Source organism: Gordonia amicalis NBRC 100051 = JCM 11271 (genome assembly GCF_000332995.1).
GTDB lineage: Bacteria > Actinomycetota > Actinomycetes > Mycobacteriales > Mycobacteriaceae > Gordonia > Gordonia amicalis.
Genome location: NZ_BANS01000052.1, coordinates 1 through 43,637 on the forward strand (window position 1 = coordinate 1; position 43,637 = coordinate 43,637).

Sequence of the window (43,637 nt, forward strand, 5' to 3'; positions counted from 1 at the left end):
TTAGCGACGAGCCTCGAAGGGCTGGTGACCGTCCCTCGCCACGCTCGCTTCACACGCGCGGGTATGCGATCGCGAGCATTATCGAGGCGAGGGTGGCTTCGGCGTCGGAGGCGTTGCGCAGGTCGATGACTTGACGCAGCTGCAGGCGTGGCTGATCGCCGGACGCCTCATCGGGTCCGTGGATGTCGGTGCGCACCTGGTGGAGGTGTTCGGCGAACCGGCGAGGGATATCGGGTCGCCGGTTGATGCGTTCGGGATTCGGGGGCGCTCCGGGTTCGGCGTTGAGCCGCCAGACGCAACGACCCTCGTCGGGGCCCTCGCGGACCATGCGGGTGGTGTATTGGCCGGGTTGATCGCCGACCATCCGATTGTGTTTCGGGCACGCGGGGGTCAGGTCGGTGATGTCGGTGAGTCCGCCCAGGCCCCAATCGAGTTGGGCGTGATGCATTTCCACGTGGGTGGCGGATAGGTCGCAGTCGGGGGTGGAGCAGACCTCGCCGTCGGGGCGGGCGAAGGACACCAGTCGTTGTTCGCGGGTGGCCAGGCGTTTGCCGCGCCCGAAGTACAGCGGGATCGCGGTGGCGTCTTTGAACACCGCAAGCCAGGGCTGGGCGTCGGCGGCGAGGGTGATGAGGTCGGTGATGGGGATCAGGGTGCCGGTGGCGGTGGTTGCGAACCCGGCTTCGCGGATCAGATCGTTCACATCGGCCTTGACGATCAGCTGCACAGGTAGCCCGCGGTGACTCTTACCCAGGAGTCCGTCCTCGAACACGGCTTTCAGCAGGGCATTGAAGGCGTCGTGATTCAACTGGGCCGGGCTGCGGGCATCGCGTTCGGCGGCGGCCGCCACCGCGTCGGGGTCGGCGTCTTCGATGGAGCCGCAGGGTGATTCGGGGTCGTCGGGGTTGTTCATGCCGGGTTTTGCCCACACGGCGAGCAACATGGTGATGCGGGCCAGTGCTTCGGGGGTGAGGTTCGCGGTGAGTTTGGCGGTGCCGTCGGCGCGTTGCCGGTTCACGTACAGTTGGCGGCGTCGTTTGCGGTCGGTGTCGTCGGTGAGGGTGCCGTCGGGGTCGAGGTGGGCCAGCAGTCGGGCGCCGAGGTTGGTGATGTCGGCGGGGGTGTGGTCGACGGCGATCTCGGTCATCTGTCGTTCGGCGGCGACCTTGACGTCGTGGTCGACGGCGTGCGGGATCTGGTCGAGCACGTCGATGACCGCACGCACATGGGCGGGGCCGACATGCCCGTCGGCGAAGGCGTCGGCCAGGGTGGGGTGCTGGGGTGGGAGTGGTTCGCCGGTAGGGCTGGGAAAGGTTGCGGTGGCAGACATCTGGTCGCGGCGCCGCATGGGTTCGGCGATCCGGAGGCGGTGGGTCATGAACTGGATGACGCTGCGATGGCCGGTCTTTCGGGGTAGGTCACGTTCGGTGGCTTCGACGACCTGACGGTCCCCGGCGAAACTCAGTCGCGCGATCGCCCGTTCGGTCTCGGCGGCGACATCGACCAGTTCGGCATCCGAGCACTGCGTCAGGTCGACGGTCTGCAGTTCGTCGATGAGGGAGTGGATCTGGTCGACGACCGCGGCGGCGCTTGGTCTTGCGTCTGCCATGACGGTCACCCCCCGGAACCGATAGTGCGAATGTATGTTCGACAGTACTCGCTAATCCGCTGTGCTGCAACACTAATGAGGAAGATTCGGTGACACGCAGTTTGTCGGTGGGATGGTGTAGAAGGCGCCCGATCCGGACGGTGATCCGTGGCTCAGGGGAAGAGGATCGACCGGAAGACCTGCGGGATGCGCGACCAACCGGGCCGTGCCGCGTAGGGGGTGAGGGTGCCGAGACCGGAGCCGGCGCGACCTCCGCCCAGCGTCGACTGACCTTGTCGACGGTCGTTCGCGTGCGTAAGAACAGATCTGCACGTTGCTCGAGTGGCATCGCCGCCCAGTCGGCGGCCCCTTGCGCGAGCTCGTCCAGCATGCCGTCGAGTTCGGCATGCGCCGGCGGAGAAACCCCGGCCGTCATGACGTCCAGTGTCGCACCGCGTGGAGCGTGGCCAGACCCACGAGCGAATCCCTCGGCACGGGTCAGCCGCCAGAGACGATGCGCACGTCTGGTAGGTCTTTATCCAGACTCACCGATCGAAGGAGATCCCCATGGACGTCGCAGGCAAGGTTGCCATCGTCACCGGCGGTGGGGGTGGGATCGGTGGTGCGCTCGCGCACGCCCTGGTCGAAGCGGGCGCGAAGGTCGTGGTCACCGACCTCGACGCGGCGTCGGCGGAAAGTGTCGCCGATGCACTCGGCGACTCCGCCGTCGCGATCGCCGGTGATGCCTCGAGCGACGACCACATCGATGCGGCCGTCCGCCTGGCCGAGTCCACCTTCGGGCCGGTCGACCTGTACTTCGCGAACGCCGGTATCGGACGTGGTGGCGGCCTGGACACCGACGAGGCGATGTGGGATCTGGCGCTCGACGTCAACCTGCGCAGCCACATCCGGGCGGCGCGTCGTCTCGTGCCGGAGTGGATCGAGCGGGGCGGCGGATACTTCGTCAGCACGGCGTCGGCCGCCGGACTGCTCACCCAGATCGGCAATGCGCCGTACTCGGTCACCAAGCACGCCGCCGTCGGTTTCGCCGAGTGGCTCAACATCACCCACGGCGACGACGGTGTGCGGGTCAGCTGTCTGTGCCCGATGGGCGTCGACACCAAGCTGCTGCGGCCCGAGGACGACTCGGCCACACCGGACCAGAAGCTGATGCAGAAGGCCGTCGAAACCGCCGGTGAGGTCCTGACCCCGGATGCGGTCGCCGCGATCGTGCTGGAAGCCGTTGCCGACGAACGATTCCTGATCCTCCCGCACGCCGAGGTGCTGGACATGTATCGGCAGAAGGGCGCCGACTACGACCGCTGGCTGCGCGGTATGCGCCGCTACCAGCGATCCCTGGCCTGAGGCGCTACTCGAAGTACCGACGCGGAACGTCGACGAGCATCGTCGTGATGTCCGCGTCGCTGACGCCGCGTTCACGGAGCGCGGGCAGGACGTCATCGCTGATGTGGCGATAGTTCCACTTGGGCAGCGCCTGCTTCTTCGCCTCGTGGTCGAACCAGTCGATGAAGCACGACGCGTCGTGGGCGAGTGCCATGCGGTCGGCGTAGCCGCGCTTGCACAGTTCGGCGACCGTGTTCACCCGGTCCTCGAACGGCAACAGCAGGTCGAGACCGAATCGGTCCATGCCCAGGATGGAGCCGGCGTCGGCGATCTTCATCAGGTAGTCGAGGTCGACGCTGTCGCCGGAGTGACCGATGACCACCTTCGTGAGATCGGCACCCTCCTCGGCCAGCACTTTCTGTGCCACCAGACCCGATTGGGTGTGCGGGTTGGTGTGCACGGTGATGGGTGCACCGGTCTGCGCGCTGGTCTGCCCGACGGCTCGCATCACGCGTTCGACGCCGGGCGTCAGTCCCTGCTCCTCGATGGCGCACTTGAGGAATGCGGCGCGTACGCCGGTGTCGGCGATGCCCTCGGTCAGATCCTTGGTGAACAGATCCACCAGCGGTTCGGGCACGTCGAAGAGCAGGCCGGGACCGGCGTAGTGGAACTGGAAGGGTATGTCGTTGTAGGTGTAGAGCCCCGTCGCGACGACGATGTTGAGATCGATCTGCTCGGCGATCCGCTGTATACGCGGAATGTACCGGCCGAGACCGAGAACCGTGGGATCGAGGATGGTGTCGATCCCGAGTTCCTTCAGTTCGGCGAGGTCGTGGACGGCCTCGGCGACTTTCGCGTCCTCGTCCCAGTCGTCCTGGTAGTTCTGCCGGAATTCCTCGCCGACGATGAAGACGTGTTCGTGCACAAGCACTTTGCCGAGTTCGGCGGAATCGACCGGCCCTGCGGCGGTGTGGACGGTGGCCACGAGAACCTCCTCGCCGGGTCGCCTCGTTGCGCACCCGCTGGGCCGAACCCTAGTGGACCGGATTCGGCGTGTACGGCGTTTCGGTCGGGTTGGCAGTGCTCGTGGACGTCACCGATGAGTTCCGGATGGACGGCTGGTTCACGATGCCCTACGGGTTCACCGACCGGATGAGCGAGGTGGTGGGCGGTTTCACCGGCGCGTGCGATGGCATCCTGTTGGGCCGCAAGACGTTCGAGATGTTCGGACCGGCCTGGTCGGAACGCACCGTCGACGACGACCCCGGTGCGCCGTTCTTCAACGAGACCACGAAGTACGTCGTGTCCGGCACGCTCGACGAGGCGACGGGCTGGCAGAACTCCGAGGTCATCGGGGCGTATGACCCGGAGAAGATCGAGAAGCTCAAGAACGAGCACGACCTGTACATCAGCGGCAGCGGCACTCTCGTCCGAGCTCTGCTGCACGACAAGCTGATCGACGAACTCCACCTTCTCGTCTACCCGGTGGTGCTCGGCACCGGCGCACGCCTCTTCGACGGCCTCGCCGACCTACCGCTCACGCTGGTGGAGACGGAGTCCTTCGACAACGGCGTGGTGCACCTGTCCTACTCGTCCACCGGCGAAGGCGTCAGGTGAGCTCCATCGCGCTGAGGAGCAGCTGGGCCACCTCGGCGTAGGCGCGGTGCTCCGCCTCGCAGAACGCGATCTCCTCGTCGCCGAGCTCGGCCTTGCGGGCCGAGGCGAGGTTGTCCATCCACTCGCGCATCTCGGCGGCGCAGATGTCGAAGAACTCGTGGACACGTTCGGGATCGCGCCGGCACGCGATGAGCACGGTGGTGGGGGACAGCTTGTTCCCAGGCTTCTGGTTGACGCGCAGCAGCGCCAGCAACGCTCCGGGAAGGCGTTCGCCGCGACACCGGTGTGCGGCTTTCCGGCCTCTCTCCAGGCGGGCGATCATCTCCGCGCGGGCCGAGCCGGCGAACTCGTCCCAGCGGCGCAGCGCGGCGTCGAGATTGGCGGGGCTGAACACGGCGACGTCGAGGCGACGTTGCGCGTACACGAGGCCGTTGCGGACGACCACGGCGATCTCCGGCCAGCGCGGCGAGAACTCGGAGACGAGCATCCCGAGGACCGACGGGGCCGGCACCGCCGAACTCAGAATCGTCACGATCTCCAGCGCGCGTGCGTCGCGCGTGGGCCGGAGGAGCGACGTGCCCGACGACCGCAGGAAGATGGCCTTTCGGGGGCTGATCACCACCGGCCGGCCCGCCGCCGCCATCGCCGCCCGGACCAGCTCGACGAGATGGTCCTTGGACTGCGGCACCACCCCGGACTCGGCCGGTGCGTCGAGCGGATGGGCCAGCGAGGCGAAGCGGATCGTGTCGGCATTGGTGGTCTCCGGGTCGAGCGCGTGCGCACCCAACCCGCGGCCATGACCCTCGGCTCCGGAGGCGTGGTCCGTGGACTCGACGTCGGCCGAACCCGACGTCAGTTGATGCCGGGAGTAGGACGGATCGCCGATGCTGACGAAGGACGGGTGGATGACTCCCCAGACCTCGCGGAGCGCTCGTACCGCCGCCCGTGCGAGGTCACCGAACCGGTGGTCGGCGACCTCGTAACAGAAAGCGCTGCGACCCTCGAGCCGGCACCAGCCCCGGTCGACGATGAAGGTGGCCTGCCGCATCCAGCGGTCCTTGTCGGTCCACGTCAGATCGCCCGCGGAGATGGTGCAGCGCAACCGGTCCTCGTCGGCGACCGCGAACGTCATCCGCCTGCGCCAGCCACCGGCCGCCGCCTCGACCACGGTCAACGACTGACCGGGCGCCAGCTGCGGCACGCGGTCCGCGAGGGTGTCGGTGAAGTCCCGCCATGCCGCCTCGACGACGGCATCGAAATCGGGGGACATTCGCACTCCTCAAGCTGGGGTCTTCGTGAATGACGGCCGCCGGCGAACCCGCGGAACTCGAATATTACGACGCCTTCCTGACACCCGGGTGAGATCTACAGCCGAGAGGAATGCCTCCTCGATTCGTCCCTCGCCGCTTCGGGGCAGTCGGATTCGCGGTAGGTCGAATGCCAGGGGAGTCGACGGTCGAGGTAGTCCGCACAGGTCAGCCGCGAGTGTCGTGGTGCGAGACCGGTCAGCGACTCCCACGTCACCGAGTTGACGATCCGAACGGCGGCCGACCCCATGCGGGTCGGGTGCCACGTGTCGGCGGACTCGAGCGGACCGATCATCCGGGCGACCGCGGTGCGCGGTGGGGTACGGGCCTGCTCTGCCCGCGAGATGTCGCAGAGGACGCAGGTACTCGCCGACGCGTGGTGGCGGCGTCGAGCCCAGGATTCGGCCCGCATCGGAATCACCGTGAGTTGCACGAGCGTTCCGCGCGGATCGGGTCCCCGGCTCGTGTGGGTCGACGGCGCGACCAGTTGCCGGTGACCGCCCGTACCCGTCCGGTACGACGCCAGGGTCTGTTGCGTGGGCACCTCGATGTAGTCGTCGGTGTCGAAGTCGGGCGTGCCGGTGAACACCTTCCCGCTGATCGCGTTGACCCCGTCCACGCCGATCATCACCAGGAACGGGTGCTGATGCGGCGAGGAGAAATCGATCCACGTCGCTTCGGACTGCCACATCGGGATCACGGCGTCGGCGTCACCCGTCGGAGAGCCTTGCGCGAGACGCAGCGTGGTGTCGGCGGTGAGTCCGGCCCGGGCGGCCAGATCGCCGGCGCGCAGTGTCCGGGGAAAGGTGACATGGAGACGGGCGTCGGGTCCCAACTCGGGGAAGGTGAAGGTCAGCGTGCCGTGGTCGGTGGTGAGGGTCATGCAATGCTCCGATGGAATGCCCGGGCGGGGTCGCGCGCAGGAGACCCCCTACCGATATAGCTCACACACCACCGTCGCGCTCGTGTACGGAACCGGAATCCTCCGGGTGGACTACCCGGAAAGCGCTAGGCGAGGAAGCGGTGTCGTGCGCGCGGTCACTTGGCCGTCGGGCGACTGTCGGCCGCGTCGTCGGAGAGGACGACGACACGGAGCGCGGCGCGCAGATTGTGGGTCGTCGCACGCCAGGCGTCGGCTTCGTGACGGCATGCGTCGGCTTCGGCCGCATCGGAGGCCGCAGCCGCGTCGGCGGCCGAGCGTCGCCAGGTGAGGTGCTGCTCCTCACAGGTGTGGATGAACGAGAGGATGTCGGCCTGGTTGTACCGGCAGATCTTCGCGACCTCGCGGGCGCTCAGCGACCGGCCGTCCGGGTCGAGTTCGAGCAGCGTCTGCAACGCATCCGGCAGGCGTTCCTCGGTCTCGGGAAGATCTGGTGTCGCGCTCTGCGTGATCTGCTCGATGACGTTGGGCGCGCAGTCCGCGAGGAAGCTGAACCACTCGGCGAGCGCAGAACTCAGGTTGTGGGGGTGGAAGACCGCGCACTCAAGGGTCAGTGTCGCGAACACCTCGTTCTGGAGGAGGTGGACCCGGACCGCAGAACCCATCGTCGGCTGGGCCGCGACGATGTCGGCCGCACGTCTGCGGTCGGTGATGTCACCGGCCAGGCGCGCGAAGAACTCGAGACGGGGCGCGTCCGAACGGGGGCTCAGCCACGACGAGACGGGCTTGGTCGGAAGGGCGATGTCGCCGTCGGCGTCGGTCTGGATCCGGCAGCCGGTCAGGTCTTCGAGCGAGCCGACGAGCAGCGCACGCAGGTGATCGTCGTCGAAGGGCTGGACGGCCACCTCGATCTGCGGCTCGGCACGTGCCGCGGGAGAGTGGTCCAGGAAAGCCGGATGCACGACCTCCCAGACCTGACGCAACGTGGCCACCGTCGCGTGGGCGAGTTCGTCGACGCGTCGGCGGCCCACCTCGTAGATGTGGGTGCGGTTGCGCAGCCGACGCCAGCCGAGCGCCTCGAGCATCTCGAGATGCTCGAGGAAGTACTCCTCGGTAGGGTGCAGATCGGTGTCGTCGATGGTGCACCGCAGGCGGTTCGAACCGGTGAGGGTGAAGCGCAGTCTGCCGTGAGGACCTTCGGGGATCAGGGGGTCCAGCTGGATGGTGAGCGTCGAACCGGGGGTGAGGTTGGCCAGGCGGTCGCCGACGTGAAGCTGGAATGTGCGCCAGGCGTCATCGATGTTCGAGTCCACGGTGAAGTCGGTTGTCATGTCGACTTCCTTTCTCGTGCGCTGCGATCGAGAGCGCCCAGTGCTGCGGGGAAAACGTGCGTCGGGTTGCGGTCGGTGTCGGTGCGGGACGAGCAGTCCGGATGAGCCGGCTCAGACGATGACCGACCGCGAACCTCTTCGGCACCAGGTTAGGTGACCGGGGAGACATTGTTGGTCGGTTGATCAGACCTGATGCTGGAACCGTACCGCGCTCGGGGTCACCCGGCTGACTCAGCAGGCGGTCATGCCAGGAACGCGGGCATCACAGCAGGTCAGAGCAGGTCGACTTTCATGCGGCCGGCGACGAGTAAGGCACCTCCGCCGGCGGCTCCGGTGCCTGGCCGGACTCCTCGGGTGGCGGGACGTACTCGCTGGTGGTCGGTTCGGTGGTCGTCGGTGTCTCGGTATGGGTTTCCGCCGGTGGCGGAGCCTCGTAGGTCGACGTGTCCGCCGGCGGAGCCGACCTCGGGATCTCCGGCGGTACGGCGGTCTGGGATGCGGGGCTCTCGGATTCGGACTTCGGGGACGCGGGATTCTCGGACGAACCGGACGACGGCGCCTCGGCCGGACCCGATGCACCGGAACCCGGCTGCTCCGACGAGTCGGAGGCGGGTGCGACGGCCGGCAGGCCGTTGTCCTTTGCGGCACGCTCTACGACCGCCGGCGCGGCGGCCGGGTTGCCGGCCTCGAGCAGTCCGTTGCGTTCGGCGTCCTCGTCGGTGCCCGCCGCGAAGGGTGTGTTCAGGTCAGCCGGAGTGGGCAACAGTTCGGAAAGAGGTGGCAGTCCCGACAGATCGAGCAGTCCGCCCATCGTCCGAGGCAGGATCTCGCCGGTGAGGAAGTTCAACAGCTGCAGGACCGACCCGCTCGTCCCCGCGACCGGTGTGGGTGCGCCCGGAACGATCATCGACGTCCGGCTGCCCGCGGTGACGTTCTGGTTGTTGTAGGCGATGCGGGTGACCTCGCGGCTCTGGTAGCCGGGCCACGGCTGACCTTCGAGCCGGTAGCCGCCGAGGGGTGCCGAGACCGGTGGTGCAAGGGGATTGCCGCTCGAGCACATCGTGCGCGGAACGCCCGCTGCGTCGACGTACACCGATGTGCCGCGCTGCAGGACCGATTGGAACGGTTCTGCCCGCCCCGACGTGTAGGTGTGGTTCGTGACCCAGGTGTCGGCGGTCAGGACCACCGGGGTGAGGGTGTTGAGGTAGTGCGGGATCGCGGCGGTGCTGATCCCGAAAACGCTCGTCCAGGCGGCGGCCGTCGCCGGATCGGCCATGAGCCGGTCGCTGAGTGCCGCGGTGTCGCACGCGGAGGTGTCGCCGGTCGCGTACAGACCGGCCTCGGTGCCGTTGACCGCGCGGCCACCCATGTCAGGGGCCCCGACGCTCGCCGAGAGTGCGACGTTCCCCGGCAGGTTCCCCGCACCGGCGACGAGCACCGGGTCGGTGAACGGATCGATGCCGGGATCGTTCGCCGCGGCCAGCGTGAGGCCGGGTACGTAGATGTCACCCTTGCGGGCTTTCACGACGAAGACGATCCCGGCGGCGAGCACCAGGGCCAGGACGACGACGATCGCACCGAGAACGAGTGTGAGGGCCCGCCGGTTCTGGGGCTGTGGAGGGATCGCACCGAACGGCGTCGAGGGATGGATCGGGAAACCGGGCGGATAAGTCATCGGGGCGAACTCCTCTTGCCGACGCGCCGGCGACAACGGACGCGGTCGTGGCGGGCGGAGGCGCTCGCCGACTTCGAGTATCAGCGGCGCGTCGGACGCCAGGCAAGGCCTGACCAGCGAAGATCGGTCATCTGCGGCCAAATCTCGACCGTTCGGACCACTCGGTGTAACACCGCGATCGGCGGACCCGACAAACCGGTCTGGATCCGGGGGACAGGCGTCCCCCTCAGATCCGCCCGAACACCATCGAGTCGTCGATCTTGCTGATGCGGTGGTCGATCGCGTCGCGGTAGTAGTTGTGGCGGACCTTCCAGTGCCCGCTCGTGCCCGACTTCGGCAGCGCGTCGGGCGACCGTTCGACATAGCCGGCCTTGAGGTCCCACAGCGGTTGCGACGCCATCGGTTCCGAGCCCAGATGCGGATAGGCGTGCGTGTAGCCGTTCTCCCGCATGTACTTCACCAGGTTCGCCACCGACCGCGCCGTCATGTCGGCGCGCAGCGTCCACGAGGCGTTCGTGTAACCCACCGACCAGGCGAGATTGGGGACGTCCTCGAGCAGGTGGCTCTTGAAGACGAAGCGGTCATGTGGCTTCACCTCGTCACCGTTGACGCGCAGGCGCGTGCCGCCGAACCCGAGCAGCTGCAGACCGGTGGCCGTGACGATGATGTCGGCGTCGAGATGCCGTCCCGAGGTCAGGCGCACGCCGGTCTCGTCGAAGCGGTCGATGTGGTCGGTGATCATCTCGATCGATCCCTCGGTGATGCCGTTGAACAGGTCGGCGTCGGGAACCAGGCACATGCGTTGGTCCCACGGGTTGTAGGTCGGGTTGAAGTGGACGTCGACCGGATAGTCCTCCGGCAGGTTCGCGGCGACGTTGGCGCGGATCAGTTTCCGGCCGAGCTTCGGGAAGCGGTGGGTGAGATGCACGATCGCCGCGGTCTGCGTCGCATAGCGCAACCGGATCGCCCGGTGGGCGGCGGCGGGCGGCAGCAGTTTCTTGAGGGCCGGTGCGAGGTAGGCCTTCTGCTTCGACGAGAAGATGTACGACGGTGAGCGCTGCAGCATCGTCACGTGTGCGGCCTGGTCGGCGAGGTTCGGGATGAGGCTGACCGCCGTCGCGCCGCTGCCGATGACGACGACGCGTTTGCCGCGGTAGTCGAGATCCTCCGGCCAGTGCTGCGGATGGATGATCTGCCCGGTGAAGTCCTCGGCGCCCGCGAACCGGGGTGTGTAGGGCTGGTCATAGTCGTAGTAGCCCGTCGCGAAGACCAGGAAGCGGCAGCGGTAGGTCTCGGATCGCTTGTCCTCGCCGTCCCCGACCTCGACGCCCAGCGTCCAGGTGTCGGTCGACGAATCCCAGTCGGCGGTCAGCACATGCTGTGAGAACCGGATCTGATCGGCGATGCCGTACTTGTGCGCGGTGTGCTCGATGTACTTCCGGATGTCGGCGCCCTCGGCGAGCGCACCCGGCTTCCGCCACGGCTCGAACGGATAGCTGAGCGAGTAGATGTCGCTGTCGGAGCGGACGCCGGGATAGCGGAACAGATCCCAGGTGCCGCCCACCCGGGCTCGTCGTTCCAGGATCAGATAGTCCGCGTCCGGGTTCTGCTCACGCAGACGATAGGCGCAGTCGATGCCGGACAGTCCGGCCCCGATGATGATGACGTCGCGCACGCGGTTCTCGGTGTCGCTTGCCGATCGGGTGGCTTCGGTGGCGTCGATTTCGGTCACAGGGACCTCCTCCGTGGGATGCCTCGGGTGGTGTCATCATGCAACACTTGTCATCAAATGTGAACGGAATCACACCGACTGCCACGACGATAGGCCTTCGGCCGACAACCCGAGGCCGGGGGGACGGCACATGACGCAGGACAAGCCCACTTACTGCCGGATCTGTGAGCCGCTCTGCGGGATGATCGCCACCGTCGACGGTGATCGGCTGGTCTCGCTGCGGCCCGACAAGGACCACCCGCTGTCGAAGGGGTTCGCCTGTCCCAAGGGCATCGCTTTCGCCGAGATCGTCAACGACTCGGATCGTCTGCGTCATCCGCTGCGCCGACGCCCCGACGGCGACTTCGAACAGATCTCCTGGGACACCGCCCTGGCCGAGATCTCCGACCGTCTCCGCGAGGTCCAGCGCGCCCGGGGCAGCGACGCCGTCGGCTGGTACTTCGGCAATCCCGCGACGTTCTCCACCGGGCACGTCCTGTGGGCGGCGGTCTTCATGAACCTGCTCGGGACACCGCATGTGTACTCGGCAGGATCGCAGGACGTGAACAACCGCTTCGTGGCGAGTCACTTCCTGTACGGCAACCCCGTCGCCGCTCCCATCCCGGACATCAACCGGGTCGACTACCTGATGATCATCGGCGCCAATCCCGTTGTGTCGCACGGCTCGGTGATGAGTTCGCCACGCATCCGCGAGGGGCTCAACGCGATCACCGGGAGGGGCGGCACCGTTCTCGTGGTCGATCCTCGGCACACCGAGACCGCCCGCGAATTCGATTGGCTGCCCATCACCCCCGACACCGATGCACTGTTCCTGCTGTCGCTGCTGCAGGTGATGTTCGACGAGGGATCGGTCGACGAGGAGCGGTTGCGGCGCCGGGCGCGCGGGGTCGACGAACTGAAGGCGATGGTGGCCGGCTATGCGCCCGAGGTGACCGCGGCCCGCACCGACATCCCGCCGGCGAGGGTCCGGGAGATCGCCCGGGCCCTGGTCTCGACCGAACGTGCCGCCGTCTACGGACGCGTAGGGACGTCCCTGGGCCGGACGGGCACGCTGACGACCGCACTGCTCGACATGGTCAACCTCGTGGCCGGCAATCTCGACGTCGTCGGAGGGTCGATGTTCGGCGACCTCGGTGTCCCCGGACAACGACTGGGTGTGGCTGCACTCCAACGAATTTCGAGCTTCGCCTGGGCTGGTCGGCGCAGCCGCGTCGGGAACCTGCCCCAGGTGTTGGGTACTGCGCCGGCGTCGTTGATGGCCAAGGAGATCACCACGCCAGGAAAGGGACAGTTGCGTGCGCTGTTCGTCAGCGCGGGCAACCCGGTGCTCTCGGTACCCAACGGCGACGAACTGCGCGCTGCGCTCGACGAACTCGATCTCCTTGTGTCGCTGGACATCTACCGAAACGAGACCAATGCCCACGCCGACTACATCCTGCCGGCCACCACGATGTACGAACGCGAGGATTTCCTGCTTCCGTTCCAGGCGCTGTTCACGACGCCGTTCAAGCAGGCGACCGAGGCGGTGATCCCGCCTCAGGGCGAGGCGCGTGAGGAGTGGACGGTGATCAACGAGCTGATCGGAGTGCTGTCGAGGCGGAATCCGCTGCTCGGTGCGTTCCATCTCGTCAACGTCGTCACGCGACGTCTCGGACGGCCGGTGACCCCGCGCGTGGTGTCCGACCTGGTGATCCGGATGGGCCTGGGCGGTGATCGATTCGGTCTACGACGTGACGGGGTGACCTATCGCAAGCTCGTCGAGAGGTTCCCGCACGGGATCGTCGTGGCCGACGGTCTCGCTCCCGGGCAGCTGCGCAAAACGGTGACGTTCGCGGATCGGCGGATTCGGCTGGCGGCGCCGGAGTTGATGGACGAGGTCGAGCGGCTGACCGTCGACCCGGACGAGCAGTATCCGTTGCGGCTCATCGGTATGCGGGAGATCCGCTCGGAGAACAGTTGGCAGCACAATGCGCCGATGCTCCTGCGCGGAGGCCGGTCGCACGCGGCCCGGATGCATCCCGATGATGCGACCCCACGCGGTCTCGGAGAGGGTGACCTGGTGACCGTCGCGTCACGTCACGGCCGTATCTCGTTGCCGGTGACGATCACCGAGGACATCAAGCCGGGTGTGGTCGCGATCCCACATGGCTGGGGGCACAACGGTTCCGGCGGTTGGACCCGTGCGAACGCAGCCGCGGCGAACGACCTCGGTGCCGGCGGGGTGAATGTCAACGCCCTGATCTCCTCGGAGCCGGCCGATCTCGAACGTCTCGCGGGTATGGCCAACATGACCGGGGTGCCGATCCAGGTGTCGGCACTGACGGCCGATCGCGCCGCCGACGAGATGGCCGAATACTGAACGCACACACGACGGTTCCCTGGACGAGCGGCGTGCTCATCCAGGGAACCGGCGTGTGCTTCCTCGTACCGAACCGATGGGATCGGTGATCAGCCGGCGGCAGGCGGCGTCAGGACCGTGTCGATCATGTAGACCTGCGCGTTGGCGGTCGCGACGCCACCGCAGACCACGCTGCTCGTGTCGTTGACCTTGAGCATGTCCGGCGACCCGGTCACCGTCAGGGTCTGACCCTCGAGTGTCTTGTGTTCACCGACGACCTTGTCCGGCGTGGCCTGACCCGAAACCACATGGTAAGTAAGGATCTTGGTCAACAGTTCCGAATCGGTCTTGAGCTGCTCGACGGTTTCGGCCGGCAGCTTGGCGAAGGCGTCGTCGGTGGGTGCGAAGACGGTGTACTCACCGTTGTTGAGTGTGTCGACCAGGTTCACCTGCGGATTCAGTTGCCCGGACAAGGCCTGCGTGAGCGTCGTCAGTTCGGGGTTGTTCGATGCGGCAGTGGCGACCGGGTCCATTGCCATCCCGGAAACCGAGCCCGCGCCAGAGGGGTTGGCCGAAGCGTAGTCCGCACAGCCGGGGCCGACCGGTCCGGTGGCGGTGTCGGCGGACTCGCTGGTCATTTCCGTCATGGCACCGGTCGTGGAAGTGCTGCTGTCCGAGTCGGAGTCGCTGGAACACCCGGCAACGACGCCGACGGCCAACACCAGCCCGGACGCCGCGACCACGAGGCGCTGAATTCGTTTGATGGCCATGGCCCATCCAATCTAGTAGGTCGTGGCCCGACCGTCTGGCCGGACTCACGACGTCATTCGCTGCTCGAGTCGTTGCGGATTGCTCCGGTGCCGGATTGGTCCAATCCGAGTGCTGTCGGTGAGCGAACTCCAGTCGGAAGAAACGGAGCTGACGATGGTGCGAGTGTTTCGGGAGTCGACTGTGCGGGCAGCGGTGTCCGGTGTCGTCGCGGTGGCGGGCGGCCTGGCGGTCGGCGAACTCGTCGCGGTAAGTGTCTCGCAGTTCGCGTCCCCGTATCGCGCGGTCGCGGCGTTCCTCGTCGACCATGCGCCTGCATTTGCCCGCGAGTTCGCGATAGACCGCTTCGGAACGGCGGACAAGCCGGTGCTGCTGGCGGGCATGGCGCTGGTGATTCTGCTGATCGCCGTGACTGCCGGAGTGTTGCAGGTCAAGCGCCCGCCCGTCGGGGTGCTGATCGTCGTGGCCTTCGCGGCTGTCGGCGTGGCTGCCGCGTTGACCCGTCCCACGGTGGAGGTGTCCTACGTCGTTCCGCCGGTTGCTGCCGGCCTGGTGGCGGTAGGTGTGCTGGTGGTGCTGGGGCGCGGGAGTGCCGTCGGGAACGTGTCCGAAGAGGATGCGTCCCGCTCAGGGGGGTGGTCTCGCCGCCAGTTCGTCGGTGCGGTCGGGATCGTCGTCGTGACGGGTGCGGTGTGCGCCGGCCTGGCCCGGCGCGCCGCGGACACCGGTGGCGCTCTCGCCGAACGCGTGCGGCTTCGGTTGCCGCGCACGACTTCTGCGAGCAGGCCGGTCCCGCCGGGTACCGAGTTGCGGATCGATGGTGCGACACCGTTCATGACCGGCAACCGCGAGTTCTACCGGATCGACACCGCGCTCCAGGTCCCGCAGCTGACCACCACGGATTGGCGGTTGCGGATTCACGGGATGGTGGACCGCGAGATGACACTGAGGTGGGACGACCTGCAGTCGATGCCCGCGATCGAGCGGATCATCACGCTCACCTGCGTGTCCAACGAGGTGGGCGGCGACCTCGCCGGGAACGCACGCTGGCTCGGATACTCGATGCGCGACATCCTCGCCGAGGTCGGGGTACACGCCGACGCAGACATGCTGCTGGCCACCAGCGTCGACGGGTGGACGTCGGGAAGCCCGCTCGAGGCGATCCGGGACGGCCGCGATGCGCTGCTCGCCGTCGGCATGAACGGCGAACCGCTACCCCTCGAGCACGGATACCCCGTGCGGCAGTTGATCCCCGGTCTCTACGGTTACGTGTCGGCGTGCAAGTGGGTCGTCGACTGGGAGATCACCCGCTTCGATCGTGCCGAGGCCTATTGGACCCAGCGGGGCTGGGGCGAACGGGGACCGATCAAGACGGCGTCGCGGATCGATCGGCCCGCACCGCTGTCGACGACGCCCGCGGGACCGGTGGTCGTCGCGGGCACCGCGTGGGCGCAGCATCGGGGTATCCGTTCGGTGGAGGTCCGCGTCGACGACGGACCATGGAATCCGGCCGAGCTCGCCACCGAGTACTCGACCGACACCTGGCGGCAGTGGACATGGATCTGGGACGCCACGCCCGGCCGACACACGTTGTACTGCCGCGCGACCGACGCCACCGGCGCGACGCAGCCGGAAGAGCGGGTGCCGCCCATCCCGGAGGGCGCCACCGGTTGGCACAGTCGGGCGGTGACCATCGAGTGAGCTACTGCACCCACTCGGCGTCGGCCCAGTCCTGACCCTCGGAGATCGCGCCCATCGTGGTCTGCCCGTCGAGCGCCTCCCGGATGATGTCGGCGTGTCCGCAGTGGTGGGAGGTCTCGCGGAGCAGGTGCAGGATCATCGTGCGGATCGTGGACCACTCGCGCTCGGGTGCCCACGGTGCGGTGGGTTGAGGGATGAGTTCGTCGAGACTCTCGGCGTCGGCGATCACGCGGTCGAGTCGAGCGGCGTTACGGTTGTAGGCCTCCAGCCACCCGGCCAGGGTCTCGCCCTCGGTCAGCTCGTATTCGGTTGTCGCCCGGCTCATGTCGAACTCGGCGTTCTCGTCCCGCTCGGTGATGACGTCGGCGGCGTTCTCCTCACCGTGGGCGAGGTGCTTGATCAGGGGCACCGATCGTCAGCGTGCTGACCGTGCTCTGCTTGCGTGCCTGCTCGTCGGAGAGGTTGCGGGCGGCGATCTTGAGCAGGTTGCGCAGGTCCTGCAGGAGGGTGAGGAGTTCGCGCTTCTCTCCGTTGACATCGACGCTGAGTTCTGCGGTGGTGTAGGTGCTCATGATGCTCTCCGGTTCGTCGTGGGTGGCTCGTTCGTGCTGGTGAGAACCACGTTATGACCCATCGAGGACAACTCCGGTCCTCATTCCCACGTCTTCTGGAGCGGAGCCGGACGCCAATTTCGGTTGAGCGGATGGGGCCCGTACCCGACGATGAGCGCCATGACATCTCCCCTCGGCGCGCTCACCCGCAAACCCGATCGCGCGACTGATCGTGCCGCCCTCGACGAACTCCTCGACGAGGCGAAGGTCGGGACGCTCAGTACCGTCGTCGACGGTCTGCCGTGGTCGGTGCCGATGCTGTTCGCTCGGGACGGCGACGCCATCCTGCTCCACGGATCGACCGGGGCGGGAGCCCTGCGTCATGTCGCGGCAGGAGCGCCCGTGACGTTCACGGTCTTCGCGATGGACGGCCTCGTCATCGCCGACACCCTCTTCGATCACTCCGCCAACTACCGTTCGGCGGTGGTGCGGGGCACGCTCGAGCTGGTCGACGACGCGAAGTCGGCGCTGGAGGTGTTGTCCGACAAGCTCATTCCGGGTCGCGTTGCCGAGGTGCGAGAGACCACGCGAAAAGAACTCGCGGCCACCGTGGCTCTGCGACTACCGATCGTCGACGGCCAGTGGATCGCCAAGGCCCGCACCGGCGGACCGGGCGTCGAGTCGTCGAACTGGACCGGCGTCGTACCGATGAGAACGGTCTACGACGAACCGATCACGTATTCGGGTGCGACGCCGCCGGATTCGGTGCTGGCTCTGATCGGACGGCCGACCGGGGCATGAGTGAGTATCCATTCGACGTCATCGCGAGGTGGACGCGCCGCTGGAACACCCACGAATGGCACGGCCGGTCCCCGGTTCCACAATCGTTGTCGAGTGCGGTCGCGGCGATCGAGCGCGATCTGGGTTGTTGGGTCTCCAAGAAGCCGTTACCCGACTTCAGCGGGTACGAATGGGACATTCTCGTCGTCGGCGAGTTCGGGCTGGCACACGTCCAGCTACGTCGCTGGGATGAGTCGGGCTGGGGCGGGTACCTGAGGACCGAGAATCCCCTCGACCGGGATCTCCCCACCGCGCAGGCCACGGCTTTCCTGGCCGACGAACTGCAGGGCGATCTCACGGGGAATGCGTGGATCGATTGGCCTTCGGCAGGGTGGGACATCCTCCACGCGACCGTCGTCGACGGCACCGCGGTCTGGGTGAGAACCCGCGATCCCCACCATCCGCTCGCGCGGATCGGACACCTATGCACCGATCGTCGTACTTCGTGGGGCCCGGCCGACGGGTCACCCGGGGGTGAATGACCCGTCGGCCGTGACGGTTCGCGATGGTGCGAACCGAACTCGAGGTGACCGGGCCGGCCGGATTGCGGCAGCCGGCCACGGCACCTCGATGGTCACGCGGCCCAGCGAAAGGGGGGCACCCGCTGGGTCGCGCGTCATGGCCGCGTCGTCTTCGATCGCCGACGAACGCGGTCGGTCTATCCCTTGCGCAGCAGGAACCGCTGGATCTTGCCGCTGGGGGTCTTGGGGAGGGCGTCGACGAAGTGCACGGTGCGCGGGTACGCGTGGGCGGCGAACTCGCTCTTCACCAGCTGCTGCAGCTCCTTCTCGGGGGCTTCGGTGCCCTCGACGCCGGGGGCGAGCACGACGAACGCCTCGATGACCTCGCCGCGCAGTTCGTCGGGGCGTCCGACCACCGCGACGTCGATCACCGACGGATGCGTGATGAGCACGCTCTCCACGTCGAAGGGGCCGATGCGGTAGCCGGCCATGATGATCACATCGTCGTCGCGCGCGGTGAAGAAGTAGCGCCCTTCCTCGTCGGCGCGTCCGGTGTCGCCGGTCAGGTACCAGCGGCGGTCCTCGGTGAACCGTGCGGCGGTCTTGTCCGGGGCGTCGAGGTAGCCGGAGAACCACATGAGGGGGCTGGCGGGGACGTCGATCGCGATCTGGCCGTCGACGACGCCGGCGGCGAAGCCCGGCATCGGCTTGCCCATGGAACCGGGGACGAGCGCCTCGTGGACGTCGTCGTGCCAGTGGTTGTTGATGAACATGCCGTGCTCGGTCTGGCCGTAGTGGTCACGGACCTCGGTGCCGAGTGCCTGCTGGGCCCAGCCGATGACGTCCGGGGTCAGCGGCTCGCCGGCCGACGACGCCCGTCGCAGCGAGAAGCCGGTGATCCGCGGGTCCTTGCTCAGGGTGCGGTAGACGGTCGGTGCCGCGGCGAAGTTTGTGACGCCGAGGCCGCCGAGGATCTGCGCGGTGAGTTCGGGGCTGAAGCCGGCGTGGAGCAGCAGGTTGCGGTGTCCGGTGGCCAGCGGGCCGAGGATGCCGTAGTAGAGGCCGTACGCCCAGCCCGGGTCGGCGGCGTTCCAGAACACGTCGTCATCGCGGACGTCGAGGCCGTAGTGCATTTAGGCGACGAACGACGCGAGCGCCTTCACCGGCACCGGAACACCCTTCGGCGCACCGGTGGTGCCGCTGGTGAACAGCAGGATCAGCGTGCCCTCGCCGCCCACGGCCACCGACTCGGCGATCGGATCGTGCGAGTCCACAAGCTCCTCGAACTCGGGTCCCGCCACCACGGTCCGGATGTCTTCGAGCCCGTCGAGCTTCGACGCCTGGCTCGGTTCGGTGATCACGACCTTCGCGTTGCCGGCGCGCAGCCGCATCTCGATCGCGGGGGTGGCGAACGCGGTGAACAGCGGGATGTAGACGGCACCCAGGCGGGCGATGGCCAGCAGCGAGACGACGAGTTCCTCGCGCTTGCCCATGAGGACGCCGACGGTGTCGCCGCGGCCGACGCCCAGGTCGGCCAGTGCCGACGCGAAGCGCTTGGACCGCTCGGCGAGGTCGCCGTAGGTCACGTCCGTGGTGACCGGCACCGGTGCGGAATCGGCGTCGGCGGAGGCCTCGACCTCGATCACGGTGAACGTCACCGCGTCGGGATCATGACCGTCGACGAGGAGTGCCGCGGCGTTCGCGTCGGGCGCCCCGTAGATTGCCAACCAGCGGTCGACCATGTCGGTGGGGGTCGTCGTGGCCTGTGTCATCGTGAACCTCGCTCTTGACTGAGTAAGCTGGGTCACAGTGTGACCCGCCGTCCGTAGTCCCTGCCACCCTCCGAAGAGGGGGATAGAAGAGGTGAGATGCCCGAGCCGCTGAGCGGGATCGTCACCGACGCGTTGCGACGGGTGCGCACATCGAGCGGAGTGCCTTTGGCCTTCGCCGGCGTCGTCAACAATTCGACGAGTCTGCGTCTGCAGCATTTCGCCGGTAAGCATGCGGGTGCGCTGAGTGGGCTCTCGGTCGATGTCGGGCACGGATTGGGCGGCAAGGTGGTGGCGCTGAACCGCCCGATGGTGGTCGAGGACTACGTGCGGACCCCGCACATCACCCACCGCTACAACACCCTCATCGAACGCGAGGGCCTGCGCGCGATGATGGCCGCACCGATCATCGTCGATCGCACGCCGGTCGCGGTCATCTACGGTGCGCTGCACACCCCCGATCCGATCGGCGGGCGCATGCTCGACGTCCTGGCCGCGGAGGCCCGCGCCGTCGAACAGGAGATCGTGGCCTCCCGGACCCGGCTGGAGCAGGGTGCACAGAACGAGGACGAGTTGCGCGACCGCATGACCGCCGCGTACGCACGCCTGCGGTCACTGGCCGACACCGTCGACGACGCCCGCCTCTCCGAACAGCTCTCTGCCATCACCGAGGTCCTGCTCGCCGAGGCCGCCGCCGACTCATCCGCGGTCGAGCTCACCGGACGCGAACAGGACGTGCTGTCGCTCGCGGCCCTCGGCTACTCGAATGCCCGCATCGCCGAGGCGCTCGGCCTGACCGTGCACACGGTGAAGAGCTATATGAAGGACGCGATGCGAAAGCTGGGCGCGTCGTCGAGGCTCGAAGCCGTGGTCGTCGCGCGACAGGCAGGCCTGCTGCCCTGATCGCCCGCGTTCGGTAGAAACCGTGGGGTCATGGCGCGTTTGCCACCGGATCGGCGTATCTCCCGGCGTCCCGGGCCAACGAGTCGCGATGGCCGGCTACCACGTACACATCACCGTTGACCCGGCCTATGCGACCGCCGACTCCCGGGTGACGACGACCAACGCGCGTGACTTCTCTTCATCGTCGATTCCATTGCTGTGCACGGCAATCCGAACCTGACGTCGACGACCGCGAGTATGGGGACGACCTCGGGCCGATCTTTCGCCTCTACGTACGGGGGAGGGGCTCGGCCGGGTCGTCGGGGCCGGCCGCGGACTGTGGAACACCGGCGAGACCGCGCCGACCGCGTTCGAGTTCGCCGGGCTCATCCGCTGATCCCGACTCCGGCGATCGGTAGAGGGCGATCGGGTGGGTTGCCGAGTTGCCGAGAGCCTCGCGAAGAGTTCCGTGACCGACACAGCCAGGGCCGTCAGGTGTGCGAGCGTCGCACGCACGAACGGTGCCTGTCCTTCGGATGGAGGACAGGCACCGCCAGCGGGATCAGCGTGAACTGCTGCTACCGGGCACGGTAGGTTTCAAACTGCCAAGATCCTGGACCCTGCTGCGTGCACGGCCTGGCGAACAGCATCCCCTCTGGGTAAAGCTGCCCCGGAGCCATGTGTTCCCCGTCCATTGATTCCAAGTGTCGCTGTTTCGAGTCCTGGGTGAGCACCCAGTTCCGGAGCTGCTCGCAGGCTTCCTTGTCAGGCGCGCCGTACCATTGCGCTTGCGCCGGCGCTGCTGCGGCCGACAGTCCCATACCCACGCCGGCAATCCCGATCATCAGCACCGCAGCGCGGGTCATCATGGTCTTCATTCGTTCATACCTCCCATATACCAGCGGTCACACAACTCAGACACTGATCTACACAGTAGATTTCGTTGTGTCCGCAAAGGAGGGATATGTGTCCGCACCTGTGGGAGGTCAGACGTGCTGCGCACCTTCACATTTGGTCCGTGTCGATTCATCGAGGGATAGGCCATGTGATCTACCGGACCTAGTGCCCGATTGTGAGAGATGGTGTGTTAGCTTCAGTCTCACTGACAGGATGCAGCGAGTTTCGGGGAATCCACTGCGCTCGGGGGAAATTCATGCACGGGTTCGTGCTTGCATTCTCTGCCGTGTTTTCGGAGTCCCTGTGTTCGTGTGCGTGAACGAAGTAGGGGAGAGCCTTCACAATGCGGCGACTGACCGTTCGATTCTTGCTGGGTGCGATGGCCCTGACCACCGCGCTCGCCGTCGGTGCGCAGGGCACCGCTGACGCAGCCAGCAGCTCGCGCCACCACAAGACCCAGGACGGCATCTATCTGTCTGCCGAGCAGCGTGAGTTGCACATGCGTACCTACCAGCCGCTGGACTCCTCGATGATGAGCCGCGATGTGTACCTCGGTGGCAAGACCCGGGTCACCATCAAGGGGCCGCGCGGCACCGTGATCGAAGGGGCAATCGAGGCCGGTTACCAGGTCGGCTACCCCGTGAGCTTCGCCCCCAACGGCATCACCATCGGGATGCAGACTCCGAGCCTGTCGATCTCGGGTGGGCTCAGTGCTGGTGCACCGCTCCCCGGAATCCCGCTGCCGCTGGCCGGTGGAAGCATCACCCCGAACGTGACGATCATCCCGCCGACCACGATGACATTCAGCGTTGAGCAGGGCGGCATCGAGACTGTGCCGCTGGTGAATCGTCCGATGAACCAGTCGATCGCGTACGGCGACTTCTCGGGTGTGCAGATGACCGTCAAGGGCGCTATCGGACCGGTCACCATCCGTCAGTACACCAAGCTGAAGGTGCGCACCAGCGCCGGCCAGTCCGAGGTCGTCACCTACGGACCCGCCTGGAAGGTTTAGTAGCGATGACTGACACCACCGAGCGCGGCCGCCACCGGTTGCCGCAAAAGCAGTCTGTGTCCCCGAAGACGTTCGTGCGGTTCGGCATTCCGGTCCTGCTTGGTGCTGCGGTGATCGGCGCGGGCATCGTCTCGGGCACCACCGAGGCAGCTCCGGTGCCGCAGGCTCCGGTGACGCCGGTCGATCACACCACCACCGTGCCCACCGAACCCGCCGAACCCACCGAGCAGCCGAACTACTACATCGGCGGACCGACCTACAACACCACCGTGACCGAAGCGCCGGTCGGACCACCCGCAGCAGTGCCCCAAGGCCCCGTGGAGCCCGGCGGCGAGCAGTGGGGAGCATCGTTCGTCCTCGGCGAGCCTGCCCCGGCAGCGGTTCCCAACGCCGGATCGTTCACCCTGCCCTGACGCTGAAGCGGTCCCGCCCCCCTACGGCAAGGGGGGTCGGGAGCGCTTAGCGCCGCCCCAGGGCAGCAACCGCTCCCTGTGGCGCCTCTTACCAGGCATCCGACCTGGAAGGCGAACCTCACCTGATGATCCGCCAGGTGGTCGAACCGAGTTGGACAAAGTCCTAAGGTCTATCACCTGTTCCTTGTGCTGAAACCTACTGTGCGGGAGTTGGCTTCGTGTCTGCGACGGATCTTGTGCTATCGCCGTGGCGGAGGTCACGTGCGCGGCCCGGGAATAGATCCGGGACGCTCGCAGTTGAAGACCTCGACGGTGACGGATTCATGCCCCGGGCCTCACCCCATTTGCCGCTTCGAGCGGCCACTCGCCGAGAGGCGCACTGACCGGCATCGTCCATCAACACGCCGAAGCCGCCGACCCTTCTGGGCCGGCGGCTTCGGTGCTGTTCGGGCTGCTCCTCGAGCTGCGGTCTCAGTGGTTGCGCAGCTTTTCGACCAGCTCATCCTTCTTCAGGTCGGAGTACCCGCTGATGTCGAGTTCCTTCGCGCGCTTCTTGAGCTCGTCGACGGTCCAGTCCTCATAGGAACCGGATTTGCCGCCGCTGTGGCCCACGTCCGACCGGGAACTGTTGGCCGCGGCATTGGCGATCCGCGCGGACTTCTCCTTCGAGTTTCCCTCGTCGCGCAGCTTCTCGTAGAGCTCGTCGTCCTTGACCGATGGTCCCGGGTCACGTTTCTTCTCAGCCATCGTCTGCCTCCTCGTGGTCGACACGAATGGTTCTCCCATGTGGCGTGCCCGACGACGGATACAACCAAACCTGGCCGGTCCGAAAAGGCCTGCCCGCGACCACTCCTGGTTGACGATGTTGACCATGAGTGGACGATAGATACGCGTACCGATAAGGTTGTGGCGATGTGTCCGGTGAGGGCGAATCACGTCGTCGCGACCGGGAGCACAGCCGAGCACGAAACGCTGACAACGCAGTTGCGGAAGGAACCAACGCATGTCTCAGGCAGTCAAGGGAGTCATCTCGCGCAGCAAGAAGGCGCCGACCGAGGTCGTCGACATCGTGATCCCGGACCCGGGTGCGCGCGATGTCGTCGTGTCGATCAAGGCCTGCGGTGTCTGCCACACCGACCTCGCCTACCGCGAGGGCGGCATCAACGACGAGTACCCCTTCCTGCTCGGTCACGAAGCCGCCGGTGTCGTCGAGTCGGTCGGCTCGGATGTCACCCATGTCGAGGTCGGCGACTTCGTCGTCCTGAACTGGCGTGCGGTCTGCGGTCAGTGTCGCGCGTGTAAGCGCGGGCGTCCGTGGTACTGCTTCGACACCTTCAACGCCAGCGTCCCGATGACACTGACCGACGGCACCGAGCTGACCCCGGCGCTGGGCATCGGCGCCTTCGCCGAGAAGACCCTCATCCACGAATTGCAGTGCACCAAGGTCAATCCCGACACCGACCCGGCCGTCGCCGGTCTGCTCGGCTGTGGAGTCATGGCCGGCATCGGCGCCGCCATGAACACCGGCAACGTGGGCCGCGGCGACTCGGTCGCCGTCATCGGTTGCGGCGGTGTCGGTGACGCCGCGATCGCCGGCGCCAAGCTGGCCGGTGCGACGACGATCATCGCGATCGACCGCGATCCGTCGAAGCTCGAGTGGGCCAAGGACGTCGGCGCGACCCACACCATCGACGGCAGCAAGGTCGACGACGTGGTCACCGCGGTCCAGGACCTCACCGAGGGCAACGGCGCCGACGTCGTCATCGACGCGGTCGGCCGCCCGGAGACCTACAAGCAGGCCTTCTACGCGCGCGATCTCGCCGGCGTCGTCGTCCTGGTCGGTGTGCCGACGCCGGAGATGACCCTGGAGATGCCGCTGGTCGACTTCTTCTCGCGCGGTGGCGCACTGAAGTCGTCGTGGTACGGCGACTGCCTGCCCGAGCGCGACTTCCCGATGCTCATCGACCTCTATGAGCAGGGCCGTCTGCCGCTCGACAAGTTCGTCACCGAACGCATCGGCATCGACGACGTCGAGGCCGCGTTCTCGGCGATGGAGGCCGGCAAGGTCCTGCGTTCGGTGGTGGAACTCTGATGGCCGGACTGCGTATCGACAACGTCGTCACCTCGGGCACCTTCAGCCTCGACGGCGGAACGTGGGATGTCGACAACAATGTGTGGCTCGTCGGGAACGACGACGAGGTCATCATCATCGACGCCGCGCACTCGGCGGCCCCGATCCTCTCCGCCGTCGGAGACCGCACGGTGAAGGCGATCGTGCTGACCCACGGTCACAACGATCACGTCACCGTTGCGCCGGAGCTGTCGGAGGCCACGGGTGCGCCGATCCTCCTGCACCCCGGAGACGACATGCTCTGGAACGACACCCACCCCGGGGTGTCGCATCAGGATCTCGAGGACGGCCAGAAGATCGGTATCGCCGGCACCGAGCTGACGATCATCAACACACCCGGCCACTCGCCGGGCTCATCGGTGATCCACCTGCCCGAGGCGGGCGTGCTGTTCTCCGGTGACACCCTGTTCCAGGGCGGACCGGGAGCGACCGGACGCTCGTACTCGAGCTTCCCGACGATCATCGCCTCGATCACGGAGAAGATCTTCACTCTCGATCCCGAGACCAAGGTGTACACCGGTCACGGCGACGGCACGACCGTCGCCGCCGAGGCACCCCATCTCGAGGAATGGATCAAGCGCGGCAGCTGAGCCGCGAGGAATCGACCGGAGAGACCCGGCGCGGACGCCTGTCAGGCGCCCGCGCCGGGTTCTTCACGGGACGTCGCGAGGGGGTTGCTGCGGGTTCCTCGTCGGGTTCTCGCCGGGTAGGTGATCGCCCAACCGGTTGCCGCCTGGCTGGTTGCCGCTTGGTTGGTTGCCGCCGCGGCTGTCACCCAGTTCGTGTTTGTGGCCGGGGGTGCCCAGGTGACGATCGTCGTCGCGGCGTTCCCCCTCGGCCCGGACGTCGGGATCGAGTTTGTCGGCGTGGGCGAGCGTGCTCTGTACTTCGTCCCGCTTCTCGGCGGCGTGGCCTTCGTGGGCGCGAGCCTGTTCATTGAGTCGTCGGGCCTCGGCGGCCTTGGCATCGGCCTCGGCCTGGACCTTGCGCGCGTGCGCCTGCGCCTCTTGCGCGGTGGCCTCCCGCCGGCGCAACTCCGACATGTCGCCGGCCGCGTTCTCGCGGATGCGCTGGGCCTTCGTGCGCCGGAGTTCTCTGCGCTTCCGTAGGAAGAACAGCAGTGCGACTAGCAGGATGATCACGACGATCACGGCGATGATGATCCACAGGGCGGTGTCCACGGTGTCCTCCTCAGACGGAAAGCATGGTCGGCACCGGATACCCAGAAACCGGCGCCACGAACCGGGACAAGTGCGGTGGGAAGGCCGAGTCGGCGGGGTACGGTCTACGTCATGATCGCGCTCCATGCGCTGGTCCCGCCCGCGCTGCGCGGTTACCGGCTCGCGTGGCTGCGTGCCGACGTCGTGGCCGGGGTGACCCTCGCGGCCGTCGCGATCCCAGAATGCATGGGGTACAGCTCGATTGCGCACGTGCCGGTGTCGGCTGGGTTGTACACCATCATCCTGCCGGCGGTCGCCTTTGCGTTGCTGGGGGCCTCGCGGCTTCTCGTCGTGGGCGCGGACTCCGCAACCGCGGCGCTGCTCGCGTCGGGTATCGCCGGTATCGGCGTCGTCGGAGTGGAACCCGATTCGCAGGAGTGGTTGGCCTGGGCATCGCTGATCGCCCTGGTCACGGGGGTGTTCCTGGCGCTTGCGCGGCTGCTGAGACTGGGATTTCTCGCCGACTTCCTCTCCACCGCGGTTCTGGTGGGATTCCTCGCCGGGACCGGCCTCACGGTCATCGTCGGGCAGGTTCCCGGAATGGTCGGCCTGCCGCGAGCCGAGGGCTGGGTGTGGGAGCGGTGCGCCGCGATCGTCGACCGTCTGGGCTCGATCGACTGGGCATCGACGGCGTTCGCGGCCGCGTCGCTGGGCGTGCTGCTGGTGGCGCGGCGGGTGGTCCCTCGATCACCCGCGGCATTCGTCCTGGTGGTGGCATCCATCGTGCTGGTCGCGATGTTCGGCTGGGACGACGATCTGCCGGTCGTCGGAAACCTGCGCGGCGACATACCGCTTTTCGGTCTGCCCACCGGGTTGGGATGGGATGCCGTGCCCAAGGCGGCGACCGTCGCGTTCGGCTGCACGGTGGTGATCCTGGCCCAGAGCGCAGGCACGGCACGAGGACTCGCGCACAAGCACGGCGAGACCACCGACGTGAACCGCGACATGGTCGGCCTGGCGGCGGCCAACATCGTTGCGGGACTGAACTCTACGTTCGTGGTGAACGGAAGCCCCACCAAGACCCAGTTCCTCGAGGAGCAACGCGGCCGCACCCAGGTCGCGAACCTGACCATGGCCGCGACGGCACTGGCCGCCGTCGCCTTCCTCGGCCCGGCGCTGGCCCACCTGCCGCATGCCGTGCTCGCCGCGATCGTGTTCCTGGTCGCGATCGACCTCATCGACGTGCACTCGTTCCGCCGGATGTGGCGGATCCGCCGGATCGAGTTCGGGATCGCGGTGCTCACCGCGGTCGTCGTCGTGGTGTTCGGGGTGCAGAACGGGATTCTGGCCGCGATGGTGGTGTCGTTGCTGGAGATCATCCGCCGGCAATACCGACCGGAGAGGTTCGTCGTCGGGGTGTCCGATCACGGACGTGCGCGAGAGTATCGGCCCGCTCGGGGCGGCCAGCAGTCCATGCCGGGCCTCATCGTGTTCCGTTACGACGCGGATCTGTTCTACGCGAACGTCAATCGATTCGCCGACGATGTGGTGGCGCTCGTCGAGTCCGCCCCCGATCCGGTGCGCTGGCTGGTCCTCGACTGCACGGTGATCTCGTATGTCGACTACTCGGCAACCGGTGTGCTCGACGACCTCGTCGCGTTCGTGCATTCGCGGGACGCCCATATCGTTCTCGCCGGCGTCGATCCCGAACTGGAGGGCATGTTGCGGGCGCAGGGACTCCTCGAGGACTTCGACCCGGCGCATGTCTTCCCGACCGTCGGTGCCGCAGTCAGGGCGTTCGAGGCCGCCTATCCCGCAGGCGAGTCACGGGAGTTGCCTCCGGCGACGCCCGAGGAGCCCATCGACGGCGAGAAAGCCGAGGATGACACCGCCGAGACGGACAACGGGTGAGTGCCTCACCGGCCCACCACCCGCCGATGTGATGTGGTTCGCAGGCGTAACCTCGCACGAATGAGCGAGTCCGCGGTCCGCAACATCGACCACCCCGAACAGCCACCGGTACCCCGGAGCCGCATCGTCATCGCGTCGATGGTCGGTACGAGCATCGAGTTCTTCGACTTCTACATCTATGCCACCGCCGCGGTGCTGGTGTTCCCGGTGTTGTTCTTCCCGTCCGGTGACGAGACCGCGGCGTTGTTGTCGTCGTTCGCGACCTTCGGACTCGCCTTCGTCGCGCGGCCCATCGGCTCGGTCCTGTTCGGCCACTTCGGTGACCGGGTCGGCCGCAAGGCGACGCTGGTCGGGTCATTGCTCACGATGGGCATCGCGACCTTCGTCATCGGCCTGCTGCCCACCTACGACTCGGTAGGGTATCTGGCCCCGGCGCTGCTGGCGCTGATGCGCTTCTGCCAGGGCCTCGGTCTCGGCGGGGAATGGTCTGGTGCAGCGCTTCTCGCGACCGAGACCGCCGAGAAGGGCAAGCGGGCCTGGGCCGCCATGTGGCCGCAGCTGGGCGCGCCGATCGGGTTCCTCTTCGCCAACGGCACCTTCCTGCTGTTGATCTACGGCCTCGACTTCGACGCCAAGACCTCCGCCTCCGATCACGCGTTCATGACATGGGGATGGCGAATCCCGTTCCTCGCCAGCGCGATCATGGTCGCCGTCGGCCTGTACGTGCGCCTGAAGCTCACCGAGACACCGGTGTTCGCGAAGGCGGTGGAAGAGGGCAAGAAGGTCAAGGCGCCGCTCGCCGAGGTGGTGAAGTCCAACTGGCGGGAGCTCGTCGCGGGCACCTTCATCATGGTCGCGACGTACACGCTCTTCTACATCGTGACCACCTGGATCATCTCCTACGGCACCGGCAAGGTGACCGACGCGTCGGGTGTGAAGCTGTCGATCGGCTACGCCGACTTCCTCGAGCTGCAACTCATCGCCGTGCTGTTCTTCGCTGCGTGCGTGCCGATCTCGGGTCGTCTCGCCGACCGTTTCGGCCGTCGCGCCTTCCTCCTCGTGGTCACGGCGGCGATCATCGTGTTCGGACTCTGCTTCGAGCTGATCCTCGACCCGTCGTCGATGACCGACGGCACGATGCTGTTCTTCCTGGTCCTCGGCATGACCCTGATGGGTCTGACGTTCGGGCCGATGAGCGCGATCCTGCCGGAACTGTTCCCGACCAACGTCCGCTACACGGGTTCGGGGATCTCCTACAACGTGGCCTCGATCATCGGCGCCGCGGTCGCGCCGTTCATCGCGACGTGGATCGTTGCCGACTTCGGTGTGGGCTGGGTCGGTGTGTATCTCGCCGTCGCCGCCTGCACGACGCTGATCGCACTCTTCAGCGTCCGGGAGACCAAGACGGTCGACCTGACCGAGGTCTGAGGTCCGGCACCGGGTGCCGCGAGGTGCCCGGCCGTGTCCGACCCGCGGCGTACCGTCGGTGACGTGAGATTGATCGACGTGATGCAGACGTCCTCCGATGTCGCGCGCGACCGCTCACGCACCCGCAAGACCGAGGTGCTGGCCGGGTTGCTGGGCACCGCCACCGATGCCGAGCTCCCCATCGTGGTCGCCTGGCTGTCCGGCGAGATACCGCAGGGCAGGCTGGGTGTCGGCTGGCGATCACTGTCGAAGCTCGTGTCCGAACCGGCCGGGGAGCCGTCGCTCGAGGTCGCCGAGGTCGACGCCGCATTCGGCGAACTCGCTTCGGCGAGCGGACCGGGTTCGACGACCCACCGCGCCGAGATCCTCGCCGCGATGTTCGGCGCCGCCACCGAACCGGAGCAGAAGTTCCTGGTCGCCCTGCTGACCGGCGAGTTGCGGCAGGGCGCGCTGGCCGGGGTCATGACCGACGCGATCGCGAAGGTCACCGGTGAACCGCTGACCGCGGTGCGTCGTGCGCACATGCTCACCGGATCGTTGCCGGAGACCGCGGCGCTCGCTCGCTTCGGCGCCGAGGCGCTGGCGGGAGTGGGACTCGAGGTCGGCCGCGCCGTCGAACCGATGCTCGCGACTCCCGCCGACAACCTCGACGCCGCCCTGGACCTTCTCGGCCCCGACCTCATCGTCGACTACAAGCTCGACGGCGCGCGAATCCAGGTGCACCGCAAGGGCACCGACGTCTCGGTGTACACCCGCACACTCCGCGACGTCACCGACAACGTCCCGGACCTCGTCGAGGTCATCGCCGGACTACCCTGCGAAGCGGTCATCCTCGACGGCGAGACACTCATGCTCAGCGACGACGGACGTCCGCGGTCGTTTCAGGACACGATGAGCCGGTTCGGTTCCGGGCCCACCGCGGCCGGCGAGCCCGAACGGCTGCTGAAACCGTTCTTCTTCGACTGCCTGCACCTCGACGGCGTCGACCTCATCGACCGCCCGCTGTCCGAACGTCTCGCCGCGATCGACTCGATCGCCCCGCAGCTGCGGATTCCGGCGGTGTCACGTCCGACCGCAGAGGAGGCCCAGCGCCACTTCGACGCCGCGATGGCCGACGGCCACGAGGGCGTGATGGTCAAGTCCCTCGACGGACTCTATGTGGCCGGTCGTCGCGGAAAGGCCTGGCAGAAGGTCAAACCCACGCACACCTTCGATCTCGTCGTGCTCGGCGCCGAGTGGGGGTCGGGTCGCCGGACCGGCTGGCTGTCGAACCTGCACCTCGGTGCCCGTGACCCCGAGACCGGCGAACTCGTCATGGTGGGCAAGACGTTCAAGGGTCTCACCGACGAGATCCTCCGATGGCAGACCGAGGAGTTCCCGAAGCACGCCACGCATCGAGACGCTCACACCGTCTACCTGCGCCCGGAGATCGTCGTCGAGATCGAACTCGATGGGGCACAACGCAGTTCGCGCTACCCCGGTGGTGTTGCGCTCCGCTTCGCGCGCGTCGTGCGATACCGCCCCGACAAGACACCCGACCTCGCCGACAGCATCGACGCGATCCGGGCGCTGCTCAAGTAACGGTCAGCTCAACGACAGCTGGGCCACCGGAGCGCTGGTCGGTTGCGTCGAACCCCCGGGCGGTTCGACGGTGAACGCCAGGGCGTCGGCCGTGTTGATCCCGGACAGGACCGCGGTGGTGACCGGTTCGACGTCCGCGTCGGTCATGGTGCCGGCCGAACGTGTCCCGCCGGGACCGACGAGCCACATCTGGTACACGGTGCCCGGCTTCGGTGGCGGCACCGAATTCATCACCAGCACAGCGGTATCGGCGGACTGGGCCAGGTAGATGGTGGCGCTCCCGGTGGCGACCGGAGCACTCGTGGACCGCAGGTCGCCGGCCGAGAACACCTGCTCGGCCGGTGAGGCGACGGGTGGGGGAGCGGCGGGTTCGTCCGAGTTCGACAGTCCGATGTCCCAGCCGAGCGCGCCGACCGCGATCGCGGCCACGGCGGCGGCGGTGAGGTAGGTGAAGCGACGTGAGCGTCCGGGGCGTCGGGCCTCGAGGTCCGCGGGCGGTTCGACGGGCACAGGTGGTGGCGCCGACGCCGGCGCGTCGACCACGGGCTTCTCGACCATCTCGACGGTCGGGCCGGGCACGCGGGCCGACGGCTCGTCGAGTCCCGCCTCGGCCCGCGCGGCGGCGAGTACCCGATCGCGCAAGGACGGTGGGGGCGGAGTCGCAGTGGCCGCGCTGATCGCGGCCATGGCCTCCCTGGTGGCCCGGACCTGCTTGGCGAACAGCTCGCGAAAGTCCCCGGGAGCGGAGGCAACCCGCGCCTCGATGTCGCGCAGCTCGTCGGAGGACAGTGCGTTCAGCCCGACGACCGGCGCCAACTCGAGCAATTCGGCTTCCTCGGGATCGAGATGATCAGTCATCACCCACCTCCTGCCCTCGGTCTCGTACCGCGTTCACCTTCTGCTGCTGTCCTTCCGCTGGGCGGCAGATGTCCGCCCGCAGCCGCGGACGCAGAGCCTCGACGCTCATAGGGGTCCGGGCGAGGCTCATGCCTCTTCTTCGGACTCGACGACCCACTCGGATGGGTCGGCCACCCTCACATGCGGACCGGGGCCCCGCCGGGCATCGGCTGGTCGGTGGGGACGATCTCGGCGCCCAGCGGGAGCAGCGAGATCGGCACCATCTTGAAGCTCGCGATGCCGAGCGGGATGCCGATGATGGTGATGCAGAGGGCGAGGCCGGTGGCGATGTGGCCCAGGGCGAGCCACAGTCCGGCGACGATGATCCAGATGATGTTGCCGATCATCGAACCCGCGCCGGCGGTGGGTTTGCGGACGACGGTGCGGCCGAACGGCCAGAGTGCGTAGTTGCCATCCGGAACGACGCGATGCCGAATGGGATGGTGATGATCAGGATGCAGCAGATGATGCCGGCGACGACGTAGCCGATCGCCATCCACAGGCCGCACAGCAGCAGCCAGATGACGTTGAGGAGGGTCTTCATCAGTCCATTGTGTACGCGTCGGCGCGCAGTGGGGTCAAAAGCGTGACGGCGCCGACCCGCCCCCATACGGACGGGTCACATTACGATGGGACGTCATGGGAGCGCGGTCGGTTCGGACACGTGAAGCGGTGTGGGCGTTGGTCACCACGCTGGTCCTCGTCATCCGCATCCTCGCGACGATCGCCCTGGTTCTGTTCGTGATCGGCTGGGCGGTCGCGGCCATCCGCGGCACCCTCGACAACGCCTTCCTCTGGCCGGCGATCGGCGGCGGTGCCGCGCTCCTGCTGAGCACGTACCTCTATGGCCATCTGCGGGTCCGGTATCCCCGCCACAACGGCTGGATTCCCTGAGGAGCGCGGCGTCGCTTCAGGCCGCGGTGTCGGACCGTCTACCCAACCTGGCGAGCAGGGCCGTCTGGCGATCGGCGCCGGCGGGGACCTCGAGGCGTTCGCAGACCCCTTCGGAGTAGAGCGCATCCCCGAAGCCGTCGGCGGCGGTCTCCATCTCGGTGAGCTGGTCGTCGGTGAAACGATGGTCGAGGGCGGCGGCCGTGGCGACATCCCACCGATGGGCGATCATGTCGAAACCGTAGAAGCGGATCAGCGTTTCCCCGATGGTGGTCGGACCGAAATGGCCGTCGAAGGCACGGTCGGCGATGGCCGGATCGGCGAGGCGGGAGGCGACGGCGTCCCGATGGGCCTGCCAGGCCGCCGCGGGATCGTCGAACGGCGGTGTGGTACCGAGGTCGACGTCGTGTCCGGCGAAGAAGTCCCGCTGGCTGTCGACGACGTGCGCCACGACGTCGCGGGCCGTCCACCCGTCACACGGCGAGGGGTTGGACCAGGCCTCGGCCGGCACGGTCGCGAGGACCTCGCCGAAGCCGTCGGCGTAGGAGTTGTAGCGGTTCAGCAGTGGTGAATTGTCAGTGGTGGTGGTCATGATGACAGTCAAGCGCCAGGACAGGGGACGGTGATTGATGAAACCCGACAACTCGGGATCGACGCGGCTCGACGACGTCGAACGCGCTCACCTCGTCGATCCTGCGGACGCGGGCCGTCGCCGCATCGGCCGGTGGGGTCCGAGTCCGGACCTCGACGAGATGATGCGACGGTTCTGGGTGCCCGTCTGGTCGGTCCCGCCCGGCGCCGAGGCGCCGCAGCGCGTGTTGCAGTACCCGCTGTGCCTGCTCGTCATCAGCAAGACCTATGCCCGGTTCTACGGAGTGGTCGCCGGCCTGTCGGAAACCGTGCTGACCGGCGACGGCTGGGCGGTCGGGGTGATGTTCACCCCCGCCGCCGGCGGATTGCTCGTCGGAGACGTCGCGCAGTGGACAGACCGGTTCGATGAACTGTCGGTGGTCTTCGGCGAGTCCGGCGACGGTCTCGCACGGTCGGTGCGTGCGGTGATGGAACGCGCGCCGGAGGACGAGGACACCCAGCGTGCCGCGACCGACGTCGTCGAGGACTGGTTGCGGGGATACCTCCCGATGGACGAGGACGGTCGTGTCGTCAACGCGATCGTCGACTGGGTCGAGAACGATTCGACGGTGGTCGCGGTCGCCCAGATCTGCGAGCGGTTCCACATGACCGAACGGAGCCTGCAACGACTCACCCGCCGCCGGTTGGGTCTGACGCCCAAATGGCTCATCCAACGCCGTCGCCTGCAGGAAGCGGCGGAACGTCTTCGCGAACCCGAGGAGACCCTCGCCACGCTCGCCGCCGAGCTCTCCTACGCCGACGAGGCCCATTTCGTCCGCGACTTCAAAGCCGTCACCGGAATGACGCCGCGGGAGTTCTCCTCGCGGTTCGCCTGACCAGGCCGAGTAGTCTCTATACGCCGACACACCCCGATTGTTGCCGGGATCACAGTTTGCCAGGCAGAATCGTCGACATATGGCGAGCGACGGAGGGCGCATGACTGACGCGGCTGCGGTGGCGACACGCATCCGCCGCGCGTATGAGGAGTTCCTCTCCGGCGTCACGCCGCCGTCGGATGCGGTGCGCTCCATCGTCCGCGATTCCTGGGCCCGTTCTCTGAGCCGCGGCATCGATCCCAGCGACGTCAACCCGGCCGACGGACTGCCGACCGGCGAATCGGTGCCGGTGATGACCGCCGACGAGTTCGCCGAATACCGGGCGGCACACCCGATCACCGCGGTCCGGCCACTGGTGCAGTCGCTGATGGTCGACGCGATCGCCGACACCGGCGTCGTCGCGGCCCTGACCGACCAGGTCGGACGGCTGCTGTGGGTCGAGGGTGACTCCGCGGCCCGCGACAAGGCCGGCGACATCAACTTCGTCGAGGGCTCCGTCTGGAGCGAAGAGGCCGTCGGGACCAACGCTCCCGGTCTCGCCCTGGCCGTTGATCGGGGTGTGCAGATCGTCGGTCCCGAACACTTCGCCGGCCCGGTCCAGGAATGGAGTTGCGCCGCGGCTCCGGTACACGACCCGTTCACCGGGCACGTCATCGGCGTGATCGACGTGACCGGCGGACGCGAGGTCGCGGCACCGTTCGCGCTCGCCGCAGTGCGGTCGGTGGTCGCCGCCGTGGAGCGGGAACTGCAGTCGAGCGCCGTGGATCTCGCCGATCCGGCGACCTTCCACGCGGGACTCCCGCGGTCGAGCGCCGCCCACCTCGCGGTTCTCGATGACGGCCCGCATCGCTGGCATCGCACCGCCGACGGGGCGAGTGCGCGCACCGTGTCCCCACGTCATGCCGAGATTCTCGTTCTGCTGCAAGCCTTTCCCGAAGGTCTCAACACCGAGCAACTCGCGCTGAAGCTCGCCGAGGAGGGGCTCGGCCCGGTGAGTGTGCGGGCCGAAATCTCCCGTCTGCGGCGCGATCTCGGTGCCGACGTCGTCGCGAGCCGCCCGTACCGCCTCACCCTCGACATCTCCTCCGACATCTCCGACATCCGGGCGCGCATCGAAAGCGGGACCGACCTGCCGACGGTGGTCGACGACCTCGGCCGCGGCGGTCTGCTGGTCGAGTCGACGGCGCCCGGCATCGTCGAGATCTTCGAAGAACTGCGCGAGGATCTGCGTTCACGGCTGATCGCCGGCGGCGACGTCGCCGCGCTGCGCAAGTGGACCTCCTCCGTTCACGGTCGAGACGACCTCGTCGCCTGGCGCCGACTCGAGCATCGACTCCCCGTCGGGCACCCCGACCGCGCCGTCGTCGGAGGTCGCATCAGGCTGCTCGACAAGCGCTACGGACTCTGACTCCGGTCGGACGGCCGCCACCTGCTCCCTGAGGAGGTCCGGAGCCTGCGGAGGGCCGTCTCGAAGGGCACGTTGCGCCCGTTGCAACCCTTGTGCAACCAGCCCGCACCTAGCGTGTGCAGCAGATCACATCGGATACCCCGGGGTGTCCCATGTGACACGTTCCAGCCGCCCTCGAGAAGAGGCCGACACGCAAGGAGTGACCATGACCGTCTTCGCAAAGCCCGGTGCCGATGGCTCGGTGATGAGCTACGAGTCGCGCTACGACAACTGGATCGGCGGCCAGTGGACCCCGCCCGTCAAGGGTCAGTACTTCGAGAACCCGTCGCCGGTGGACGGCAAGACGTTCTGTGAGGTCGCCCGGTCGACCGCCGAGGACATCGACCTCGCCCTCGACGCCGCGCACAAGGCGGCGCCGGCCTGGGGCAAGACCCCCGTCGCCGAGCGTTCCCTCGCCCTGTTGCGCATCGCCGACCGCATGGAGGAGAACCTCGAGAAGCTCGCGGTCGCCGAGACCTGGGACAACGGCAAGGCCGTCCGCGAGACCCTCGCCGCCGACATCCCGCTGGCCATCGACCACTTCCGTTACTTCGCCGGTGCGCTGCGCGCCCAGCAGGGTTCGATCTCCGAGATCGACGAGGACACCGTCGCCTACCACTTCCACGAGCCGCTCGGCGTCGTCGGCCAGATCATCCCGTGGAACTTCCCGATCCTCATGGCGGTCTGGAAGCTCGCCCCGGCTCTCGCCGCCGGCAACGCGGTGGTGCTCAAGCCCGCCGAGCAGACCCCGGCGTCGATCCTCTACCTGGTGAGCCTCATCAGCGATCTGCTGCCCGCGGGTGTTCTCAACGTGGTCAACGGATTCGGCGTCGAGGCCGGCAAGCCCCTCGCGTCGAGCAACCGCATCCGCAAGATCGCCTTCACCGGTGAGACCACCACCGGCCGCCTCATCATGCAGTACGCGTCGGAGAACCTGATCCCGGTCACCCTCGAGCTCGGCGGCAAGAGCCCGAACATCTTCTTCAACGACGTCATGTCGTCCGACGACAGCTTCCTCGACCGTGCGCTCGAGGGCTTCTCGATGTTCGCGCTCAACCAGGGCGAGGTGTGCACCTGCCCGAGCCGCGCGCTGATCCAGCAGGACATCTACGACGAGTTCATCGCCAAGGCCGTCGACCGCGTCTCGAAGATCAAGCAGGGCAACCCGCTCGACACCGACACCATGATGGGTGCCCAGGCGTCGAACGACCAGTTCGAGAAGATCTCCTCGTATCTCGCCATCGGCCGGGACGAGGGTGCCCAGGTGCTCACCGGCGGCGAGGCCGCGGATCTCGGCGGCGACCTGTCCGACGGCTACTACATCAAGCCGACAGTCTTCCAGGGCAACAACAAGATGCGCATCTTCCAGGAGGAGATCTTCGGCCCGGTCCTCGCGGTCACCACCTTCAAGGACTTCGCCGACGCCATGCACATCGCCAACGACACCCTGTACGGCCTCGGTGCCGGCGTGTGGAGCCGTGACGGTGCTACCGCATACCGGGCCGGCCGCGAGATCCAGGCCGGTCGCGTGTGGACCAACACCTACCACGACTACCCGGCACACGCGGCCTTCGGCGGCTACAAGCAGTCCGGCATCGGCCGCGAGAACCACCTGATGATGCTCGAGCACTACCAGCAGACCAAGAACCTCCTGGTCGGCTACGCGCAGAACGCGAAGGGCTTCTTCTGATCCGGACCCTTCGAGACGCTCGCAGGCTCGCAAGCTCGCGCTTCCTGCTCCTTGAATAGCCCGGAGCTTGCGGAGGGCGTATCGAAAGGACTCGCCAACCCTTCGAGACGCTCGCAAGCTCGCTCCTCAGGGAGCGGGGGACGCTCGCAAGCTCGCTCCTCAGGGAGCGGGGGACGCTCGCAAGCTCGCTCCTCAGGGAGCGGGGGACGCTCGCAAGCTCGCTCCTCAGGAAGCGGGAAAGGTGATTGAGAATGACCACCGAACAGAGTGCTCCTGATCGGGTGGTCGCCACAGACGCCGCCGTGCAGCTCCTGACCAAACTGACGGAGTTGCACGGCGGACTCATGATCCACCAGTCCGGTGGGTGCTGTGACGGCTCGGCCCCGATGTGTTATCCGGTGGGGGAGTACCGGGTCGGCCAGCGCGATGTGTTGGTCGGCGAGATCGAACTCGCCGAACCCATTCCGGCCGTGCGGGTCTGGATCAACGGTGACCAGTTCGAGTTGTGGAAGCACACGCAGCTCATCCTCGACGTCGTGAAGGGTCGTGGCGCCGGGTTCAGTCTGGAAGCGCCCGAAGGCGTGCGTTTCCTCTCGCGTGCGCGGGCGTTCACCGAGGAGGAGAACGAACTCCTCGCGGCGTCACCGCCGTTGACGGGTGCAACAGCCGGCGACTGAGTGACCATCGCAGAGTGCGTCGTGAGTGTCGAAATCCGATACTCACGACGCACTCTCGGTTCGCCGGAAGATGTCGTCGACCGCCTACCATCGAAGGATGCCGATGTCCGGCGATACACCGCCACCTCGTCCGCGCGTTGCCGTCACGCCCATGCGCCCCCGGCAGACGACCGAACGCCCCGGGACCGTGCGCTGGGTCGTCCTGGGGTGGATCGTCACCGTCGCGCTGATGATCGTCGCCGTGCTGGTGATCGCAGCATCGCTCGACGACATCCGCGCGGTGCTGGCCGCCGACCTGATCCGCGAACATCCCGAGAGCGGCACCGACGCCGGACGCGCCGTCGACGTCTCGCTGCTCGTCGGCGCGGGTGTCGCCCTGGTCGTCGTGGTGCTCGGCGTGACCGGCGCGGTGCGACTCTGGAGCGGCCGACGATCGGGGCGGACGCTCCTGGCGTTCGGCGCGGTGGTCGCGACCGCCGGCGCGGTGGCCTTCCACCTCACCGTCAGTCCGTCGTCAGAAGGCCTCGGCGACGCCGGGTTGCCCACGCCGGTGCTGTGGGCGCCGGCGGCCGCGGCGGTGATCGCGCTGATCGCCACCGGGGGCGCGTTCACCCGCGCGGTGAGTGCGTTCCTACGCTGAAATCGCCTGTCCCGGAAAATGACCGCGGCTCGTCGAGTCGCGCGACGATGCCCTCGGCACTCCGGACGGCCACCTGGCATCCGGATGCGACGTCCGGGGCGATCAGTGGGTGGCCCGCGAGGGACCGCCAGGTGCGAGCGGCCTGGATCGCCGACGCGCGAAGCTCCGGCACGTCGGTGTCCGCGGGCTGACCCAGGCGCGTCGCGGGATCGATTCCCGAGCCGCCGATGAGGCGGGTGAGGTCGGCGATCTGTTCCGGGGGCAGGTCGAGACCGCCGACGCGAATGGTGCTGAGCAGCCGCAGTTCCCGGAAGCCGTGTACGTCGGCGAGTTCCCGGCGAACCGACGCCCGCAGCTGCGCCGCCGGCGCCGAGGCGGAGGCCGCCAGCAGGTGATCGAGGGTCACCAGCGCCGAATGGGATTTGAGTTCGTCGGCGCGCTGGGCGAACTGGGTGTCGATGATGGCGCTCAACTCCGACAAGCCGCTGCGTTCGACGAGTTCCGCGGCCAGCGCGGTGGACGACGTCGCGCCGAAGCGGATGAGGGTGACCGCCAGCCGGATGCCGAAGACACCGAAACGCTCGGCCAGCGACCGTCGGAGATCGGCGGGGATGTCGGGCAGGATGTCGGGCCGGGCGAATCGGTCCATCGTCAGCAGGGCCGCCTCGAGCTCGGCCCCCGGCGTCGAGGCGAGCTGGGCGAGTGCGCGGAACTCGACCTCGCGCAGCGTCCGGGCAGCCAGTGCGAGCAGCCCGGCGACGGGGACCACCGCCTGGCAGAGGCCCGTCCGTTCGAGCTCCCCGGCGAAGCGTCCCGCGATCTGTTGGGCGGAGATCATCGCATCCATCCGCCCGGCGCCCAGCTCGTCGGCGCGGGATACGACGCCGATCACCCCCAGCGGACCCGACGATCCGCCGATCGCGGTGCCGATGCGCCGCAGCATGGCCGTGTCCGTGGCGGTGAGGGATCGCAGCAGATAGACGACCGCGTCGACGCCGGACCGCCCCCGGTGCTCCTCGCTCCCTGACTCGCCCCGGGGCGCGAGGAGGCGAATCGTGGAGTCGGACAACTCCGTCGACAACGACGCGGTGCCCGGCGTGTCCACGATCGTCGTGGTTTGCAGCGCGCGGGCGGGCCATTCGACGTCGAGATGGTCCACGCGGTCGGCGGTGAGCCGTCCGAAGTCGAAGCCCAGGCGCCCGTCGATGCGGGTCACCGGGATTCCGACGGTCCGACCGTCGTCGATGTGCGCGGTCACCGACGGCGACCGGCCGCTGCGGTACCAGGTGACGACGCGCGTGCACTCGGTGGCATCCGTCGGTGCGATGTCCTGTCCGACAAGTGCATTGAGCAACGTGGACTTGCCGGCCTTCAGCGATCCCGCCAGGGCGACCCGGACCGGCTGATACATCCGGTGTTCGCAGAGGTCGAGCTCGGCCTGCGCGCGGGGGTCGTCGGCCAGTGCGCCGCGGGCGGCGTCGAGAAATGCACGCGCACGATCGATCCCGGCCATCAGCGAGACTGTCCTGACGCGTGGCGACCGGCCTTCGGTTGCGCCGGGTCGAGATGATCGGGGTCGAAGTGATCTGCGGCCTTGCGGAGGGCGGCGACCGCGGTCAGCCGGGACTCGAGTTCGGCAGCTCGACGGGCCCGCTCGGACTCGGTCGACGTCGCTGCTGACTGTGCGGCACTGAGGGATTCGGAGATGGAACGGGCGGTCTGCTCCGCGACGAAGCTGAAATGGTCGCGCAGCACGCGCTGGATGACGCGCAACCGGTCACGGGACTCCTTGCCGACCTGGAAGCTGACGTCGTCGGTGAAGGCCCGCACCGCCACCTTCGCCTTGGCGCGCCGCTCGAGCACCTTCGCCTGCTTGTCGTCACGGTATGCCTTGGTGCCCAACAGGAATCCGGCGCCCACCGAGACCGGGTTGATCAACGCCATGCCGACCATCGTCGAGATGAGCCCGAACATCAGCACGCCGCCGTAGGACCCCCGCATCCCGATCAGCAGTTTCTGCGTCACGCCGACCTTGCCGCTGTCGAGTTCGGCGAGTTCGGCCACCGAGTCGAGCACGCCGGTCAGGTCGGCGACATCGATGTCGGGGAGGGAACTCTGCCCGGCGGCGGCGAAATGGTCGGCGACCCGCTCGGCCAGCCAGACCGACCGCTCATGAGCCCAGACGAAGTTGTCGCCGATCACCGCTGCCGTCTGGTCGGCCAGCCACTCGCTGAGCTGCTCCCAGTCGACGCCCGGATCGCCCTCGTCGATGGCGCGTTCGGCTTCGCGGGTGACCGCGCGCAGCCGATCGCGCAGGTCGTGGTCGATGTCGGCGGCGAGGTCGGCGACCCCGTCGGCCAATGTCTGCTGCCACTGTGCCGATTTCCGGCGCATCGCCTCGGCGTCGGCCTTGGCCTCCTGCAGCGCCCGGACGGCCTTGTTCGCGGTGTCCGGATCGCGGAGTGCGGCCAGTTCGCTGCCCAAGGTGAGCGCGAGATGTTCACTGACGACCCGGAGATCGGTGGCGACCGCCCCGCGGGCCGCTTGCTGCGCGGTGGCCACCACGCGGTCGCGCAGGTAGCGGTAGAGATCGAGGAAGCCGGCCTCGGCGTTGAGTTCTTCGTCGCCCAGGCGCAGCGCGTGCGAGCGCAGCACCGACGACACCGGCAGTACGGGGATGTCGATGCCGGCGGTCCGCAGATGCGCGCGATCGGCATCGGCGACGGCCCGCCAGTGCGGATACAGGTCGGTCTTCGTGATCAGGCACGCGACGGTCGGACACAGGCCGATCACCTGCTGGAGAAAGGACATCTCCGGCGCGGTGAACTCCTGGCTGGCGTCCGACAGCACCAGGACCGCGTCGGCGGCCGCCACCATGCCCAATGTGGCTGCGGCATAAGGGTGTCCGTGGCCGCCGACGCCGGGTGTGTCGACGAGGACGAGACCGTCCGCCAGCAGCGGACCGGGCGCACCGATCTCCAGCCGCAACACCTCGCGGCCGCCGGCGAGCGGGGAGTCGGGGGTGATGGCACCGATCGCGTCCATCGGGACCGGAATGCGATTGTCGTCGGACGGACCGTCGACGACGAGGTGGGCCGTCGGTTGCCGGGCATGCGAGATCACGGTCGGCACCGCGGTCGTCTCGTCGTCGCCCACCGAGCACACGTCGAGGTCGAGCAGCGCATTGACGAAGTGACTCTTGCCCTGTTTGAGCTGCCCCACCACGACGATCCGCAGGCGGGGGTCGGAGATGCGGGTCCGTGCGCCGTCGAGGCGGGTGACGAGGTCGGTTCGTCCGGCCTCGCGGGCCACCTCCGACATGGTGGTCAGCAGGTCACCGATGGTGGAGGGCGCCGACGACGGGGCGGCGGCCGCGGAGACCTGCGCGACGTCGACCGGCCGGGCGGCCGGCGGGAACTCGGCGGGGGAATTGGTCATGGTGTCCTCACGGTAGTGGTGACTCGGCGCACGCGGTCGGCATTGGGGACGTGTCCGGGTGCGCTACCCGGAGACGGGGTCGGCCCCGGCACCGCACGCGTCCAGCGAGGTGCTGGTCGTCGGGCGGCGCCGGGGCGATTCCGTCGTGTCCGGGGGTCAGCCGGCGTCCGGTCCGGCGTCGACGTCTCCGGATGCGGCCGCACCGGCATCCGAGTCGGCTCCCAGTCCATCGGTCAGCCCGCCGGTGAGACCACCGGTGAGGTCGCCGGTCAGGCCGCCGGTGAGCCCGCTCGTCGTGTCGGCCACGCCTCCGACCGTCGAGTCCAGGGCTCCGCCGAGTCCGGCGTCGGTGTGCGTGACGCCGCCGAGGTCGACGCCGCCGCCGGCCTCGCCGCCGCCGGTGAATCCGCCGGTCAGGCCGCCGGAGACGTCCCCGGGGAGATCGGTGCCGAGGTTGCCGGCGGCGTCGGTCGTCGCGCCGAGGGTGCCACCCAGGGTCGAGTCGAGCGCACCGACCGCTTCGCCGCCGACGTTCACTGCGCCGCCGGCCGCGCCGGAGACGGCGGTGGTCAGGTCGCCGGTGACCTCCGCCGGGAGTGAACTGTCGAGGCCCAGGTCGCCGCCGAGGCCGAGGCCACCGCCCAGACCCAGGTCACCGCCGAGACCCAGATCACCGCCGAGACCCGGACCGCTGTCGAGGGCCGAACCGATCCCCGTGTCCAGCGTCGTCCCGAGCCCGGCGAGTCCGCCGCCGAGTCCGGTCTCGAGGGTGCCGGTGAGATCGTCGGCGGCGGTGCCACCCAGTCCGACGGTGGTCAGGATCGGGCCGCCCACGGTGATGCTGCCCTCCGGGGAGATCACGAGACTCGGGTTGAGCACCGCGCCGAGCTCACCGGTGAGCACATCGCCGAGACCACCCGTGGCCTCCAGCGTCGAGTCGAGGGTCGCGACCAGGCCGTTGGTGGCCGACAGATCGACATCGAGTGCGTTGCTGAGCGTGCTGCTCAGGGCGCCCGCCAGGTCCGCTCCGCCCGCCAGCTCGCCGGCGAGGCTTCCGCCGAGCTCGCCGCTCAGTGCGGTGCCGAGAACCGCGCCCAGGGATGCGCCGAGGTCGGCTCCCACGTCGCCGCCGGCACCCAGGACGGTCTCCAGGGTTCCGGTGAGGTCGGTGGCC

General features: G+C 67.8%; 36 protein-coding genes and 4 pseudogenes. 21 read left to right on the forward strand and 19 right to left on the reverse strand.

Annotation, left to right across the window (positions count from 1 at the left end; all coding sequences use genetic code 11):
- Nucleotides 1–49: 49 nt before the first annotated feature.
- Nucleotides 50–1,609: a DUF222 domain-containing protein gene (locus GOAMI_RS20150; RefSeq protein WP_006438442.1), complete on the reverse strand. Its 1,560-nt coding sequence runs from the start codon at nucleotides 1,607–1,609 to the stop codon at nucleotides 50–52.
- 546 nt (nucleotides 1,610–2,155) lie between these two features.
- Between GOAMI_RS20150 and GOAMI_RS20155 the strand changes: the two genes are divergently transcribed.
- A complete protein-coding gene (locus GOAMI_RS20155; protein WP_006438443.1) occupies nucleotides 2,156–2,953 on the forward strand; it encodes an SDR family oxidoreductase in 798 nt (265 codons plus the stop codon).
- Between the two features lie 4 nt (nucleotides 2,954–2,957).
- Here GOAMI_RS20155 and GOAMI_RS20160 read toward each other — a convergent pair whose 3' ends face one another.
- On the reverse strand, nucleotides 2,958–3,917 hold the full coding sequence (locus tag GOAMI_RS20160) for a phosphotriesterase family protein (RefSeq protein WP_006438444.1): 960 nt from the start codon (nucleotides 3,915–3,917) through the stop codon (nucleotides 2,958–2,960).
- Between the two features lie 125 nt (nucleotides 3,918–4,042).
- On the opposite strand from GOAMI_RS20160, the gene GOAMI_RS20165 reads away from it, so the two are divergent.
- On the forward strand, nucleotides 4,043–4,549 hold the full coding sequence (locus tag GOAMI_RS20165) for a dihydrofolate reductase family protein (protein WP_051995447.1): 507 nt from the start codon (nucleotides 4,043–4,045) through the stop codon (nucleotides 4,547–4,549).
- On the opposite strand, the gene GOAMI_RS20170 is transcribed toward GOAMI_RS20165, so the two are convergent.
- The 5 genes from GOAMI_RS20170 to GOAMI_RS20190 all read right to left on the reverse strand — a co-directional run bounded on the left by GOAMI_RS20170 (nucleotide 4,542) and on the right by GOAMI_RS20190 (nucleotide 11,474).
- Nucleotides 4,542–5,819: a TY-Chap domain-containing protein gene (locus GOAMI_RS20170; RefSeq protein WP_006438446.1), complete on the reverse strand. Its 1,278-nt coding sequence runs from the start codon at nucleotides 5,817–5,819 to the stop codon at nucleotides 4,542–4,544. The genes GOAMI_RS20165 and GOAMI_RS20170 overlap by 8 nt on opposite strands.
- 95 nt (nucleotides 5,820–5,914) lie before the next feature.
- On the reverse strand, nucleotides 5,915–6,739 hold the full coding sequence (locus GOAMI_RS20175) for a hypothetical protein (RefSeq protein ID WP_006438447.1): 825 nt from the start codon (nucleotides 6,737–6,739) through the stop codon (nucleotides 5,915–5,917).
- 155 nt (nucleotides 6,740–6,894) lie between these two features.
- Nucleotides 6,895–8,067: a TY-Chap domain-containing protein gene (locus tag GOAMI_RS20180; RefSeq protein ID WP_006438448.1), complete on the reverse strand. Its 1,173-nt coding sequence runs from the start codon at nucleotides 8,065–8,067 to the stop codon at nucleotides 6,895–6,897.
- 289 nt (nucleotides 8,068–8,356) lie between these two features.
- Nucleotides 8,357–9,742 carry a DUF6777 domain-containing protein gene (locus tag GOAMI_RS20185; protein WP_006438449.1) on the reverse strand — a complete coding sequence of 462 codons (1,386 nt, stop codon included), beginning with the start codon at nucleotides 9,740–9,742 and terminating at the stop codon, nucleotides 8,357–8,359.
- Between the two features lie 226 nt (nucleotides 9,743–9,968).
- Entirely contained in the window at nucleotides 9,969–11,474 is a 1,506-nt protein-coding gene (locus GOAMI_RS20190; RefSeq protein ID WP_006438450.1) for a flavin-containing monooxygenase, read from the reverse strand.
- Nucleotides 11,475–11,604: 130 nt separating this feature from the next.
- Here GOAMI_RS20190 and GOAMI_RS20195 point away from each other — a divergent pair, with 130 nt between their 5' ends.
- Nucleotides 11,605–13,833, forward strand: coding sequence for a molybdopterin-containing oxidoreductase family protein (locus GOAMI_RS20195; RefSeq protein ID WP_006438451.1), 2,229 nt, complete (start codon nucleotides 11,605–11,607; stop codon nucleotides 13,831–13,833).
- An 89-nt stretch (nucleotides 13,834–13,922) separates the two neighbouring features.
- Here GOAMI_RS20195 and GOAMI_RS20200 read toward each other — a convergent pair whose 3' ends face one another.
- Complete coding sequence (locus GOAMI_RS20200; RefSeq protein WP_006438452.1) at nucleotides 13,923–14,582, reverse strand: fasciclin domain-containing protein; 660 nt, start codon at nucleotides 14,580–14,582, stop codon at nucleotides 13,923–13,925.
- A gap of 154 nt (nucleotides 14,583–14,736) precedes the next feature.
- On the opposite strand from GOAMI_RS20200, the gene GOAMI_RS20205 reads away from it, so the two are divergent.
- Entirely contained in the window at nucleotides 14,737–16,281 is a 1,545-nt protein-coding gene (locus GOAMI_RS20205; RefSeq protein ID WP_040005050.1) for a molybdopterin-dependent oxidoreductase, read from the forward strand.
- Nucleotide 16,282: 1 nt separating this feature from the next.
- Here GOAMI_RS20205 and GOAMI_RS20210 read toward each other — a convergent pair.
- Nucleotides 16,283–16,853 (reverse strand): annotated as a pseudogene (locus GOAMI_RS20210) (mycothiol transferase).
- 159 nt (nucleotides 16,854–17,012) lie between these two features.
- On the opposite strand from GOAMI_RS20210, the gene GOAMI_RS20215 reads away from it, so the two are divergent.
- Both GOAMI_RS20215 and GOAMI_RS20220 read left to right on the forward strand, forming a co-directional pair.
- Complete coding sequence (locus GOAMI_RS20215) at nucleotides 17,013–17,633, forward strand: pyridoxamine 5'-phosphate oxidase family protein (protein ID WP_006438456.1); 621 nt, start codon at nucleotides 17,013–17,015, stop codon at nucleotides 17,631–17,633.
- Nucleotides 17,630–18,154, forward strand: a complete 525-nt coding sequence (locus GOAMI_RS20220) for a hypothetical protein (protein WP_006438457.1) — start codon at nucleotides 17,630–17,632, stop codon at nucleotides 18,152–18,154. Before GOAMI_RS20215 ends, GOAMI_RS20220 begins: the two co-directional genes overlap by 4 nt.
- Nucleotides 18,155–18,330: 176 nt before the next feature.
- Here GOAMI_RS20220 and GOAMI_RS20225 read toward each other — a convergent pair.
- A pseudogene (locus tag GOAMI_RS20225) lies at nucleotides 18,331–19,905 on the reverse strand (AMP-binding protein).
- A gap of 96 nt (nucleotides 19,906–20,001) precedes the next feature.
- Here GOAMI_RS20225 and GOAMI_RS20230 point away from each other — a divergent pair.
- Together GOAMI_RS20230 and GOAMI_RS23680 are read left to right on the forward strand one after the other, a co-directional pair.
- Nucleotides 20,002–20,805, forward strand: coding sequence for a LuxR C-terminal-related transcriptional regulator (locus tag GOAMI_RS20230; RefSeq protein ID WP_006438460.1), 804 nt, complete (start codon nucleotides 20,002–20,004; stop codon nucleotides 20,803–20,805).
- An 88-nt stretch (nucleotides 20,806–20,893) separates the two neighbouring features.
- A complete protein-coding gene (locus tag GOAMI_RS23680; RefSeq protein ID WP_255219210.1) occupies nucleotides 20,894–21,025 on the forward strand; it encodes a hypothetical protein in 132 nt (43 codons plus the stop codon).
- Between the two features lie 337 nt (nucleotides 21,026–21,362).
- On the opposite strand, the gene GOAMI_RS20235 is transcribed toward GOAMI_RS23680, so the two are convergent.
- Nucleotides 21,363–21,662 (reverse strand): hypothetical protein, encoded by a 300-nt coding sequence (locus GOAMI_RS20235; protein ID WP_006438461.1) that lies wholly within the window; start codon nucleotides 21,660–21,662, stop codon nucleotides 21,363–21,365.
- A gap of 362 nt (nucleotides 21,663–22,024) precedes the next feature.
- Between GOAMI_RS20235 and GOAMI_RS20240 the strand changes: the two genes are divergently transcribed.
- Both GOAMI_RS20240 and GOAMI_RS20245 read left to right on the forward strand, forming a co-directional pair.
- Nucleotides 22,025–22,693, forward strand: a complete 669-nt coding sequence (locus GOAMI_RS20240; RefSeq protein ID WP_006438462.1) for an MspA family porin — start codon at nucleotides 22,025–22,027, stop codon at nucleotides 22,691–22,693.
- 5 nt (nucleotides 22,694–22,698) lie between these two features.
- A complete protein-coding gene (locus tag GOAMI_RS20245) occupies nucleotides 22,699–23,106 on the forward strand; it encodes a hypothetical protein (protein ID WP_006438463.1) in 408 nt (135 codons plus the stop codon).
- A 471-nt stretch (nucleotides 23,107–23,577) separates the two neighbouring features.
- Here the strand turns inward: GOAMI_RS20245 and GOAMI_RS20250 are convergent, their stop codons facing one another.
- Complete coding sequence (locus GOAMI_RS20250) at nucleotides 23,578–23,853, reverse strand: DUF7218 family protein (protein WP_006438464.1); 276 nt, start codon at nucleotides 23,851–23,853, stop codon at nucleotides 23,578–23,580.
- 256 nt (nucleotides 23,854–24,109) lie between these two features.
- On the opposite strand from GOAMI_RS20250, the gene GOAMI_RS20255 reads away from it, so the two are divergent.
- Together GOAMI_RS20255 and GOAMI_RS20260 are read left to right on the forward strand one after the other, a co-directional pair.
- A complete protein-coding gene (locus tag GOAMI_RS20255) occupies nucleotides 24,110–25,198 on the forward strand; it encodes an S-(hydroxymethyl)mycothiol dehydrogenase (protein ID WP_006438465.1) in 1,089 nt (362 codons plus the stop codon).
- Nucleotides 25,198–25,827, forward strand: a complete 630-nt coding sequence (locus GOAMI_RS20260) for an MBL fold metallo-hydrolase (RefSeq protein ID WP_006438467.1) — start codon at nucleotides 25,198–25,200, stop codon at nucleotides 25,825–25,827. Before GOAMI_RS20255 ends, GOAMI_RS20260 begins: the two co-directional genes overlap by 1 nt.
- 63 nt (nucleotides 25,828–25,890) lie before the next feature.
- Here GOAMI_RS20260 and GOAMI_RS20265 read toward each other — a convergent pair whose 3' ends face one another.
- On the reverse strand, nucleotides 25,891–26,418 hold the full coding sequence (locus tag GOAMI_RS20265; RefSeq protein WP_006438469.1) for a hypothetical protein: 528 nt from the start codon (nucleotides 26,416–26,418) through the stop codon (nucleotides 25,891–25,893).
- 111 nt (nucleotides 26,419–26,529) lie between these two features.
- Here GOAMI_RS20265 and GOAMI_RS20270 point away from each other — a divergent pair, with 111 nt between their 5' ends.
- The 3 genes from GOAMI_RS20270 to GOAMI_RS20280 all read left to right on the forward strand — a co-directional run bounded on the left by GOAMI_RS20270 (nucleotide 26,530) and on the right by GOAMI_RS20280 (nucleotide 31,317).
- The gene (locus tag GOAMI_RS20270; protein ID WP_006438471.1) at nucleotides 26,530–28,308 is read left to right on the forward strand and encodes a SulP family inorganic anion transporter; all 1,779 of its coding nucleotides are present in this window, start codon (nucleotides 26,530–26,532) and stop codon (nucleotides 28,306–28,308) included.
- 60 nt (nucleotides 28,309–28,368) lie between these two features.
- Entirely contained in the window at nucleotides 28,369–29,736 is a 1,368-nt protein-coding gene (locus GOAMI_RS20275; protein WP_006438472.1) for an MFS transporter, read from the forward strand.
- Nucleotides 29,737–29,799: 63 nt separating this feature from the next.
- On the forward strand, nucleotides 29,800–31,317 hold the full coding sequence (locus tag GOAMI_RS20280; RefSeq protein ID WP_040005052.1) for an ATP-dependent DNA ligase: 1,518 nt from the start codon (nucleotides 29,800–29,802) through the stop codon (nucleotides 31,315–31,317).
- Nucleotides 31,318–31,320: 3 nt separating this feature from the next.
- On the opposite strand, the gene GOAMI_RS20285 is transcribed toward GOAMI_RS20280, so the two are convergent.
- Nucleotides 31,321–32,175, reverse strand: a complete 855-nt coding sequence (locus tag GOAMI_RS20285; RefSeq protein WP_006438476.1) for an anti-sigma factor — start codon at nucleotides 32,173–32,175, stop codon at nucleotides 31,321–31,323.
- Nucleotides 32,176–32,351: 176 nt separating this feature from the next.
- Nucleotides 32,352–32,758: pseudogene (locus GOAMI_RS20290) on the reverse strand (YccF domain-containing protein).
- Between the two features lie 95 nt (nucleotides 32,759–32,853).
- Between GOAMI_RS20290 and GOAMI_RS20295 the strand changes: the two are divergent.
- Entirely contained in the window at nucleotides 32,854–33,108 is a 255-nt protein-coding gene (locus GOAMI_RS20295; protein ID WP_006438480.1) for a hypothetical protein, read from the forward strand.
- Nucleotides 33,109–33,124: 16 nt separating this feature from the next.
- On the opposite strand, the gene GOAMI_RS20300 is transcribed toward GOAMI_RS20295, so the two are convergent.
- Nucleotides 33,125–33,697 (reverse strand): maleylpyruvate isomerase family mycothiol-dependent enzyme, encoded by a 573-nt coding sequence (locus GOAMI_RS20300; protein WP_040005053.1) that lies wholly within the window; start codon nucleotides 33,695–33,697, stop codon nucleotides 33,125–33,127.
- Between the two features lie 37 nt (nucleotides 33,698–33,734).
- Here GOAMI_RS20300 and GOAMI_RS20305 point away from each other — a divergent pair, with 37 nt between their 5' ends.
- From GOAMI_RS20305 to GOAMI_RS20325, 5 genes are all read left to right on the forward strand, one after another.
- Nucleotides 33,735–34,571 carry a helix-turn-helix domain-containing protein gene (locus GOAMI_RS20305; RefSeq protein WP_006438482.1) on the forward strand — a complete coding sequence of 279 codons (837 nt, stop codon included), beginning with the start codon at nucleotides 33,735–33,737 and terminating at the stop codon, nucleotides 34,569–34,571.
- Between the two features lie 100 nt (nucleotides 34,572–34,671).
- Nucleotides 34,672–35,979: a GAF domain-containing protein gene (locus GOAMI_RS20310; RefSeq protein WP_006438483.1), complete on the forward strand. Its 1,308-nt coding sequence runs from the start codon at nucleotides 34,672–34,674 to the stop codon at nucleotides 35,977–35,979.
- A 205-nt stretch (nucleotides 35,980–36,184) separates the two neighbouring features.
- Entirely contained in the window at nucleotides 36,185–37,708 is a 1,524-nt protein-coding gene (gene exaC, locus GOAMI_RS20315) for an acetaldehyde dehydrogenase ExaC (protein WP_006438484.1), read from the forward strand.
- 251 nt (nucleotides 37,709–37,959) lie between these two features.
- On the forward strand, nucleotides 37,960–38,385 hold the full coding sequence (locus GOAMI_RS20320; protein ID WP_006438485.1) for a DUF779 domain-containing protein: 426 nt from the start codon (nucleotides 37,960–37,962) through the stop codon (nucleotides 38,383–38,385).
- A 103-nt stretch (nucleotides 38,386–38,488) separates the two neighbouring features.
- The gene (locus GOAMI_RS20325; RefSeq protein WP_157228352.1) at nucleotides 38,489–39,025 is read left to right on the forward strand and encodes a hypothetical protein; all 537 of its coding nucleotides are present in this window, start codon (nucleotides 38,489–38,491) and stop codon (nucleotides 39,023–39,025) included.
- Here the strand turns inward: GOAMI_RS20325 and GOAMI_RS20330 are convergent.
- The 3 genes and pseudogenes from GOAMI_RS20330 to GOAMI_RS20340 form a co-directional block, all read right to left on the reverse strand.
- Nucleotides 38,994–40,538 (reverse strand): dynamin family protein, encoded by a 1,545-nt coding sequence (locus tag GOAMI_RS20330; protein ID WP_006438487.1) that lies wholly within the window; start codon nucleotides 40,536–40,538, stop codon nucleotides 38,994–38,996. The two genes, GOAMI_RS20325 and GOAMI_RS20330, sit on opposite strands and share 32 nt — an antisense overlap.
- Nucleotides 40,538–42,463, reverse strand: coding sequence for a dynamin family protein (locus tag GOAMI_RS20335; protein WP_006438488.1), 1,926 nt, complete (start codon nucleotides 42,461–42,463; stop codon nucleotides 40,538–40,540). Before GOAMI_RS20335 ends, GOAMI_RS20330 begins: the two co-directional genes overlap by 1 nt.
- 156 nt (nucleotides 42,464–42,619) lie before the next feature.
- A pseudogene (locus GOAMI_RS20340) lies at nucleotides 42,620–43,637 on the reverse strand (IniB N-terminal domain-containing protein); the annotation flags it as partial.

Excerpts from the sequence above, each read along its gene's own strand:
- GOAMI_RS20150 (WP_006438442.1), bottom strand. The coding sequence starts at position 1,609 with ATGGCAGACGCAAGACCAAGCGCCGCCGCGGTCGTCGACCAGATCCAC.
- GOAMI_RS20155 (WP_006438443.1), top strand. The coding sequence starts at position 2,156 with ATGGACGTCGCAGGCAAGGTTGCCATCGTCACCGGCGGTGGGGGTGGG.
- GOAMI_RS20165 (WP_051995447.1), top strand. The coding sequence starts at position 4,043 with ATGGACGGCTGGTTCACGATGCCCTACGGGTTCACCGACCGGATGAGC.
- GOAMI_RS20170 (WP_006438446.1), bottom strand. The coding sequence starts at position 5,819 with ATGTCCCCCGATTTCGATGCCGTCGTCGAGGCGGCATGGCGGGACTTC.
- GOAMI_RS20175 (WP_006438447.1), bottom strand. The coding sequence starts at position 6,739 with ATGACCCTCACCACCGACCACGGCACGCTGACCTTCACCTTCCCCGAG.
- GOAMI_RS20180 (WP_006438448.1), bottom strand. The coding sequence starts at position 8,067 with ATGACAACCGACTTCACCGTGGACTCGAACATCGATGACGCCTGGCGC.
- GOAMI_RS20185 (WP_006438449.1), bottom strand. The coding sequence starts at position 9,742 with ATGACTTATCCGCCCGGTTTCCCGATCCATCCCTCGACGCCGTTCGGT.
- GOAMI_RS20195 (WP_006438451.1), top strand. The coding sequence starts at position 11,605 with ATGACGCAGGACAAGCCCACTTACTGCCGGATCTGTGAGCCGCTCTGC.
- GOAMI_RS20200 (WP_006438452.1), bottom strand. The coding sequence starts at position 14,582 with ATGGCCATCAAACGAATTCAGCGCCTCGTGGTCGCGGCGTCCGGGCTG.
- GOAMI_RS20205 (WP_040005050.1), top strand. The coding sequence starts at position 14,737 with ATGGTGCGAGTGTTTCGGGAGTCGACTGTGCGGGCAGCGGTGTCCGGT.
- GOAMI_RS20215 (WP_006438456.1), top strand. The coding sequence starts at position 17,013 with ATGACATCTCCCCTCGGCGCGCTCACCCGCAAACCCGATCGCGCGACT.
- GOAMI_RS20220 (WP_006438457.1), top strand. The coding sequence starts at position 17,630 with ATGAGTGAGTATCCATTCGACGTCATCGCGAGGTGGACGCGCCGCTGG.
- GOAMI_RS20230 (WP_006438460.1), top strand. The coding sequence starts at position 20,002 with ATGCCCGAGCCGCTGAGCGGGATCGTCACCGACGCGTTGCGACGGGTG.
- GOAMI_RS23680 (WP_255219210.1), top strand. The coding sequence starts at position 20,894 with ATGGCCGGCTACCACGTACACATCACCGTTGACCCGGCCTATGCGACC.
- GOAMI_RS20235 (WP_006438461.1), bottom strand. The coding sequence starts at position 21,662 with ATGAAGACCATGATGACCCGCGCTGCGGTGCTGATGATCGGGATTGCC.
- GOAMI_RS20240 (WP_006438462.1), top strand. The coding sequence starts at position 22,025 with ATGCGGCGACTGACCGTTCGATTCTTGCTGGGTGCGATGGCCCTGACC.
- GOAMI_RS20245 (WP_006438463.1), top strand. The coding sequence starts at position 22,699 with ATGACTGACACCACCGAGCGCGGCCGCCACCGGTTGCCGCAAAAGCAG.
- GOAMI_RS20250 (WP_006438464.1), bottom strand. The coding sequence starts at position 23,853 with ATGGCTGAGAAGAAACGTGACCCGGGACCATCGGTCAAGGACGACGAG.
- GOAMI_RS20255 (WP_006438465.1), top strand. The coding sequence starts at position 24,110 with ATGTCTCAGGCAGTCAAGGGAGTCATCTCGCGCAGCAAGAAGGCGCCG.
- GOAMI_RS20260 (WP_006438467.1), top strand. The coding sequence starts at position 25,198 with ATGGCCGGACTGCGTATCGACAACGTCGTCACCTCGGGCACCTTCAGC.
- GOAMI_RS20270 (WP_006438471.1), top strand. The coding sequence starts at position 26,530 with ATGATCGCGCTCCATGCGCTGGTCCCGCCCGCGCTGCGCGGTTACCGG.
- GOAMI_RS20275 (WP_006438472.1), top strand. The coding sequence starts at position 28,369 with ATGAGCGAGTCCGCGGTCCGCAACATCGACCACCCCGAACAGCCACCG.
- GOAMI_RS20285 (WP_006438476.1), bottom strand. The coding sequence starts at position 32,175 with ATGACTGATCATCTCGATCCCGAGGAAGCCGAATTGCTCGAGTTGGCG.
- GOAMI_RS20295 (WP_006438480.1), top strand. The coding sequence starts at position 32,854 with ATGGGAGCGCGGTCGGTTCGGACACGTGAAGCGGTGTGGGCGTTGGTC.
- GOAMI_RS20300 (WP_040005053.1), bottom strand. The coding sequence starts at position 33,697 with ATGACCACCACCACTGACAATTCACCACTGCTGAACCGCTACAACTCC.
- GOAMI_RS20305 (WP_006438482.1), top strand. The coding sequence starts at position 33,735 with ATGAAACCCGACAACTCGGGATCGACGCGGCTCGACGACGTCGAACGC.
- GOAMI_RS20310 (WP_006438483.1), top strand. The coding sequence starts at position 34,672 with ATGACTGACGCGGCTGCGGTGGCGACACGCATCCGCCGCGCGTATGAG.
- exaC (WP_006438484.1), top strand. The coding sequence starts at position 36,185 with ATGACCGTCTTCGCAAAGCCCGGTGCCGATGGCTCGGTGATGAGCTAC.
- GOAMI_RS20320 (WP_006438485.1), top strand. The coding sequence starts at position 37,960 with ATGACCACCGAACAGAGTGCTCCTGATCGGGTGGTCGCCACAGACGCC.
- GOAMI_RS20325 (WP_157228352.1), top strand. The coding sequence starts at position 38,489 with ATGTCCGGCGATACACCGCCACCTCGTCCGCGCGTTGCCGTCACGCCC.
- GOAMI_RS20330 (WP_006438487.1), bottom strand. The coding sequence starts at position 40,538 with ATGGCCGGGATCGATCGTGCGCGTGCATTTCTCGACGCCGCCCGCGGC.
- GOAMI_RS20335 (WP_006438488.1), bottom strand. The coding sequence starts at position 42,463 with ATGACCAATTCCCCCGCCGAGTTCCCGCCGGCCGCCCGGCCGGTCGAC.